Origin of the sequence: Acinetobacter sp. (assembly GCF_045628685.1) — a bacterium.
In the GTDB taxonomy this organism is placed as follows: Bacteria; Pseudomonadota; Gammaproteobacteria; order Pseudomonadales; family Moraxellaceae; genus Acinetobacter.
In genome coordinates, this window is record NZ_JAZQPV010000124.1 from 1 (window position 1) to 44,205 (window position 44,205).

Consider the following 44,205-nt stretch of genomic DNA (forward strand, 5'->3'; position numbering starts at 1 on the left):
GGTAGTCCTCCCATAAATAACCGAAGTTAAAAGTAGAGGTTAAGCAGCCATTAAAGGTGGCTTTCCTTTGTTAGCCTGATGTGGTCTTTCATGATTGTAATGCCACAGCCAACTTGTTGCATAATCTTGTACTTCATCCAAAGTATCAAATAAATGTTTGCTCAGCCAGCTATAACGTACGGTTCTATTATAACGTTCAATATATGCATTCTGCTGTGGCTTACCTGGTTGAATATATTCAATACGTATACTGTGTTCAGTTGCCCAGCGTACAAATTCATGACTGATAAATTCAGGTCCATTGTCACATCGGATCACTAACGGTTTTTCTCGATATTCTAGTAACTGATTGAGGGTTCGAATAACTCGTATTGTAGGTAATGAGAATCCTGCTTCAATCGCTAAACCTTCTCGACGGTAATCATCAATCACATTTAATAATCGGAACTTTCGACCATCGATCAGCTGATCATGCATAAAATCCAGTGACCAGACCTGATTTTCCCGGATCGGTTCTTTCAGAGGTTCTGGTGCATGCCGTTTCAGTCTTCTTCTTGGCTTAATACGCAGGTTTAGCGCTAGTTCACAGTAAATGCGGTAAACACGCTTGTGATGCCAAGCATAATTTTCAACATGACGTAGATAAGAGAAACACAGACCAAAGCCCCAATCTGTATTTTCTTCAGTGAGTTCAATCAACTGTTCTGCAATGAGAGCATTGTCATCACTGAGTTGAGCCTGATAACGGTAGCAGGTTTCACTGATACTAAATGCACGGCAAGCTAGCCGAATGCTAATGGCATGATGGGCAACTGCCTGTTGTGCCATCTTACGTCGGCAAGATGGCTTCACCACTTTTTTGCCATCGCTTCCTGAATGATTTCTGCCTTTAATCGTTCTTCTGCATACATTTTTTTAAGTCTGGTATTTTCTGCTTCCAGCTCTTTCAGCCGTGCCATCAATGATGTATCCATACCACCATATTTGGCACGCCATTTATAAAAGGTCGCATTACTCATGCCGTGTTCACGGCAAAGGGCGGCAACAGGGGTACCAGATTCAGCCTGCTTCAAGATGGACATGATTTGGCTGTCAGTAAATTTAGATGTTTTCATGCAGAATCTCCTGCCTATACTTTAAGAGAAAATTCTACTTTTAGGTCCTATTATTTTTAGGGGGGATTACCTTCCCACTCCAAATTAATTCCCAATTTTATAGAAAAATTTTGATTCATATGTTTGCAATTCTAGCTAATAGAGATTCGAATCTCTATCTTATATTTTTCATATGAGCTATTTCTTATGATTAATATATAAAGTACAGGATGGTGCGGAACATAAAACAAAAATTATAAGTTTTAATCATAAAAAATTAATGCAGGGCAAAGAAATAAAAAATCCCAACAATTATGTTGGGATTTTTTATTAGATATAATTTGTCTTATAAAGATGTAGAAAAAATTAAGAAGTATTAATTCTCCTTTTTTTAGCTTACCGTCCTCATAAATATTGATTTAAAGATTTCTAAAAGCTTCAATTGCGCGAATTCGCGTTTGTTTTAGATCTGCAATGGGGCGGGGATAATTTAAAACTAAATTTAATTTTTTGGCATATGGCTCATGGATGGCTTTGGCATCTAAATGGGCCAGTTCAGGAACCCATTGACGAATATAGTCTCCATGCATATCAAACTTTTGCGACTGGCTGAGGGGATTAAATATCCGAAAATAGGGCACTGAATCCGTGCCGGTAGAGGCACACCACTGCCATCCGCCGTTATTGGCTGCCAAATCTCCATCAATTAAATGTTGCATAAACCATTGCTCCCCCAAGCGCCAGTCAATCAGCAGATTTTTGGTCAGGAACATGGCTGTGATCATGCGTATCCGATTATGCATCCAGCCCGTTGCCAATAATTGGCGCATCCCTGCATCTACAATCGGAATACCGGTTTGCCCTTGCTGCCAGGCAGCCAAGTCTTTCGGAGCATTACGCCATTGGATTTTTTGTGTATCGGCCTTAAATGGCTGGTGTTTAGAAACCTGCGGAAAATCGAAGAGTATATGTTGATAAAACTCACGCCATAACAATTCATCCAGCCAGGTTTGCTGACCTAAATGTTCTATAGAGAACTGTCCATGCTGCCGACGAAATAAAGCCTGAATACATTGACGGATAGAAATTATCCCTAAATTTAAATAGGGGGATAGCTGACTGGTTGAATCTAGCCGAGGAAAGTTTCTCTCTTTCTCATAGTGAATTACTTTATCATGAATGAAATTATCCAATAATGTTAAGGCATATTCTTCGCTGACCGGCCAAAGATTTTGAAGTTCTATCGAAAGATGATCTGAATATAACTCTGTAAAAGTGCAAACAGACTCATCTTCAAGAAAGTCACATTCAAGATCAGGCTGTGCTTCAATTTGGGGATAACACAGCGGTAAGCTCACATTCATTCGTTCATAGCAATTTTTCTTGAATGCGCCGAAAACTTGATAAGGTAGATTGCTCTTGTTACGAATGCTGCCCACAGGAAATAAAGTTCGGTCATGATACAGCTCGAGTGATTTATTATCTTTCTCCAAGAGCTTTTGAAGCTGGGCATCTCGCTTTAATTCATTTACCCCGAGTTCAATATTGGCATGTATACAATTGATATTGAATTGTTGTGTAAGCTGAAAAATGCTTTGAGGAATATCTTTCCAAAAGGGAATATGCCGAATTATTAACGGAATATTCAGGGCTTGTAGTTGAGTTTTAAATACCTGAAGTTGTCTTAAATAAAAATCTATTTTAACAGCGGCATCGTTGTGCAAAGCCCATTGTTCTGGTGAGATGATGATCAATGCAATGCAGGATCCTGCCTGGGTAGCATGCCAAAGAGCAGTGTGATCTTGAATGCGTAAATCCTGTCGAAACCAAATGAGTTGCATGAAGGTTTAATGTCTCGAGAAGATGTTTAATTATTCTATGCAATGTTGAGACATAAACAAAGCATGAACAACAAGTTCATGCTTGAAATGATTCATTATGGAAATTATTTTTGAGTCTGCTTGGTTTTGATCACATCACTTAAATCATATCCAATAGATTCAGCATAATCTAAATATTCCTGCACCACTTCTGGCTGCTGTGAACGTGAAAGGAGCCACATATATTTTTTATCTGGCTCACCGACCAATACCGTTTCATAATTTTCATCAATTTTTAATATCCAATAATCACCACGCCTAACCGGGAGCCAACGAATAATTCTAGGTAAAAAACTTACTTTAAGTTTAGAGTTGGAAGGGACATTTTGTACAAAAGCTTCACCTCCACTCTTCGAGGATATAAGAAGCATAAAAGCTATGGTCGTGGTCGTCCTCAGATTGTGCCACCTAACCATTTAAATCGAGAATTTGTTGTAAACACACCTGATACGTTCCGAAACGATGTTTCTCAGGTAACTGATATGAGAAGCACTGCTTCGCAAGATATCCGCACCTGGCAAGGCTGGTTATATCTGGCTGTGGTTCTCGATTTATATTCAAGGAAAGTCATCGGTTGGTCAATGAAACCTACGCTTGCCAAGGATATCGTTTTAGATGCACTTTTAATGGCAGTATGGCGACGCAGACCCAATGAACTTGTGATCATACACTCCCTTGCGCAGCAGTGCTGCTCAGGCTCACAATACAGCAGCGGAGACTGGCAGAAATTCTGTCAGAAGCATAACTTAGTTCCGAGTATGAGTCGTCGCGGCCTTGCGCAGTATACTGCTCATGGGACAATGCTGTTGCAGAATCCTTTTTTAGCAGCTTGAAGAAGGAAAGAATTAAAAAGGGGATCTATAAAACACGAGAAATGGCCCGTGCGGATGTGTTTGATTATATCGAGATGTTTTACAATAGAATGAGGCGTCATTCGCATCTCGATGGGATGAGTCCAGAAGCCTTTGAGGCAGCTTCAAAATGAGGCTGTCTCATGTCTAGGATACTGGGAGCAGTCCATCCTTCTTAAAATAATGGCCTTTCTATAAAAATTATTTCTTAAAAAAATCATTATTTAATTAAAGCTTTTATCTATGTTTTGATTAAGTAATCAATGTAATTAATATTTTTAAAAAAATTTAAATAATCTTATTATAATGAATTATTTATTCTTATTTAAAAAAATCCAACTTTACAATGACAAGAAATGTCACATGAGTCTAATAGCTTTATCCTAATAGATATGCAAATTTAGGATAGTTACAAACAGTTGTGACTTATTTTAAAACAGGATGGATATAAAAATGACTAACCAATCGCAAAACTCGCAAGATCAACAACGCCAACAGCAGCAGCAAAATGATCAACAGGGCCAACAAAATCAGCAAAACCCGAAAGATCCACAACGCCAACAGCAGCAGCAAAATGATCAACAAAATCAACAAAATCCGAAAGATCCACAACGCCAACAGCAGCAACAGAATGATCAACAAAAGTAAGAGTGATTGATAAAAAAGCGCGGACCTTAAGTCCGCGCTTCATTTTTTCATATGGCAATTCTTGAACCTAGCGACAAGCGGTTGAGAAGATGCGCTTCTCAATTGAAAGTTTCGGAAATTGTGTTCATCGCCATTTAGTATAATTATTCTTATTACAACAACTTCAAAGCTTTTTTCTTTGCATTATTAAAGCACTATCACAACCATCTTTTCAGATCCTGGGTTATTATCAGCGGATGATTGATCTCATCAGTGCTATCGACTTACAAATTCACCTTAGATGAATACCTCTTAAGGCAGCGCAATAAAATAGGAACCTTGGTTCGTTTATGAAAGGGGAAATACAACTTAATAACCATCTCACAATATTTCTGGCTATTTATTGGGGATGGATGCCTTGTTATGTGCCTATCAGTTGTGTCATCTCAATAAGTCGACAATTCAAATGGCTTAATAATAAGGATTTGGCTAAATTCAATGGTGAGGCCAACATAACAAGACCCTCATTAAAAGGCTTTTATATAGATAAAATATATTTATTCCTAATCGCGATGTCTTTTTTTCTTACCACCACCATCTTGCTTGTTGACTGTAGCCCAAGCGATACGTTCTGCATCTTCTTCAGAAACTCCACGCTCTTTTTCACTCTCAAAAATATGTTTTGCTTGGCGCTTTTGCTTATTTGTATAAGCTGATTTAGCATCAGTAGGCATGTCTAATCCTCCTATTAAGGGATATCTTTACCTTCTAGATTAAATATGACTTAATTCACAAGAATAATATGCAAAGATTTTGTAAGATTTAATATAAGACTTGTTAAATTAAAAAAAACATATTTATTTTTATTATATTTCTTTGGAATCAACCAATTATATAAATCAATATTCCTATTGTATAATTTCCATTATGTTTAATTAATAAAATATATTTATATTATCCATAATGAATCACTATAATTCATTATGGATTTGATTTATATTTGATTATGATCTAGCCATTTATAATACTTCCTCCATTGACATGAATGACTTGTCCAGAAATATAACTTGCTTCCTCAGAAGCTAGAAATAAATATGCAGGAGCTACTTCACTCGGCTGGCCCATACGTCCCATTGGCGTATCTTTACCAAAGTCTTTCAATTGTTCTTCATCAAAACTGCTAGGGATCAAGGGTGTCCAAATTGGTCCTGGAGCGACAGCATTTACTCGAATCCCTGTTTTATTTTTTAAGAGATTTGTAGATAGGCTACGTGTGAATGAGGTGATTGCACCTTTGGTACTTGCATAATCTATAAGTAGATCATGTCCATGATAACTGGTGATGCTTGTAGTATTAATAATCGTATCCCCTTGTTTCATATAAGGGACTAACATTTCGCTTAAATAAAAGATAGAAAAAATATTGACTTCAAAAGTTTTAAAAAGCTGTTGTGTATTGATGTCTGTAATGTATTTCTGCGGATATTGAACACCCGCATTATTAACTAAAATATTGATGGCTTTAAATTCTTGAAGAGCCAGTTCTACCATTTTCTTTATTTCATCTTGATGTTGTAAATCACATTTAATGAGTAAACAACGTCGTCCTTCCTTCTCGACCATTTTCTTAGTCTCAAGCGCATCTTTATCTTCTTCTAAATAACAGATGCAAATATCTGCACCTTCTCGGGCAAAAAGTACGGAAATCGATCTACCAATTCCACTATCTCCGCCCGTGATTAACGCGACTTTATCTTTTAATTTATCACTTCCTTGATAATTGGCTTTGATTATTTCAGGTTGGGGATGCATTTTGGATTGAATTCCAGGTTGATGACTTTGTAGTTCTTTAGAAGATGGAGTTTTAGGATATTCATTCATATTCTTTTTCCTTCGCATTTTTAAAAATATTGATTCAATATTATTGGATATTTATATTTTTTTGATTAGAGAGAAACATTAAATAACATAATGTATTAATTCAAATAAGAAATTATTTAACATTTTAAATAGTTATATTAAGAATTAGCCTTCTACCAATTTATCTCTAATAGATTTGGCTTTATTAGGTGCGGGAACAGCAATGCATATTATCAATGAATAAAAATATTGAAAGGTGAAGTAGCTAAAAGCTCGGGACATAGGTTTTACTGTTGAATATCTTTAAAGCAAGATTTTAATCTGAACAAACAAGGAATTAAAAATTAAATTTACTCTAGCATAGTACAAAAAATATGGGCTATAAAAGCCACCTATATTCTATAATTTTTACATTCTATTCCACGTATCTTTTACAGCATGTTTAACTTGATCCCATTTTAAACGAAACTCTGCTTTAAAATTATTACATTTGGTGTGAAGGCTAGATTATAAATACTCAAATCAGCATTTCCCCCCATATTTAGAATGGGACTTTTGGCCGAACTCATAAGCAGAAGATAGGTTCGAATGTCACGCTGTAAATCGGTGTGGTAAGGACGATTAGTATAATTTTCTTGCTATTACTGCCAGATTTGTTATTTGGAATCCTGTTTTGATTTTCTATATCAGCGATCATTTTATAAATGCTAAATTTTTAAGTCCCTAAGAGAAAGTATTGGTTAATACTTTCTCTTGGTGAAAATATGAAATCTAAGTATCTCTACCGTATTTATTGCTGCTGGTTATCTTGTTCATTTTGGTTTTGTCCAAAATTCTGTTGCTGTTCAGCTTGTTGACCTTGGTTGTCATTTTGCTGCTGTTGTTGGCGTTGTGGATCTTTGGGGTTTTGCTGATTTTGTTGGCCCTGTTGATCATTTTGCTGCTGTTGTTGGCGTTGTTGATCTTGCGGGTTTTGTTGATTTTGTTGGTCCTGTTGATCATTTTGCTGCCATCCAGCCTGTTGGCCTTGATTACCATTTTGCTGTTGCTGATCTTGTGGGTTTTGCTGATTTTGTTGACGCTGTTGATCATTTTGTTGCTGTCCAGCTTGTTGACCTTGATTACCACTTTGCTGTTGTGGTTGATTTGGATTAGCCTTAGTTTGATCTTGCTGATTATTTGTAGTCATTTGCGCACCTCATAATATATATTAGCTTAGCGAAATCTTAAAATCTGTTTAAACCAGATATAATTATTATTAGCATGAAATTTTAATTAAAAAACAAAACAGATGTTACATATTATGTAATATTTAATTTATGTTGTCTAAATATTATTTATATAAATAATGTTATCAATCACTCGAGAAAATATGATTAAATAATTAAAATTAATTTTACAAAGTATTAACTATTTTTAATAATTTTAATTAAACTCTTACAAATATAATTAATAAGTTTTTTTAGTTTCTCTTCCTTCTTCCCTTTACAAAAACAACGATAACTATATATTTTGTTTTTATATAAAATGGAATAAAAGAAAGTACCTATGGGCTTTTCCTTGGTTTCTGATCCTCCAGGTTTGAGCAATCCGGTACATCCAACATATATGTCTGATTTAAATATTCTTTTTGATTTTTTAATCAATTCTTCAGTAATTTGAGAAGATTCAGGTGTATATTTATCAATCATTTTTGATGAGATTTTTAAAACTTTTTCCTTAATTTTTAAATCATAGCAAACCAGTCCACCATTTAAAATATCACCAGAAAAAGGGGTGAGAGAAAAGCGGTAAGCCAAGTAACCTGCAGAAGCACTCTCAATAAAAGTAATATTAAGTTTGTATTTGGCCATTAATTCACAGCATTTAGTAATCATATTTATAACTTTATTTAAGCTTGAAAGAAATATTTTAAACAAACATTCAGAGGTTAACAATATGGTTTTTTAAATGTGTTTTTTATCACACTTATTAGTTTTGTGGTTTAGGTGTTTGAATTATATAAATAGATAAAACCAATTAAACACAAAATAAACGAATAATAACAATGAGAATTTTTCACCATGGCATATTGATCAATGAGGTGTATAGCATACTTACCGCGTGGAGAATAAAAATGCCAGTAGCAGTAAAAGAACGATTGCTAGATTTACTTGATAAGAACCATCAAAGTTACTGCGATTTAGTTACTTTTTTTTTAGATTCAGATATTTCTACACCCGATAAGGAACGAAAAGCATCTGCTTTTTTAAAAAAAGAAATTCACACCCTCAATTCAAGTTATTCCGATTTCCCTTCAAATTTGGTTGAAATTCATGAATGGATTGTAAGTAGTAATAAAAATCAATGTCATGAATATCAATTATACAAAGAAAGGAGAAATAGCGGAGCAGAGCGTGAATATTTTAAAAATGTAAGTCAAGCATTTGAATTTTTAATTAAAGTGGCACCAGTAAAGCGGGTAGATGGTTCATGGTTATATAGCATAGTTCATTACTGGAAGGACCCGGTGTTTAGAGATTTAATCCAGATTTATGTTGAAGAACTAGGTGTAGGCTTGGCCAAGGCCAATCATGTAACGGTATATGATGATTTACTGTTCAGCTTAGGCTTAGAACATTTCATATTAGAGCTAGAAGATGAATATTATCATCAACCTGCAATTCAATTAGCACTTGCTTACGCTCCGCCAGAATTCATTCCAGAAATTATTGGTTTTAATTTGGGGTATGAGCAACTTCCATTACATCTTCTGATTACCAATTACGAACTTAAAGAATTAGGAATAAATTCACAATATTTCAATCTGCATATCACCATAGACAATATGGACAATGGTCATGCACATTTGTCTATTAAGGCACTTGAAAAAATTTACTGTAAATTCAAGGATAAAGATGTCTTTATGGACAAAGTAAAGGCAGGTTTTGCTTTAAATAATAAAGGATTATCATCACTACAGATTATTAAAAACCTCAACTTAGAAGCTTTGGTGCTTAAGATTCTTAAACGTAAAGCTTTAGTAGGGAATGTGATTCACAGCGATAAATGCAAATTAAATAATCGATCTATTAATGAATGGCTTTCAGAGCCGAATCTGGTCGAAGAATTTATAGATCTCTTGATTGAGAAGCAATGGATCAAGATGAATAGAGATCCTGAAGAAAGTCGCTTCTGGCATTTAATTAGTCATGAAGAAGGGAAAATGTACGGTGTCTTTAATTCGACAGAAAAGCAGATTATCTATGACTGGATTGCCGGAGAGCATTTTAAACATCTTAATTTAAAACATCAGCAAATCAATTCTGCCCACAAAAATAACAATGATTTTATGTTCAGTTACTTGTCTGATGGAGAACTGGAAGAGATTCAATATCAGATTTCGGAAACGGGCAATCTGGCTATGAAGATGAATAAACTGCTTCCTTATTTGGCACCTCATGCACATCACAGTGAAGTGGGTCTTTGGTGTACCCAATGCTTTGTCGACTTACTCTTTCCGTTTCTGAGCGATAAAAAATCATCCCGCTATTAAATTAATCTCAATCTAATTTTTGAATTGAAACAGTTTTCCACCCACAAAGTCATACTTTAACCCACAAATAATAGGTAGGAATATGGACCCTAAAGCAAAGAAAAGTGAACTCGCAGGCACGGATAGTTTAGATAAACAAAATACCAATGCGAAACTGCAACAGTTAGATGAATTCCGTCGTGATGCGACAGGAGAAGCGCTGACTACTAATCATGGAGTCAAGATTGCTAATAACCAGAATAGTCTAAAGGCGGGAGGCCGTGGCTCAACTTTAATTGAGGACTTTATTTTAAGAGAAAAAATCACTCATTTTGACCACGAACGTATACCCGAGCGCGTTGTGCATGCACGTGGTACTGGTGCACATGGTTATTTTCAGGCATATGAGGGAAATGTAAAATACACTAAAGCGGCTTTTCTAGCCGATCCAAGCGTACAAACGCCTGTTTTTGTACGTTTCTCTACTGTACAGGGGCCACGTGGTTCAGCAGATACAGTGCGTGACATTCGTGGCTTTGCCATTAAGTTTTATACTCAAGAAGGCAACTATGACATGGTGTGTAACAATGCACCGGTTTTCTTTGTGCAAGACGGGATTAAATTTCCAGACTTCGTGCATGCTTTAAAACCAGAACCACATACGGAAATTCCAACAGCGCAATCAGCACATGATACTTTCTGGGATTTTGTTTCACTCGTGCCTGAATCTGCACATGCAGTGATGTGGGCCATGTCAGATCGCGGAATTCCTAGAACATTCCGTACTATGCAAGGTTTTGGGGTACATACTTTCCGGATGATCAATGCTGAAGGTAAAGCAATTTTTGTGAAATTTCACTGGACGCCAAAACAAGGAATGGCTCAGCTCGTTTGGGATGAGGCTCAAAAGATTGCAGGAAAAGATCCAGATTTCCACCGTCGTGATTTGTATGATGCCATTAATACAGGGAATTATCCTGAATGGGAACTCGGGATCCAGATTGTAGAAGAAGAAGATGAAATGAAGTTTGATTTCGATTTACTGGATGCCACAAAAATTATTCCCGAAGAACTGGTGCCTGTAACTCCTATTGGTAAATTAGTCCTCAACCGTAATGTGGATAATTTCTTTGATGAAACAGAACAAATTGCCTTCTGTGCAGGTCATATTGTACCGGGAATCGACTTTACCAATGATCCACTATTACAAACACGCCTATTCTCTTATACCGATACACAGCTCAGTCGTTTAGGTGGACCAAACTTCCATCAATTACCGATTAACCGTGCAGTATGTCCATTCCATAACAATCAGCGTGATGGTATGCATCAAACTTTTGTACATCGTGGAGGAGCATCTTATGAGCCTGATTCAATTGATAATAATTGGCCAGTAGAAACACCTGCTGCCGCGCAAGGGGGGGGGTTCGAAAGCTATCAGGAACGTGTCGATGGCAATAAAATACGAGATCGTAGTGAATCATTTAGTGACCATTTCTCACAGACACGTCTGTATTATCAAAGCTTGGCACCCCACGAGCAGAAACATGTAGTTGATGCCTATACCTTCGAACTAGGTAAAGTACAGCGTTTACATATCCGTGAACGTGAAGTGAAAGAAATCTTAGCCAATGTCGATCTGGATCTTGCGCAACAGGTTGGTAAGAACTTAGGTATTGAAGTACCAGATACGGATAAAACCTTTAGAACTTCTTCAGTAGAAAAATCTGCTAAGTTAAGTTTTGAAGCTTTTATACCTGAAGATATTAAAGGCAGAAAAATTGCTGTATTGGTCCATGACAATGTCAATGAGGCTAATGTCGCGGCAGTTCTTGCTTGGGCACAAGCTGAAAGTGCTGTAGCACATATTCTTACCCCAACACCAGGTCCGGTTTTAAGTAATCAACACTCACCCTTGCCTTCAAATGGTATGCAAAAAGGTGAACCTTCTGTTATGTATGACGCAGTAGTAATTGTCGATGGCGCCAACTACGATGTAGTTAAAATGGATGGGGTAGCGACTCATTATATTTTAGAGGCCTATAAGCACCTGAAACCAATTGTTTTCTTGGGTGACAAGAAAAATCTGATGAATGATTTACAATTGATAGCAGATAAGGGTACGTTGATTTCTGAAAACTTTAACTCAGTCAGTGACCAGTTTAAAGAGTTTATCCGTAATCATCGTATCTGGGCAAGGGAAGCTATTGCAGAAGGAATTCCGGCTTAAAGACTTATAAGCTTATATTTACTCTTGCTCTCTTATATAGGGTGAGATCATTTAATGAGGGGGGAACAACAATGTTTCCCCCCCATTATTTGTAATGCAGTGTTATTTCACCTATTTGAGATGAAAGTTAGCCCTCTAAGTGACAAATATAGTCCAAGACATCATCTGTCATAATTTTGAAATGACTATTTTTGGGAATATAAAATGACTGTCCAGCATAGTAAATCTGACCTTCTAAGTCATTTTCTATTTGAACATGACATTTACCTGAAATAATTTCTATACGTTCTGCTACATGAGTTTCAAAGGTTAAAGGGTGTTCTGTAGGTAAAATGACACCTATTGTTTTTTTTATTCCATTTTTGAATTTGATCGTACGACTAATAGATAAACCATCAAAATAAATATCTGGTTTTTTAACCACCGAAACAAAATCGAATTGAGTTGACATTAAGATGCTCCTGTAAAGGTATTTTTATAATAATTGAGCAATTACAGAATATATAATGGCAATAAAAACATGTACCTAAGATATATATCTTTTTGTTTTGTTGTGTAAATTTTGTACAAATCCTTCTTGCGCAGGAATTGTATTTTTGAAATGTAAGAATACTTAAAAGCTTTAATATTTTTAGAAAATTTAATTATTATTCTTTTTAATTCATTGAAATAATTCAGATATTATTTCAGCATAATCAAATGAATTTTATAGAATTAGAGACTGGAGAGATGTTGGCTTATATGCTCTAATTTATTCAATACTAAGCAGGAGTTGTAATTAATTACCTGAATACTCATGTAGTAGATGCAGGTCAATTTTTTTAATTTTTGACTAAAAACCTTGTAGTTGTCAACTTATCTAATTTTGAATAATGGAAATCTTTCATAAAAGTGAACTTTAATTTAAGCACGCCCATTAAATCATCCATGATTTTAATATCTTATCAAAAGCATCTCATTTGTATGTTTTTCAACCCTGAGGATAGTTACAAAACATTTTTTAAATTTTAAAAAAATGCAATTTTTTTACGTTTATTTTGTGTATAATTTCGCCAAATTTAGCCTCTGTACAGTTGTTGGTTTTCCAATAAGTAAGTCTATAGAGGTTTTTCTATGGAATTATTTTTGGAATGGGATGCCAAAACTTTATTATCGTGGTGGCTCACACATGTTTTTTCCCAAAACCGCACATCTAGATCATGTAACACAACATCATGCACAGCAGCGTTTATCTACACTACTTTGTTTTTTCAGTTTAGGATTGAGTACTGCTGCTTGGGCTCCACTTATTCCTTATGCTCAGCAACGCCTTCATCTTAATCATGCTGACTTTGGTACTTTGTTGCTGAGTATAGGTTTAGGTTCAATGATTGCTATGCCGGCAACCGGACTATTGATTCAAAAAGTAGGCTGTCGTGTCATTATATTGGCCGCAATTTTAATCTTATTACTGGTTTTACCTACCTTTGCATTAAGCAGTAGCATACTACTTATGTCAGTCGCTTTGTTCTTGTTTGGTACTGCTGCCGGCAGCTTAGGGGTGGCTATTAATTTACAAGCAGTGATTGTAGAAAAAAACAGTGCTAAAAGCATGATGTCTCAGTTCCACGGTATGTGCAGCCTAGGTGGATTGGCTGGGGTAATGACTGTAACCGCATTACTTGCGATCGGTATCTCACCACTAATGAGTGCTTTAGCTATTTGCAGTTTATTGGTCATCATCGGTTTAATTGCTGTTCCAAATAGTTTGTCTAAAATTGAAAACGATAAAAAAATCAATCCTGAAGAAATAAAGAGTAAGGGGAGAAAACTACCTAGCCCACTGATTTTATTGATGGGCCTAGTATGTTTTATTGCTTTTCTTTCCGAAGGCTCAGCTATGGATTGGAGTGGTATTTATTTAGTCAGTGAGTATGGTTTAAAGCCAGCATTTGCCGGGCTTGCTTATACATTTTTTGCTATTGCAATGACCATTGGACGTTTTTCTGGTCATTATTTACAAAGAATACTGGGCGAAAAAAATATCATTGTTTATAGTGCAATTTGTGCTTCATTGGGTCTTTTCACTGTAGTTATGGCCCCACATTGGATGCTTGTGTTAGTAGGTTATTCTTTACTGGGTTTGGGTAGCTCTAATATTGTACCCGTTATGTTTTCCCGTGTAGGGCGCCAAAATATTATGCCTAAAGCAGCCGCCTTATCATGTGTGTCGACTATGGCTTATAGTGGATCTTTGTTGGGGCCTGCCTTGGTAGGATTGACCAGTGAAATAATGGGACTAAGCCTTGTGTTTGGAATGATTGCGGCTTTATTAATGCTGATTACCTTTTTAAATCATTTTACCCAAGTTAAAGCTTCTTAATTTAATTCTGATCTTAATTAAGTAAATAAAAGCCGGAATATCTAAAGATATTCCGGCTTTTATTGTTAAAAGAAATAAAATCTTTTAGGAATATAGTTGCTGATGAGTATGGTAATTATAGGATTTTCGCATAGAAGGTTTGAAAATATTGAATAGCTCAACTCGTCTAAGATCCTTTAAAAAAGCATTACGCCAGTCATTAATATCAAAACGTTTTAGGCCCTGCATTAAATGTTTATAACGCTCTATACGTTCTGATCTTGACATGGTTAAAGCTGTTTTTAATCCTTTAATCATATCGCCACAATTTTTGGGATCCACGATAATGGCATCCGACATTTGCTCCGCAGCACCGGTATATTTAGAAAGAATCAGAACACCTGGATTGTTAGGATTTTGTGCAGCAATAAATTCCTTTGCAACCAAATTCATGCCATCACGCAATGAATTGACCCAACAAATATCGGACTGACGATAAATTTTCATCAATGCATCATGCTCTACAGTTTCATGCGTACAGTTAATGGGCTGCCAATTATCCTGTGAAAATTCGTGATTAATTAACTCAACTTTTGCATCTATAAGCTCATATAAATTTTTATAAGCAGGAATTTCCATACGGCATGGACAAGCGATTTGTAAATCAATGATATGTTTATGGTATTCAGGATTTTTTTTCAGAAATTCTTCAAATGCATTAAAACGTTCAATTAAACCTTTGGAATAATCAATACGATCGACGCTAATAATTGTTTTTTGATCTGCTAAATCATCAAATTCAAATACAGGATGTAGATTTTCTAGTTTCTGTTGAGCGATTTTCTGGATAAGTTCGGGATTAATACCAATGGGGTAACATTGAATAGTGATCTGGCGGTGCTTATAGCTTAACACATTGGAATGGACGATCTGAGAAGCCAAGAAATGATGGCATACATCCATACATTTTTTTTGGTCATATTCAGTTTGCAATCCAATCACATCGTAATGGCAAAGATCTTGAATGAGTGTTTGCGCTGTTGGAATTAAATTCCAGATATTTGTACCCGCAAAGGGAATATGTAAAAAAAATCCAATTCTATTTTGCATGCCTAATTCACGACAGTAACGTGCCACACTTAAGAAGTGGTAATCATGAATCCAAATGACATCGTCTGGATGAGCGATTTGAGAAAGCTGCCGGGCAAATAAACGATTGACCTGTTGATAGGTTTTAAATTCTTCTGGCTGATATTCGATTAAGTCTGCACGATCATGCATAGCTGGCCAAAGGGTGCGATTTGCAAAGCCGCAATAATAGCCACTGTATTGTTCTTGAGTGAGAGGGCAGGTAATGTATTCCACGCCTCTATATTTAGTTGAACTAAAGTATGGATCATGGTGATTTTCAATTTTTTCACCATTCCATCCCAGCCATATTCCTCCAATATCAGCTAGTGCATCTTGTAGAGCTACTGCCAAACCGCCTGCAGTGGATTTATCAGGATTAGGTAAACTCACACGATTCGACAATACGATTAATTTAGACATGCTTTTTCTCCTTTTGATACTTGAGACTGTTTGATACTTGAGACTGTCTTGGAAAATGTGTTTTTAAGAATCGTAAAAATAAATCCAGAAAATGAGCGACATCTGCAACATTCTTAAGGCGGTAGCACGCTTGGGTTTCTTCTTCTCCAACTTTTATACTGACGCCGTGATATTTATTTATTATTTTAAAACCGGATTCATCTGTTTGATCATCCCCAATAAAAATGGGGAAAACATTGGGAAAATTATAATGATCTAAAATCTTTTGGATCGCTTGCCCTTTATCAGCTTTTGCAGGTAATAATTCAAATACATATTTGCCATTATTAATTTTAAAATTGGGCTGAGTACGCTGAATATCATGCGCAATTTTTTTTGCGATTTCAGCCAGTTCAGGATATTCGCGATAATGTATAGCGACTGAATAATCTTTATTTTCAACTCGCAGCTGAGGATAGGAAAGACAAGCCTTTTGCACATTGTGCTGAAGCAAAGAAATATCATTTTTATCTATCCAGGCGTTTAATTTTTCTTCCGGATCTATTTGTATTTCTAAACCATGTGTCCCTGCAATAGGTAACTGAAGGGGAGAAAATAGCTGAGATGCTACTTTTACAGAACGTCCAGTTATAGCAATAACAGGAATTTCTAAATCTTTTAGTTGCTGTAATATCTGCAAAGTTGTTTTTGGAATAAAACTCTGTGAAGGATCCGCATTAAACTCGGAAAGTGTCCCATCTATATCGAGAAATAAACAATATTGTTTTTCTTTAGAAAAATATTGAGAAATAATTTGTAATATATTGGAAGAATAAGACTTATTACTTAAAAACGGGTTTATAGCATTACACATATTTGATATCTACTACTTATTCTGATGAATAACTAATAGCATTAAAAATTAAAATATCGACCAAATTTATTATTAATCCTACATAAATTAAATAAAATTTACATATTTTCTCCTTATTTTAACTGTTTTTTATTTTAACGTTTAATTACAAATACTTAATTTAAAAATAAAGATAAATTTAATGTTTTATACTAAAAACTATCTTAATTCACACCATATCAAGCTAACGTCATTTTCAATATTTTTCTTTAATTGAATAAATTTTTTGGTTGGAGCTCATGCATAACTATAAGCCTTTTAAATTTGAATTATTTAACTTAAAGGTAATATTTTCATATAAATATATGAGCCGCATTTAGCCATGACAACCAAATTCAAACTTATAAAAATTTCGAAAAAATGTATTTCGTAAGTGTGGTAAAACCATACTCGATAAATCCAATGTAAGATCTTAGATAAGAGAAATTATGAGTGAATTATAAAAAATAATTAATAAAAGATTTAAGATTTTATTGAAAATATTTAATAAATATATTAGCTGATAGCTAATCAATAAAAGATCAAAAGGTGTAATCAATGATTATGAATAAATTTGCCCACTATAAATGAGGTGGGCTTTTTCATCTAAAATCAACGAGTGTATTTTGCCACCAGTACGGGTACATGACTTGAGGTTAAAATCTCTTGTGCAATACTGCCGAGAAAAGCTTTTTTAAAACCAGTACGCCCATGGGAACCCACGACGATTAAATCAACATTTAATTCATCAGCAAGTTTCGCGATAGCTTCACTTGGGGATTGATCGCTGAGGAGTTTTGTATTGGCTTCAATACCCGCATTAGTGAATTTTAGTCTTAGCTCAGCCAAAATATTTTTAGCATGAGCTTTGGCTTCCATATAATAATCCGTGACTCCAGGTACATTTTTATAAAAACTGACACTGGTTAACGGATCTATTACAACAACGCTGGCGATGGTGACTTTACTGCCTAATGCTTTAGCCAGAATTATGGTCTGATCAGCTGCAGCAATGGAAATAGGGGAATCATCTACAGCCAGCAGGATATGTTGGTAACTCATGATACGTGCCTCTTGTTTCAAGATTCGTTATCTACTCCAAGAGTAACATAGCTAGAGTGCAGTGATAAAAAAGGATAAAAATCTATCTTTTTTCTTTGCTCTTTTATTTTATAAAAGTATTAGTGTATGTTGTTACGCTAGTGTGGTATCACAACTTAGCTGATTGACTATTTATTGGTGCTTATTACAGTTAATAGTTATTTCATTTCAGCAAGGCATCAATAGAATCATCATCTATTATAACTCGTTATTAGCTTTGAGCATAAGCAAATAATCTCGCCATTTAGCTCAACACCTTAGATGCTGATCAATCTGCCCAGATTGACGTAGATAAGAAATATTTCAAGGACTTTTTTAAATCGTCACAATTATCAAAACTATTGGTTACTTCTTTGAAAGCAGTAGTGTATTCACGGTTGTACGGCTTACCTGTCAATGTTTCTCCATGCGTATTTTCATAATCATAAATTGCAGTCCGAAGGTATATTTCTAATATTTTTTTATGTTCAGCAGAAGTACAATTTTTTTGAACTATTTCATCAGTTGACTGGCAATCGAGTTTGACATGGCGATAAAATTCACTTGAATTTTGATAAATGTTATTTAATTCTTCTGATTCACTTGCTGATAAGCATTGGGCCGCATGAGCAAGATTACAAACCAAAGCCATACAAAAAACGAGTAAATTGAATTTCACTTTTTATTCCTTATTATTATTTTTTAATAATCTAACCATACGACTGTAATTTACACAACTACAACATTATGAAATCAGATGAAGTAAAAATTTATTCAACTGAATAGGAATATAAATAATCATAAAGGATGTAAATAACTTCTTAAAAAAAAACAGAACTATTAAAGCAATTCATCGTGATTGACTCGCAGAACAAATTGGCAAAACTTTCAGTTTTCACCACAATATGCACTTACTCGCTCAATGAGTTAGCTTCCAATGAAATTAAAATTTAATAAATTGATCATTTTCAAACCTCTACTTAATTTTGGATCAACTAACCAAATAATAGATATAAAAAGCTTGAATATTATTTCAATTCAGGTATGATTAACCCAACTAGAAAAAAAGTCTTGTTTCGGTAAATCTTCTTTAAGTATCGCAGTTTTAGTCATAATCCTTCGTTTTTTCAGATTTTAAGTTTCATTCTTTATTATTTTCAAAGTTACACTCGGTCAATAAAATGGCTAAAAATTATTAAAAATCAGTAGGATTTATTATGTCAAACTCAAATGTTGTTAAAGGTACTGTAAAGTGGTTCAACGAAACTAAAGGTTTTGGTTTTATTCAACAAGAAAACGGTCCAGATGTTTTTGCTCATTTCAGCGAAATTGCTAGTTCAGGCTTCAAAACCCTAATGGAAGGACAGCAAGTAGAATTCAGCGTTGCACAAGGTCAAAAAGGCCCAAATGCAGTAAATATCGTTGCTATCTAAAAGATATTAAATACAAAAAACTAGATAAATTAAAAGTAATGTAAATTACCCACGATTTTCTTTTTGTATGCTAAAAAAGCCGAGATTCTCGGCTTTTTTTATGTCTAGAGATAAGGTGATTTAATTCATTCGACTAGGCAGTGACAGTTTTAGTGAATAACAACAATATCTGATTGCAAAAAACATCTGCAAATTCTCAATCAAATCAGCCATGATGCTATACGCATGTTATCAAGTTTCTGTACAATATTCATGGAGTTTCCATGGTGAATCCTGATCCGCAACACGACAGACCCCGGCGGGAATCACGCATTTTTTCAAAGAGTTTTGATTATTCCTTAGATTTCAAAAATATTAATTTTAGAAAAAGACCCGAGCTGTATCGGATTGGCCGGGGTGAACAAGGGGTACTTCTGGTAGAACCGTATAAATCAGAAATACTGCCGTATTGGCAATTTGCCGATGAAATTAAAGCGATACAAAGTAGCGAAAAGATCTATGCATTATTTTTAGAATATTTAGAGCAGAATGACTTTATTGGTGCGGATATGGCTAGAAAATTTTTACAAATGGGCTATACCCGAGCAAGTCGCTATGCCAATCATAAATGCGGGAAGAAATATAAAGGCCCAGTTCCCGAAGACAAGAAAGGCTTGAGTGGGGCACATGGCCGTTCAGAGTTAGCACGTAGTTCAAAAGATGCTGTTAAAGCTGCAGCAGCGCAAATTTTTAAGAAAAAATGGGATGATGCCAAGTTAAATCCCAAGTATCTGGAACTAAAAGATGAATTTAATAGGTTTATTCAGAAAAATAGCCAAGTGTAAGCTGTAAGGATGCCTAAGGATTAGATTAATATTAGAAGAATGTATTTACATCATATATATTCTAAAATTTATATGAGATTGAGTAAGTGCTTAAGGTGAGATCAGGGCAATACTTAAAAATAATGATAGATAGAGCGCCAGATTGTCCTTACTTATAATATTTATTCTCGTATTTTGAAATATATGACTTGAGATTGCCCAGATTTTTTTCTAAGTTATTCTTGTGTTAAGGATTTTTTATAAATAATCTGTAAAGACAGAGAAAAGTTATCAATTAAACCAAATCCATCTATAATATTGCCCATTATTGCAAATGTCATCTGTTCAGTGTGCTCACTAAACAGATGACGCTAGTTACTCTCTTTTTTAAGTCAATTTCTTTTCCGTGATTCGGCTTATGTTTCAATATTTAGAATCTTATGGGTCCCTAGTGACACATAAGAATAGTTAGGTGCCAGCAGCATGGAAATCAAGGTTAATTATCTCGACAACCTTCGACAAGAAGCCAAGTTCGATGATTTTACGGTAATTGCCGACCAACCAATTCGTTATAAAGGTGATGGTTCAGCACCCGGACCATTCGATTATTTTCTTGCATCTTCTGCTTTATGTGCCGCCTACTTTGTAAAGGTGTATTGTGCAGCGCGTGATATCCCAACTGATAATATTCGTTTGTCACAAAACAACATTGTAGATCCAGAAAACCGATACAAACAGATTTTTAAAATTCAGGTGGAATTGCCATCTGACATTTCTGACAAAGACCGCCAAGGTATTTTGCGTTCAATCGACCGTTGTACTGTAAAAAAAGTGATCCAAACCGGTCCTGAATTTATCATTGAAGAAGTGGAAAGCATTGATGCCGATGCACAAGCTTTGTTGATGCCAAGTTTAGCATCTGAAAGCAGCACCTTCATTCCCGGTAAAGATCTGCCCCTAGAAGAAACCATTGCCAATATGTCAGGTATTTTGGCTGGTCTTGGCATGAAGATTGAAATTGCATCATGGCGCAATATTGTACCGAATGTGTGGTCTTTACATATCCGTGATGCACAATCGCCAATGTGCTTTACCAATGGTAAGGGTTCAACCAAAGAAAGCGCTTTGGCATCTGCTTTAGGTGAGTTTATTGAACGTCTTAACTGCAACTTTTTCTATAATGATCAGTTTTGGGGTCAAGACATTGCCAATGCTGAATTTGTACATTACCCAGATGAAAAATGGTTCAAGCCAGGCCCAAATGACGAATTACCAAAAGAAATTTTGGATGAATATACTTTAGAGATTTACAACCCAGACGATGAATTACTTGGCTCACATTTGTATGACACCAATTCAGGAAATACTGAACGTGGTATCTGTTCATTGCCATTTATGCGTCATTCTGATGGTGAAGTGGTTTATTTCCCATCGAACCTGATTGAAAACCTGTATCTAAGTAACGGTATGAGTGCCGGTAATACCTTGGCCGAGGCACAAGTACAGTGTTTGTCTGAAATTTTTGAACGTGCGGTGAAACGTGAAATTTTAGAAGGCGAGATTGCGCTTCCTGACGTGCCAGAAGAAGTATTGTCGAAATACCCAGGTATTGTAGCGGGTATTAAAGGTTTGGAAGAACAAGGTTTTCCAGTCTTGGTCAAAGATGCCTCTTTGGGTGGGAAATATCCAGTTATGTGCGTGACTTTAATGAATCCGCGTACGGGTGGGGTGTTTGCTTCTTTTGGTGCACATCCAAAGCTAGAAGTGGCTTTAGAGCGCAGTTTGACTGAGCTATTGCAAGGTCGGAGTTTTGAAGGTCTAAACGATTTACCAAAACCAACCTTTAGTAGCAATGCAGTGACTGAGCCGAATAACTTTGTAGAACATTTTATTGACTCAAGCGGTTTAGTGTCTTGGCGTTTCTTTAGTTCAAAATCTGATTACGAGTTTGTCGAATGGGATTTCACTTCCGAAGGTGAAAATGCCAATGCGGAAGAAGCGACAACCATGTTCGATATTCTTGAAGATATGGGCAAAGAAGTATATACGGCGGTATATGAGCATTTAGGTGCAACCGCTTGCCGTATTTTGGTACCTGGTTATTCTGAAATTTATCTGGTTGAAGATTTAATTTGGGACAATACCAATAAAGCACTTCAGTTCCGTGAAGATATTTTAAATATCCATCGTTTGGAGGATGAGCAGCTCGAAGCCTTGGTTGAGCGTTTGGAAGAGTGTGAGTCTGATGATTACACCGATATCGTAACCTTAATTGGGATTGAGTTTGATGATAATACCGTTTGGGGTCAGCTTACTATTCTGGAGCTTAAGCTCCTAATTTATATTGCTTTACAGCAATTTGAAGAAGCGAAAGATTTAGTTGAACAATTCCTGCAATACAACACTAATACGGTTGAACGTGGTTTATTCTACCAATGCTTAAATGTTGTTCTGGAAGTTGAACTGGACGATGATATGAATTTGGATGATTATGAAACCAATTTTCGCCGTATGTTTGGTGATGAGCGTATGGATGCCGTAATTGGTTCCATGGATGGCAGTATCCGCTTCTATGGTTTAACTGAAACCAGCATGAAGTTGGAAGGCTTAGACCGTCATTTACGTCTGATTGAGAGCTATAAAAAGCTCCATGCAGCACGTTCTAAGTTTGCAGCTTTATCAAAATAGAAATTATGTAGAGTGGGGGCAGTAATCACGGATATGAAGGGTGCTGCTCTTATATGGTTAAGGTGAAGACCTATCAAGAACACGCTGAATGATTTGACGCATTCAGCGTGTTCTTGATCATTAAAAATTAAATTTGTCTTTTACGTCTTCTAAGATCTTTGAAAAAAGAGGGGTTGCTGTATTTTATCTTAACCAATTATTATTAATATAATTATTGATATAGAGCGACTACGCAACAGGGGATAAATTAGCATGGCTTAATAAGCCTAATATTTGATATTTAACTTTTTAAGCTTTGAGATAAAATTTGTTAGATCTTGTGGACTTTCTATCAAAATTATTTTTAGATATCAGACTGTTTTTATAAAATCAAACAGAATAAATAAGTTGATATTTTTTAAGCTTAAGATGAGTTAAATTCATTATTCTGGATTTTAGAGGTATTTTAAATCAACCCCTGTTTTTGCTTAATTTACAGAATAAAAATTTCATAAAGAGAAATTCCAGGTTAAATAACAGAATCCAATTAATGTAATTAAAAAGTTATTTTTCTAAAAGCACTTTATAGATTTATTTCCAATATTTTTATTAGTTATTGTATTTTATATCTTTTGTATAAACCAAAAGGTAAATCTTAGATCCTTGTGCTCAACCATTTTAGATTGGTTTAATTGAATCAACATATCAAAAATTGGATCGCCAATTTTCCTCTTAGATCATTACTTAATAATTATAAAGTCATTAAAGATGAATTTTACTCATTTTGTAATTAGATTAAATCATTTTTATTCATCTTTAGAAGTTGGTATAAATTCCCCCCATACAGAAATTTTGGTTTTATCTAAAAAATTAGGGTAGTGCATCATCATGAGTAAAGATTTTGTATGTTCAATTAAGAGCATTCGTTTCGATGAAAATTATCATCCTGCAAATAACACACGTCTGACCACGAATTTTGCCAATTTGGCGCGCGGTGAGTTTCGTGAAGAAAACTTACGCAAAACTTTAAACATGATGAATAACCGTTTTAATGCTTTGGCGCATTGGGATAACCCGACTGCAGACCGTTATTCAATTGAAGTCGACATCATTTCTTTTGATCTGGATATTGCAGGTGATGATAATACCTTCCCCGTGATTGAAATGTTGAAAAGTACGGTTGTGGATCACAAAAAAAATCAGCGTATTGACGGCATGATCGGCAACAGCTTCTCATCTTATGTGCGTGATTATGACTTTAGCGTGGTACTTCCAGAACATCGTAACAAGAAATTGACAGCAGCGACGCCGGAGAATTTTGGTGATTTGCATGGTAAGTTGTTCCAATATGTCTTGAACACAGAGGGATACACAGCCAACTTTAATAAAGCACCGGTGATTTGCCTGAGTGTTTCAACCACTAAAACCTATTATCGTACTGCCAATGTGCATCCTGTATTGGGCGTTGAGTACAAACAAGATGAATATTCACTCACAGATGAATACTTCCACAAGATGGGCTTACAGGTTCGCTATTTCTTGCCTAAAAATAGTGTTGCACCTTTGGCATTCTACTTTAGCGGAGATTTGACCCGCGATTACACCGATCTTGAATTGATCAGTGCCATCAGCACCATGGAAACCTTCCAAAAGATTTACCGACCTGAAATTTACAATGCCAATGCTGCGGCAGGGCAAGTGTATCAGCCAAGTTTGAACTATCAGGATTATTCACTCACGCTTATTGATTATGACCGAGTAGAGCGTGGCCAGTTGGCCGTGAAACAAGGTAAGTGGACTGAAGAACACTTTATCAAACCCTATCAAGAGATTCTTGAACAATGGGCTGCAAGCTACACAGTTGAAAACCATGCTGCTTTAAAGAAGAACATCGCTGCTTAAAAACAGGCGACCTCATTCAGCGAAATAGATACGTTAAACGAAATATAGAAGACAGTGAACATGAAATTATTATTACCGACCTCAACAGCAGGCAGCTTGCCAAAACCTTCTTGGCTTGCAGAGCCTGAGAAACTTTGGTCACCGTGGAAATTGCAAGGTGAAGAATTATTGGAAGCCAAACAAGATGCCTTACGTTTATCATTGCAGGAACAAGTGCATGCAGGGATTGATATTGTCAGTGATGGCGAACAAACCCGTCAGCATTTTGTGACCACGTTTATTGAACACCTTGATGGTGTTGATTTTGAGAAACGCGAAATAGTTAAAATTCGTGACCGTTATGATGCCAGTGTACCGTCAGTGGTTGGTGCAGTATCTCGCCAAAAACCAGTCTTTGTTGAAGATGCGAAGTTTTTGCGCAGCCAGACCGATCAACCGATTAAATGGGCGCTGCCAGGTCCAATGACCATGATTGATACGCTTTATGATGGACATTATAAAAGTCGTGAAAAACTGGCATGGGAATTTGCCAAAATTCTCAATCAAGAAGCGAGAGAGTTAGAAGCAGCAGGTGTCGATATTATTCAATTTGATGAGCCTGCGTTTAATGTATTCTTTGATGAAGTGAATGACTGGGGTATCGTTACTCTAGAAAGAGCATTAGAAGGGCTTAAATGTGAAACCGCCGTGCACATTTGCTATGGCTACGGCATCAAAGCCAATACAGAATGGAAAAAGACGTTAGGTTCAGAGTGGCGTCAATATGAAGAAGCATTTCCAAAGCTGCAAAAATCAAAGATCGATATTATCTCACTGGAATGTCACAACTCCCATGTTCCGATGGATCTGATTGAACTGATTCGCGGTAAAAAAGTGATGGTAGGTGCCATTGATGTAGCAAGCAATAGTATTGAAACGCCTGAAGAAGTTGCAACTACCTTACGTAAAGCACTTCAGTTTGTTGATGCCGATAAACTTTATCCGTCTACCAACTGTGGTATGGCGCCTTTATCTCGTCAGGTAGCACGTGGCAAGTTGAATGCTTTAAGTGCGGGTGCAGAGATTGTCCGTAAAGAACTTGCTGCCTAATACTTATTGATATCAAGATGTATGAAGGGGTACTTCTGCTGGTTTGATCAGATAAATCTGGTTAAACCCGTAAGTAGCCCTAGCTCCATCTAGAGACTAGCTATGGTCAAATTTAGGATTTAAATGATGATTGAAGCAATTGACTTTAGAAATGCAATGTCTTTGTTAACGACTGCGGTCAATGTCGTCACCACAGAAGGCGCATCCGGTGTTCATGGCTTTACTGCATCTGCGGTATGTAGTGTCACAGATACACCACCGACATTGCTGGTCTGTATGAATCAGGCATCTCGGTCACATGTACATTTTATTGAAAATAGAATTTTAAGTGTAAATGTTTTAGGTGCACAGCATGAACAGATATCCAATGCATTTGCATCCAAATTGAGTTCAGAAGAGCGCTTTAAAAATGGTTCGTGGACAACATTAGAAACCGGTGCACCTGTGTTAGCAGATGCTTTGGTGAGTTTTGATTGTGAGATTGAGCAAATTCAAGAAGTCGGAACGCATACTATTTTTATTTGTCGCACTGTAGCGATTCGACAAAGTTATCCTCAACACAGTCTGGTTTATTTTAATCGCGCATATCATTATGTAGGTGAGGTGGAAATCGCTTAAACCAAATTCTGATCATCGCGCCAGTTTTTATGTGGTCTTTACACAAACGGGTTGTAAACTTAAAGTAATCATGTACAGAGCTTTAGGAACTTTTCAGGTACGATAGTAGGTATACATCACACCCAATATAAAAACAGGTATTTAGCAAAATTTGCCATTGGGTCACTAATACCTAAGGCAGGAAATTTTGCGTATTTTTCACAATTAATTAGACCATCTGTATCTAATGAGAATATTGATCCTGTATGCATTCTTACATTATATTTCTCATTAATTTTCTTGCGATAGGAAGTGTTAAAGAAAATATTGTCTGAAGCGTTCATGAACTTGGTTAGCTTTTCAGATTCAGCAGTATACTTTTCCTTGTAGCAAATATGGCAGTTCAGGATCTCGACAAACATGACCTTTTCCTGATCATAGCTCTGCGCTGAATAAAGCTGAGTATTGAGAGCATAATGATTCATTACAAAAGCTTTTACTGCCGGTTGAAAAAATGTTTGATTGATATAATGTTCTACATCATTCTGAATATTATTGCTATTTTGATCCTCACCCAGATATGAGTCGTTTTGGCCCAAATTATAATGCCCAGGCGATCTGGGAAGGCGATCCTATAACTGTAGTATCCAGCAACCATAGGCAATGTTAAAAATCCTAGGATCATCAAGACCAGTATTAGGAGAATTGTTGCGAACATGATCAAACGTCTTAATGATAGCTTGTAAATACTATACTAATTTTTCTCAGCACAAGAGAAGTATGAAAGTATGCGACTAACTCTTGCGCAGCGGTTGGGAAATATACTTTAAAATACTTGTTAAATTTTTCTTCAAATTTTATCGTTATAAGTATAGCTATTTAACTTATTGAAATTACGTGAGAGGAAAGTAGATATGAACTTATTGTCAGGTATAAATCATTTAACTTATGTTCACCTAAAGTCTAGTTCATAATAAAAAAATAGTTAATGATTAATAAAAACATGTATTTATAAACATTATTTTTATATCTTATTTTTTATGGTTCAGGAACTTGGTGAATTCTAGGTCGTTTTTAGAGTAAAAGATGGAAATTGCTAGACCTCTACCATGTCAACGTAGAGGTCTCAGTAAAAATAAAAATTTATGAAGTAGTTTTATCGTTTTGGCCAGGTAACCGTATCGGCATAATTTTTTAAAACAAATTCACGCGTATCTTCTGCGATAAAGGCCTCTTTAACGAGTTCTACTTCAGGTCTCTGAGCAGCTTTGCTATTGGATACAAGCACACTGTCATATTCCTGGTTATCTTGTTCAAGATAAATTGAATCACGTTTGGGTATCAGGTCAGCGTGAATAGTATATGCGCCTGCCATAATTGCTAAGTCTGAATCATTAAAGCTAACGGGCACTAATGCATGTTCAACTTCTAAGAATCTTAGTTTTTTGGGATTAGCAGTAATATCTTTTAAGCTGGTTTTCGCACCTGTATTAGACTTTAATTCAATCAATTTAGCTCGTGCTAATAAATTTAGTGCACGTCCTCCATTTGATGGATCTGATGGAATTATGACTTTAGCTTTATCTGGTAGCTCATTAATATTTTTATATTTAGGTGAATATGCCCCAAACATCCCATTAAAAGTAGAGGCTATCGCTACTAAATCCCAATTATTTAACTCTTTTGCTGACTGCATATAATACTTATGCTGGAAATAGTTCAAATCAGCCTCATCATCTGCCACTGATTTGTTCGGAATCAGACCATCATTGGCATATTTAATTTTCAATTCAATATTTTGTTCTTTAACTTTATTCTTTACATATTCAGCAACTTGTGGATATGGAGGATTATCTCGTGTAAGTAAAGTAACTACTTTAATTTCACTGTTCGCAGTAGTAGCTGTTTTATCTTGTTTAGCACAGCCTGACAACCCAAAACCAATTGATGCTGCAAGAGCAGCAGTCAATACATTTTTAAATTTCATAGATATTCCATTATATGCGCTGTTTGCGCAGTTGTATTAAATAGCGCCTTAAATTTTTAGGACGCTTAACGTACAGTGCTAGGTTAGAAATAGCCGATATTTGGTACAGTTTTTTTATTGACTAAAATGTCACCTAATACTTTAGCTTTCAGGCTGACTGAGTTATGCGTTGATAGCGTACGAATATTGCGCCAGTGACGATCATTTAATGTATCTCGTCCCATTGCGGAAGCACCGATAACTTCGAACATCAGATTGGCAGCTTTTAGGGCTAGCGGATCAATTGCGACTTTTACTTTTGCTGCATCTGCCGCTGCTAGCTGCAGTACAGAATCATAGCTAGGAAGGTCTAAATGCTGGATCACACGATCTAATGAACGTGCTGCCCGTAAAACGGCATTTTCAACAATAAAAGAAATAGAAGAAATTTCACCCGCTTTTTCCAGAAAAAGCGGTTCATCATGCGCTTGTTCAGCATTGCCATAGCTGAACGTGCGACCACGAGTGGCCAGGAGCACAGCAGTACGATCTTCTACAGCTTTGGTTTGGCCTGCAATAATGGCTTGAATGTACAGCTGTGCAAATGGCTTATTCACTAAACCATTTCGTTTAGGCCAACGGATTTCATCTTCGGAGATGGCAACCCTTTTAAATAACGTAGTACCACTGGCAGTGTTACGCTGGCCGATGCCAATCCAGTCATCAAGAATTTCTACTCCTTCACGATTTGTCGGCACAACTACATGGCATAAAGAATCTAGGTGACTTTGTGCCCATACCAATACGTAGTCAGCATGCAAGGTACCAGTAGTGAAGTATTTTTTTCCGTTTAAAAATAGTTTGTTATTTTCATTTAGGATATGGGTTATCAGCTTGCCGTTGCCAACATTATGTGAAGATGGTTCAGCCAGGGCATTACTAATAATTTTTCCACTAGCAATACGCTCAAACCATTTTTCACGGTATGAAGGATCGGGATGTCTCAACACATCTTCAGTAAACTGAAAATGTGAGTGGAAAATATGTGCTACATCAGAATCTGCGCGTCCTAGCTCTATAATCACAGCAAACAGTTCTTCAATGCTGAGTGCTTGACCACCATATTGTTTCGGCAGACGGAGTGCACCCAATTTTTGTGATTTCAGATATTGAACAATCTGAACTGGTGGCAGTTCACCATTAGCATCACGTACTTCTAAATCAGCTTTAACTGCATCAATCAATGCAAGAAATTCTGGACGCTCGTGGTAGGGAAGTGATGCATTTGAGACCTCCTTAACTTTAATATTCATAAAACTAGACTTCCTATATACTTATTGTTTTTCCCAAGTGACTGTTCCTGAATAGTTTTTCAGTACGTAATCACGAGTATCATCGGCCGTAAATGCATCTTTAATTATTTGCACTTCAGCTTTTTGCTGTGACTTGGAATTCGCTACTAAAACCGCATCGTAATTGTGATTATTTTCTTCCAAATATAGGGCATCTCGCTTTGGCACAAGGTTGGCATGGACTGTATAGGCACCGTCCATAATTGCTAAATCTGAATCTTTGTAACTCACTGGCACTAATGCATGCTCTACTTCAATAATCTGTAATTTTTTTGGATTAGCTGTAATATCTTTAACACTACTTTTTGCACCGGTATTTGGCTTCAGCTCAATTAAATCAACTGAAGCCAAAAGATTTAATGCTCGACCACCATTGGATGGATCTAAAGGAATAACAACTTTAGCTCCCTCCGGCAAATCCTTTAGACTTTTATATATCGGTGAATAAGCGCCAAAAATACTGTTAAATGTGGTACCTATAGCATTTAGATCCCAGTTATTTATTTCTTTTGCAGACTGCATATAAGTTATGTGTTGGAAATAATTTAGATCAGTTTCATTTTCAGATACTGATTTATTAGGAATCAAACCGTCAGTGGCATACTTAATTCTTAATTCAATATTCTGTTTTTTAACTTTATCTCTTACAAATTCAGCAATTTGTGGCAAGGGTGGATTGTCACGTGTGAGTAAAGTTACTACTTTGATAGCGTCAGCATCTGCTTTTGTATCTTCCTGTTTTACACAGCCTGCCAAGCCTAGACCAACAGATGCACTCAACATTGCATTCAATGCATATTTAAATTTCATATATAAATTAATCCCTTAAAAACGTTTATCTAAACGCTTCACAAAATAGTTGCCAGTAAATTGAATGATCTGAACAATAAAAATAATGATAAGCACAGTGAAAATCAGAATATCTGTTTCAAAACGATGGAAACCATATCTAATAGCAAAGTCGCCAATACCACCGCCTCCTACAATTCCAACAATCGTGGAATAGGAAAAATAACTTACTGTCACGATAGTGATTGAGTTAACAATTGCTGCACGTGCTTCTGAAAACAGCACTTTATGTACAATTTGAAATTTAGTTGCGCCCATTGCTTCCGCTGCTTCAATTACCCCACGGTTGACTTCTAGCAAAGCTGCCTCAACAAAACGGGCAAAATATGGAATACAACTAATTGTCATAGGAACAATGGCGGCTGTTGTACCAATTGAAGTTCCCACAATTAAGCGTGTTAAAGGCACAATAGAAATAGCGAGAATTAAGAAAGGGAAAGAACGGATGAAGTTCACCACCGCATTTAAAATCCCATTTACTAAATTATTGCTAGAAATTGAACCCTCACGAGTTAAATACAGCGCAGTGCCGACTATTCCACCAAAAATAATGCCAAGAAAAATCGTCACAGACAGCATATAAAAGGTTTCGCCCAGTGCTGTTTGAATTTCAGGCCAAATACCAATTACTTTTTCGTACATATTAAGAAGCCTCTTTTAAGCTGGTACTGACATCATTGAGCAATAGTTTTGAAATAATAGATTTGACCGGTTGCTGGATTGGCTGATTGAGGTCAAACTCTTCAATTACTTGGCCTTGTTCCATTACCGCAACACGGTTGCAGATTTTGTGTACTAGTTGCATTTCATGAGTCACGATCACTATCGTAATACCAAACTGTTTATTGATCTTTGACAGGTAATGCAGAATCGATTCTTTAGTTTGTGGATCGACAGCAGAAGTTGGCTCATCGCAGAGCAGAATTTTGGGCTGGGTCACAATGGCGCGGGCAATTGCAATACGCTGTTTCTGTCCACCGCTAAGTTGACTTGGATAAGCATCTTTTTTATCTAATAAATCAACAATTTCTAGGCACTCTAAAGCACGTTTATGACGTTCTGCTTTTGGCACACCTGAAAATTCTAACGGCAACTCAATATTTTCTAGAGCAGTGCGGTTGGTCAGCAAGTTAAAATGCTGAAAAATCATACCAATGGATTTACGCTGTTCGAGTAATTGCTTTTTTGATAATCGTAAAAGGGAAATACCTTCTATTTTAATATCACCAGTATTGGGGCGTTCTAGCAGATTAATCATGCGCAATAATGTTGATTTTCCTGCACCACTAAAACCGATAATGCCAAATACATCGCCTTGATGAATATTTAGACTAACATCGGAAACAGCCGTGAATTGACCATCCTTTTGTATAAATGTTTTCTTAAGATCCTGTAGTTGTATCATCATTTATTCTCTATGTTTAGCTCAGCATCACTGATGCAGTAGTCCTATGCAGCTCAACATAAATGAGAATTTAATATGTTTAAAATAAATATTTTTAATAAAATTATATAAAAATAATGAATACTAAATTTAAGATTGATCTATTATCCACCCTTTACAGAAGATTTATATCAATAATTCTAATAAAATTATAATGAAAAATTATGATTTTGTATGAAATTTATCAATTATATCAGTGTGTTAGTAATATTTATTAAAAAAATTTCTGTAATTTATTGATTGAGATAATAACGTTACTTTTATTCTTTTATAAACAAAACATAGCTTATTCTGAATTTTATCTTTTCATATGAATTATATTCACTTCGCTTTAAATTAGAGAGAATCTAGAATCCGCGAAAAATTAATATAGATCAATTTATAGCTAAGAATTTGTTTTTTAATATCTTTTTTTGTAATTTAATCTAAATATTCAAAGTTAATTTATAAGATAGTCACTTGCAACATCTACTTTAGATACTCAATTTAGGTGAATAGGGGTTTTGATTCGTTCTGTTAAAAACTAGAAACCCTTAATTCAGTATTTTTTGTTAGAAAATTTCTTTTGTATGAATGAAGAGAATACTGATCTTCCTAAATAATGCATATTAAATTCACATAGAATAAGCTCCTGAATTTTTAAATAAATTTGATAGCCAGTATGATATGAGCTATTCAAATATCAAATTAGATTTCAAGCAGACAGCTGTGCAGCGCGATTATGCCGAGGTTAAATTTTTAATGAAGATTGAAGACATCCATGCTTTTATTGCTTTTGTTAAATTGCAATCCACGAGTCTTACTGCTCAACAATTAGGTATCACACAACCTGCAGTTACACGTCGTATCCAGAGTCTAGAACAAGCCTGTTCAGTGCAACTTTTTGACCGAAATACTCGCCCTTTAAAGTTAACCGCAAAAGGACGAGAAATATATGAACAGTGCTGTATTATCGAGCAAGAGTTCAATAGATTGAAGCAGATTATTGCTTTGCAAAGTGCAGATTCAACACATCTTAGGATAGGAATTCCAAATAGCCTGTCAGAGTCTGGTATTTTTGGAATGATACAAGACCTCCAAAAAGATTTTCCCTCTGCAAAAATTGAAATTAGTACAGGGTGGGGTAAGGAATTATTATCTAAATTAGCTCACGATGAACTTGATGGCGTGATTTCTACTGCAAAAGAACATAATGCTTTTCCAAAAGATTATTCTCTGAAAATTATGGGTACCTTACATATTAGGCCTGTAGTATCAAAATCTTTAAGCAGATCAGGTGTTTCAACATGGGAAGACTTGCAGGATCTAGGTTGGATTTTAAATAATAAAGGATGTGGATTCAGAGAATTTTTAACTGAACAATTAGAAAAACAGCATAAACAGCTAAATTTAAAAATTGAAGTTACTGGAACTAGAATCCAGTTGGATTTAATACAACAGGGAGTTGGTGCTGGTTTCTTGGCACAGGAATTAATCTTTCAAACTCCTCATTTTCACCAATTATCAATTATAGATACTGAAGAACTAAATCTAGATGTCATTGTTTACAATGCACGTCGAGAAAACTTGAGCCATGCACAAACTGAATTATTTGATGTAATTATGGAACGTTTTAACCAAAAATTGCATTTAGCGTAATCTAAAAACCATTCTTATGCGTGAAATTAATATTAGTTTATGATAAATATTTATTTAACGCATACTAATTTTTAAATTACAGTTGTTTCAAGTTCAAAAAAATATTTTGGAAATTGAAATGACAATTCAAATTTTAGGCATGATTGGCCATCGTCTTGCTTCGGAAACGATCCCAGCAGAAGGCCCAGTATTTAATCCAGATTATGTTGCAAATTTTGCTAAAGCCCATGAGGATGCTGGATTTGATCGGGTATTGATTGGTCAATGGTCAGATCAGCCCGATGGCTTTATTGTAACGGCTCATGCAGGTGCAAATACTTCGAAATTAAAGTTTTTATTAGCACATCGTCCAGGTTTTATAGCGCCAACTTTAGCTGCACGTAAGTATGCAACTCTAGATCATTTACTTAAAGGTCGTTTAGCAATTCATGTTATTACCGGGGGAAGTAATCCAGAACAACAGCGTGATGGTGATTTCTTAACTAAAGCCGAACGATATGCCCGTACAAAAGAATTTTTAGACATCGCTAAGCTTTCCTGGTACAGCGATAACCCCTTCCAGTACAGTGGTAAATACTATCAAGTCAAAGATGGTTTCTCAGAAATCAAACCTTATCAATCTCATTTGCCAGTATATTTCGGAGGTTCTTCTCAAGAAGCATTAAATGTAGCTGCTAAACATGCAGATGTATTTGCACTTTGGGGTGAGCCTTTAGCTGGTGCTGAAGAGCTTATAAAAAATATTCGAGCAAATGAAGTAAATTTTGAGCGTAAAAATCCACTGGATTTTAATATCTCTTTCCGTCCAATTATTGCAGATACCGAAACACAGGCTTGGGAAAAGGCACAGGATATTTACAGTCTGACTCGAGAGCAAATTGAAAACCGCGGTCTGCGCAAAGATAAACAAAGTGCTCAAAGTGTAGGAGCCCAGCGTTTAGTGGAGTTGGCATCACAAGAAGTGCATGACACTAATTTATGGACTGGCATTTCTACCTTAGTACATGGCAACCATAACTCTACAGCTTTAGTAGGTACACCCGAGCAAGTAGCAGAATCTATTGCAGAATATTATAAGCTAGGTATTAACAGCGTATTGATTCGTGGTTTTGACCCATTAAATGATGTCATTGAATACGGCAAAGAACTACTACCGAGCATCCGTTATAAAACAGCCGAACTGGATAAATTAAACAAGATTGCCTAGGCCTTGCTGACAAAATATTAAAAAGTGTGATTGAAATGAAAAAAATATTAGTTGGCATTATTAGTGCTGTTTCAATAAGTTTAGCTGCTTGTAATAAACAGGTTAATCAAGCTGAAAATACAAAAGAAGTGACTAAACTTAAAAATTCAGCACAAATTGAACTCAAAATTGGTGATCAAAAAGGAAATATGCGTGCCCAGCTAGAGGCTTCAAAACTTCTAGATGGTATCGATTATAAAATTTCATGGTATGAATTCCCGGCAGCAGCTCCAGTTGCCGAAGCATTAAACGCTACCGCGATTGATATTGGTTATCTTGGAGATGCACCATTCATCTTTGCAAATGCAAATGGTGGTCATGCACGCGCAATTGCGGTTAACCGATATGATCCCTATGCAGTAGCTTTACTCGTACCTAAAGATAGTCCGATTAAATCCATTCAGGATATCAAAGGAAAAACTATTACAGCGAATAAGGGCTCGATTGGTCAGCTGGTTACATTACGTGCTGTAGAACGTGCTGGCTTGAAAGCTTCTGATGTAAATTTTAAATTTTTGCCACCAGCAGATGGCAAACTTGCTGTTGCAAATGGCAATGTTGATGTATGGGCAGTTTGGGATCCATACACTGCCTATGCTGAAGTCATTGATGGTTTTCGAATCATTGAAAATGGACGTGGATTATATTCAGGTTTTACATTCCTTGCCGGTACAGAGCAAGCTTTAAATGATCAGCAGAAGCGTGCAGCTATTCAGGACTTTATCTACCGGCTTGAAGAATCTCAGGAATGGGTAAATAAAAACTATCAGTCATTTGGTAAAGAACTTGCAAAAATCACCGGAATTCCAGAAGAACCAGCCACATTAGCATTCAAACGAAAAAATGCCACATGGACTAGTATTACTGATGATGTAATTGCCACTTCGCAAGACACAGCAGATTTCTATCATAAACACCAATTATTAAATCAGAAAATTGATGTAAGCGGTCTGTTTGATCGTGAGTTTAATACAAAGCAGGCAGGAAATTAATATGGCTAAATATCTGAATGTTTTAGCACCTGTAATTAATGCTATTGAGCAAGGATTGATAGAACAACTGGATGAGCAAAACTTAATTCAGCGCTTTACACCTGAGTTTAAAAAGCTCCTCCAGGATTCAACCTGGCTTGAACCAGAGTTTAAAAAACCGCATCCAGAATATTATCAACAATATCTATTGTATCTAGATCCTGAAGAGCGTTTTTCCATTGTCAGCTTTGTTTGGGGACCAGGTCAAAAAACACCAATTCATAACCACGAAGTATGGGGTGCAATTGGTGTGCTTGAAGGTGCAGAAGTCTCTACACCTTATACCTGTGATGAGGCAGGTTTACATCCAGTTGCTCAAGGCGATTATCTCGAAGTGGGAGATATCGACTGGTTTACACCAACTACGGGAGATATTCATGCTGTTAACAATGCCTTTGAGGATCAAGTCTCAATCAGTATCCATATTTATGGTGCAAATATAGGCAAAGTTGAGCGTTTTACCTATCAACTAGACGGTACAGCTAAACCATTTATTTCTGGTTATTCAAATTTTTAAAGAGTGATGTTAAAAGAATGAAAACTATCGTTTATCAAGAAATCCGTGAAAAATTACTGGCTGGCGAGGAAGTTGCTATTGTAGATTTAAGGGAAGAGCATATCTTCGCCCAAAATCACCCCTTATTTGCGACAAATATATCTTTATCACGTCTCGAAATTGAAATTTATAACCGTATTCCTCGTCTAAATACACTCACGGTTATTTATGATGATGGTGATGGTCGTATTGAGCGCGCCTATAAAAAACTTAGCGAGTATGGTTATAGTAACATTGCAGTTTTAGAAGGTGGCGTAGAAGCATGGCAACGTGATGGTGGTGAATTATTCATTGATGTTAACTCTGCCAGTAAAGCATTTGGTGAGTTTGTAGAGCATCATAAGGGCACACCATCTCTTAGTGCCGAGGAACTAAAAGCAAAAATTGATGCTCAAGAAAATATCGTCATTTTAGATGCTCGACGTTTTGATGAATATCAGACTATGAGTATCCCAACTGGGATGAGTGTTCCAGGCGCAGAATTGGTTCTGCGTGCACCTTCATTGGTTAAAGATGAAAACACCCAGATTATCGTAAATTGTGCTGGTCGTACTCGCAGTATTATTGGTACTCAATCACTAATTAATGCTAAGTTGCCTCATGAAATTTTTGCATTACGAAATGGAACGATTGGCTGGACACTAGCTGGACAACAACTAGAGCATGGTCAGCAACGTTCATTTGTAGCTCTTGATACCCAGATCGATGCGCAAGCAAAACAAAATGCTGCAGAATTGGCAAAGCAAGCAGGTGTAAAGCAAATCAGTTTAATTGACTTACAGGATCTACAGGCACAGGAAGATAAAACCACTTATATTTTTGATGTACGTACTGAACAGGAATATGCAGCAGGGCATTTACCTGGTAGTCGTTGGGTAGCAGGTGGTCAGTTGGTACAGGAAACTGACCATTATGCTGCAGTGCGTGGTGCTCGTATTGTTTTAGTTGACGATCAACTTATTCGGGCATACATGACCGGTTCTTGGTTAGCACAAATGAACTGGGATGTTTATGTGCTAGAAGATGATTTTACGAAACTTTTGGCTGAAACTGGAGTATGGAAACCTGCTACACCACAGATAGATGTTGACTTATTTATTTCTCCAGAAGAGCTGCAACAACTTTCAGCAACACAAAATATTGCTATTTGGGATTTCACTACTGCAGCCAATTACAAAAAAGGGCATATCCCAAATGCACAATGGGTTTTGAAAGCAGATGTACCTAAACTGATCCAGCAGTCAGAATTTACAAACAAAGATGCCATTGTTGTGACTTGTGGTTCTAGCTTGCTTGCTCAATATGCAGTTCCAGAAATTAAAGCTCAAATCAAATCAACTCAAAAAGTGTATATCTTAAAAGGTGGTAATGCTGCCTGGGGGCAGGCAGGTCTGCCATTATCACAAGAATTAGATTTACTTTCAGAAGAGATTGATCGTTATAAACGACCTTATGAAGGTACCGATAATTCAAGAGAAGCAATGCAAGCTTATCTTGATTGGGAGTTCGGTTTAGTCGATCAGCTTAAGAATGATGGCACACATGGGTTCTTTGTAATATAAGATATTAAGTTTATTCAAAATAATAACCATTCTAGGCCAAGAAATATATTTTCATATTTCTTGGCTTAATTAATATCCGGTTCATGTAATTCATAACTAAATATTAAAAAATTTGACGTTATCACTAGTAATCTTTAATCTATATCAATTATCCGTAAAAGTTAAAAATGAAATTTATAAAAACATAAGTATTTGATTTATAAGATAAGGAAAATCCTCTTAATCAAATTAATTTTGAAATTTATATCGAAATAAAGCTAAAAATGAAATTTCTGCCAGTGGTAGAAAATATATAGAGATTCAAATTAATTTTGAAATTTCTTATGGAGATGAGTTATATCCATAAAGGATTAAACAGCCTTTTCGAGTATCACCTTAATGTTATCAAGCCCAGTCAGTACATCATATTCGTACTTATATGGTCTCCCACTCAATAAAGAATATAAAAAATCTTTCTTTTCTTCTGTATCTAAATCAATAAATTTTTTGAAAGTAGAATCATAGTTTTTAGTTAGAATTACTGATGATGTTTTGAGTAAATTCATAAGTCTGTATAGTGAGTAGATGGATATGTATTGATATGTCCCATTCTCACTCTTTAGTACCCGTACAAAGGAGTTTTCAATTAAAAACTGCAACGTAGATGTATTAGTTTTGGTTATATATTTAAATTGAAATAATGTAACCAAGTCGAAACTTTCTCTCTGAAAATTATCAATATGAAGACGATTATTGTGATAATCATAGTTAGCTTCGATTATTGACTTAATTTTCTGATAATTATTATTTGTAATTTTTGTCTTAAGAAAATAACAGTTTTTAATCGATTTGAGCAACTTATCTCGAATAGGCTTGTTGTTAATGTATTGATCTATATTAGTAAAGCATCCATAGAACATATTTCTATGTTGTATGTCATAGGGTGTGTTTTCGTAGGCTTTAATTAAAAAATCTTCAAAAAGATTAAATTCAAGAAAAAAATTTAAAGCATTATCGTAGCTTTCAAGTATCTTTTCTTGCGAAAATTCATGTGCTCGCGTGAAGCTGCTTTTTTGAAATAATGAGACACCGAGAGTAAGGATTAAAAAGAATGAAATGATTCCTATTAAATCTTCTTTCGAAAAATTTAAATAACTTTTCTTTTGAAGACAATAAGTTAAATATGGAGAACTTTTTAATAAGTTTGGATCGACCTCTGCTGAAGTAATTGGTTGTTTACAAGTACGGCAAATAAAAAACTGTAAAAAATGCCATTCTAAAACTCTGCCACAATTACTACACTTACTTGCTAAAAAAACTAAATGCTTTTCACAAATTAATTGGAGAGGAGACAACCAATCTTTATTAATAAATCCCTCCTTAGCGTAACATTTGCTACAAATTTTTGGAAAATCAGAGCTAGTATTAGTTAACTGATCTGAAACATATAAACCCGCAATAGTTTCTTGATTTTTTTTGATATGAGTTGAGAAGGTATCTAAATCAAAGTTTTTGTCAGCTATATTCCTGAGACTTTTTCTTAATGATTTAGCTTCCGTAAATTGAGAAAGGTAATCGAATGGATCTTTAATATAATTCGATCTAACTAACCTAAATATATACCCTAAAATATACTCGTTCGATCTTGGTACAAGTCTAATTACTAAAATATTCATCAATACTGTTCCAATCAACGCTTTCTTTCACAAGTTTTTCTTGTACCAATCTATAGTCGTGTGTTTGAAAAATATTCAGAAATTCTTCAATATGTTTTAAGTGCCTCATTTCAAACAATGTGACCAAAAAATGTATATCTTCTAGTTTTTTATGTGATTGAAATGCCGCAACACGGCATGCAAATCTAATTATTCTCATCAATAACGCCATGTTATTGTTTGCTAGATAAAATAAAGATATTGCATAAAACTTATCCAATATCATTGTGGAATTTTCAAACTCTATTTCTTCACTTAAATCATTTAGAAACTTGTAATAGGTACTCACACCTTGTGCTGAAGATATTGAAAAAAAAGACAATTTAAACCTTGAGTAAAATCGTCTACTTAGTTGAGTATTTTCAGATAGTATATGTTCAGATTCAGGCATTCCCATTATTAATACTGGGATATTTGTTTGATTTATAAAATATTTTATCCAATTCGCCACATTATCTACCTTAGCGGCAGAAGAGTTATAAGTTAGGTGTTGGAATTCATCAAGAACTAAAAGCTTAGTATGAGTTTTCTTAATAAAATTTATAACTTTTGGACTAAGTTGATTCTTAGTCAACTTAGTATTATCAAAAGGATCAGAGAGTGCTTTAAGTATCACTATACAAAGATCTTTTATATTTGCCTGTGAAGGTATTTCAACATATATGACAGGATGTATATCTACTTCATCCCCATGAATAACAGGGTGGTTGCTAAGAAATTTTTTCATAAAGGAGGTCTTCCCAGAACCGCTATATCCAGTAATCAAAACACATTCAGGTTCAGCAAAAGAACGATCCATAAACAAAATCTCTTTTAGTTTGTTATGGATCGTGATTAAATTTGGATAAGGCACAAAGATACTTTCCATTTTTTCGATCCTGTCCTTTTGTTGTTTATTCATTGCCACCGAACAATCCTCCTTCTGCAACATCTGCATAAATTGATGGTATTGAATTTACAACTAATGGTTTTTTCTTAGGTTTAATTCTTGGGTTTTCATTAGAAATACGCTCTTTGCGCAATACAGTAGTATCATATTTAGATTTTTTATTTAGATTTGCCAATTGTTGATTTACTACAAATGACTTTTGGGCATGAATCTCATTGATTTCACGCTTATTAAGATTCCTGATTTTATTTTTATTTTTTAAGTCTTTGAATGTAAAGTTAGAAGGTATTCCGTCAATATTATTAACCTGAAGGTAACTTTTATCGATTTCATCATAAACATGAATTGATGATATATCATTATGATTTAGTTTAAATTGAACAGATAGAGCAGTGGCTTCTATTTTTTTGTTCTTTAAGTAAAGCTCATTAAGCGCATTAGAATTGTAACGAACATTCGCATAAACTATCCCTTTTCTTGAAAGTCTACGTGTGATTTTTTCTGATAAAATAATATTTAAATCCTCATTACTAAGCTCTGAATCTAAAATTTCTTTTTTCTCATTTGATGCTATCCATAATTTATTTGGTGTACTTTCTGTAGTTGCGTTATATTTATTATGGTAGTCACTAACAACCCATAAATTAAATAAGAAATCGAAATCTTCAAATGATAGGACATCATCTTTGATTTTTTGACCATGAATAGTATCTTTTCTAATTCTAGATGGCAGACGGTTTAATAATGATTTAATATTATTAAAGGCACTCTCTACAGTTGCTTTCAACCAAGGCTCATATTTTGCGGTGTAAGTAAGGTGTACTCCTAGTTGTAAACAAGTTTCTTTAAACCTCTCACTTTTAAATTCAAGACCATTATCAGCAACAATGTTCTTAAACCTTCCATGTTGAATCCATTCTTCATCAATTTTAGGATATTTATGTTTAAGATTTTCTTTTTTCTGCATTGCATGTTTTAAACATTTTAATGCTACTTCTGTATCAGGTGCATTGAAGCTTAGATGATAACCTAGAAAAGATTTGGTGAAGTGGTCTTTTAAGACAGTTAATAACGGTCTTCCATACAGTATTTTTTTATTTTTTTCATCAATAACAAATACTTTTATATCAAGATCAGTGTGGTCAATTTCTACTCTTTCTAAAGGATAAGTTGTTTGAACACCATCAAATACTGGACCATGTCGCTTATGATATTCTTTAGAGCCTAGTCTACTTTTTTCAATTTTATACTCATAAGAATATTTTTCTATATAGTTGCAAATAGTCTGATAGCTTGGGGTCTTTTTTATATCAATTCCAATTATGTCTAAATCAATCTTGATAAGTTCATAGAGAGTTTTTATGTTGATTCTTTTTGGACTAGCATAATCTTTCAGAATTCTTTTTTTTACTATTGCTAAAATAGTATCATCGATACTACTTGAACGAGTTTGTTTCTTAGGATTAAGGCACTGTAAAGTTCTACCACATCGCTCATAATCTTTAATAAGTCGATAAATAGTAGTATTTGAAAAATCAAATTCACCTTTTATACGTTTTTTTATGTATAAAATTTTCTGGTTATAGGTGTATCCATCTGGAATTTCATTATATATTTGTAGAATGGTTTTTTTATCGGAAGTTTTCTTTGAAATATTATTAATATCATGAAGAACCATTAATAGATTAATATTACTTTTTTCAGTGTAATCATCTTCAATGGTTATTACATTTTCTTGAACTAAATTGTAAAACTCCTCCTCTTTAAATTTCTTAGTTCTTGAAATATTCTTGGAATCAACTATTTCAAAATGATTATCAACTCTATAGACATTCCAAGGAGTTTTTTCATAAATAACATTAATCATTTGACCACCCCAAGAATAGTGTCGTGACTTAATAATTGATGGTTTAGATCAACATCAAAAAAATCTGAGTAAATTAATTGATAAATTTCAGTAAGAGGGATTAATTTTGCCAATTGTTTTATTGATACTCGGTTTTGGTATAGTTGATTGATAATTTCAACGGTTTTCTCTGATACGATTTTCTCTGAATAATGTTCTAAAAATTTGATATTTTCTAAAAAATACCCACATCTGATTTCTATATCTGTAATTATCTTGAAGGGAATATTATTTTCACATATCTCCTCCAATATTAATTTCTTATCCTCTTTGAACTTTTTTACAAATTTTTGTGGTTTTACTTCAAGATAGTTATCTTTACCATCCGCATATCGGACATAAAAATCGGGGGTATATGTACGTTCTTTTCCATGATCTATGTATACAAAAGTTCTTGATTGAGTTTCATATGAAATAACAGATGTATCTTTTTCAAGTAGAAAACAAACATCTCGCTCTAGTTGAGACTCCCAAACGACATGCTTCTCATTTTTTTGACTAGCGAAAAATCCAGTTACTCTATGTGGAATATTTCGATTTATTGGTCTAGGAACATAGGAGATTTTCATAAAGTTTATTCCAAAATTGATTTAGGTATATTTTGAAATATTAAACAGAGAAAAGTGTTTGTTTTTTATTTAAAAAATTATAAATATCAATAAATTGGTATAATAACTTTAATTTATTAATAGATAATTTTTTTTCATTTAAAAATCACCAATCATTGATGAAAATACTCAATTTTTTTTTGAATATTTTATTTACGATAAAAAATTCATTTCATTAATTGTTTAGAAAAAATTAAATACTATCAAAATCAATAGTTAATTGGGAAATGATTTTATCAATTGACTTAACCTTGTAATTTTATTAACGTAAATTTACAGTAATTACATTTTTACTATAAAAAAATGAGGATATATGTCTAAAAAAGATTTGTCAGAACGTGAGATCTGTACGCGTTACATTTATCCTGCTCTTACTCAGGCAGGATGGACAGCTCAACAGATCCGAGAAGAAGTGACCTTTACCAAAGGTCAAATCATGGTTCGTGGCAAATTGCACACCCGTGGTGAAACCAAACGTGCAGATTACATCCTTTATTATAAGAAAAACCTACCCCTTGCAGTCATTGAAGCGAAAGACAATAAACATACCCTAGGAGCAGGCATGCAGCAGGCTTTAGGCTATGCAGAATGCCTTCAAACACCTTTTGTTATCTCAACGAATGGTGATGGTTTCTTATTGCATGATCAAACAGGCTTGTTCAATTCAGGGAAAGTTGAAACAGAACTTAGCTTAGCGCAATTTCCTCAGCCTGAAGTGTTATGGAATCTTTATGAAAAGCATCATGGCATTACGACAACTGAAGCCAAATCTATTGTTGAATATCCATACTATGATGATGGTACAGAACGTGCTCCTCGTTACTATCAAACTAATGCTATTAATAAAACCCTAGAAGCGATTGCCCGTGGTCAAAATCGTGTTCTACTTGTCATGGCAACAGGGACAGGGAAAACCTATACAGCATTCCAAATCATTTGGCGACTTTGGAAATCAGGTGCTAAAAAACGAATTCTCTTTCTTGCTGACCGTAACATCTTAGTCGATCAAACGAAAAATAATGACTTCAAGCCTTTTGGCGATAAGATGACGAAGATAACCAATCGCTCAATAGA

General features: G+C 35.1%; 37 protein-coding genes and 2 pseudogenes. 17 read left to right on the plus strand and 22 right to left on the minus strand.

Annotated elements, in window-relative coordinates; all coding sequences use genetic code 11:
* Positions 1–39: 39 nt before the first annotated feature.
* The 3 genes and pseudogenes from ACKI4H_RS15620 to ACKI4H_RS15630 form a co-directional block, all read right to left on the minus strand.
* Positions 40–1,115 (minus strand): IS3 family transposase gene (locus tag ACKI4H_RS15620; protein ID WP_407307343.1). Its coding sequence is split into 2 segments (ribosomal slippage): positions 40–863 and positions 863–1,115, totalling 1,077 coding nucleotides; the frame shifts between segments, so codons are not numbered across the junction.
* 398 nt (positions 1,116–1,513) lie between these two features.
* Positions 1,514–2,935 (minus strand): cryptochrome/photolyase family protein, encoded by a 1,422-nt coding sequence (locus ACKI4H_RS15625; protein ID WP_407307345.1) that lies wholly within the window; start codon positions 2,933–2,935, stop codon positions 1,514–1,516.
* A gap of 104 nt (positions 2,936–3,039) precedes the next feature.
* Positions 3,040–3,330: pseudogene (locus tag ACKI4H_RS15630) on the minus strand (lipocalin family protein); the annotation flags it as partial.
* On the opposite strand from ACKI4H_RS15630, the pseudogene ACKI4H_RS15635 reads away from it, so the two are divergent.
* A pseudogene (locus tag ACKI4H_RS15635) lies at positions 3,283–3,959 on the plus strand (IS3 family transposase); the annotation flags it as partial. The pseudogenes ACKI4H_RS15630 and ACKI4H_RS15635 sit on opposite strands and share 48 nt — an antisense overlap.
* A gap of 319 nt (positions 3,960–4,278) precedes the next feature.
* Complete coding sequence (locus ACKI4H_RS15640; protein WP_407307347.1) at positions 4,279–4,473, plus strand: hypothetical protein; 195 nt, start codon at positions 4,279–4,281, stop codon at positions 4,471–4,473.
* Between the two features lie 542 nt (positions 4,474–5,015).
* Here the strand turns inward: ACKI4H_RS15640 and ACKI4H_RS15645 are convergent.
* From ACKI4H_RS15645 to ACKI4H_RS15660, 4 genes are all read right to left on the minus strand, one after another.
* A complete protein-coding gene (locus ACKI4H_RS15645) occupies positions 5,016–5,186 on the minus strand; it encodes a hypothetical protein (RefSeq protein WP_407307349.1) in 171 nt (56 codons plus the stop codon).
* A 277-nt stretch (positions 5,187–5,463) separates the two neighbouring features.
* A complete protein-coding gene (locus ACKI4H_RS15650; protein WP_407307351.1) occupies positions 5,464–6,333 on the minus strand; it encodes an SDR family oxidoreductase in 870 nt (289 codons plus the stop codon).
* Between the two features lie 769 nt (positions 6,334–7,102).
* The gene (locus tag ACKI4H_RS15655) at positions 7,103–7,501 is read right to left on the minus strand and encodes a hypothetical protein (protein ID WP_407307353.1); all 399 of its coding nucleotides are present in this window, start codon (positions 7,499–7,501) and stop codon (positions 7,103–7,105) included.
* A 217-nt stretch (positions 7,502–7,718) separates the two neighbouring features.
* Positions 7,719–8,189, minus strand: a complete 471-nt coding sequence (locus ACKI4H_RS15660) for a CinA family protein (protein WP_407307355.1) — start codon at positions 8,187–8,189, stop codon at positions 7,719–7,721.
* A 239-nt stretch (positions 8,190–8,428) separates the two neighbouring features.
* On the opposite strand from ACKI4H_RS15660, the gene ACKI4H_RS15665 reads away from it, so the two are divergent.
* Positions 8,429–9,847: an iron-containing redox enzyme family protein gene (locus ACKI4H_RS15665; RefSeq protein ID WP_407307357.1), complete on the plus strand. Its 1,419-nt coding sequence runs from the start codon at positions 8,429–8,431 to the stop codon at positions 9,845–9,847.
* Between the two features lie 82 nt (positions 9,848–9,929).
* Positions 9,930–12,056: a catalase HPII gene (gene katE, locus ACKI4H_RS15670; protein WP_407307359.1), complete on the plus strand. Its 2,127-nt coding sequence runs from the start codon at positions 9,930–9,932 to the stop codon at positions 12,054–12,056.
* A 127-nt stretch (positions 12,057–12,183) separates the two neighbouring features.
* On the opposite strand, the gene ACKI4H_RS15675 is transcribed toward katE, so the two are convergent.
* Positions 12,184–12,507 (minus strand): pyrimidine/purine nucleoside phosphorylase, encoded by a 324-nt coding sequence (locus tag ACKI4H_RS15675; RefSeq protein ID WP_407307361.1) that lies wholly within the window; start codon positions 12,505–12,507, stop codon positions 12,184–12,186.
* Between the two features lie 717 nt (positions 12,508–13,224).
* Between ACKI4H_RS15675 and ACKI4H_RS15680 the strand changes: the two genes are divergently transcribed.
* Positions 13,225–14,418: an MFS transporter gene (locus ACKI4H_RS15680; RefSeq protein WP_407307363.1), complete on the plus strand. Its 1,194-nt coding sequence runs from the start codon at positions 13,225–13,227 to the stop codon at positions 14,416–14,418.
* An 84-nt stretch (positions 14,419–14,502) separates the two neighbouring features.
* Here the strand turns inward: ACKI4H_RS15680 and ACKI4H_RS15685 are convergent, their stop codons facing one another.
* The 4 genes from ACKI4H_RS15685 to ACKI4H_RS15700 all read right to left on the minus strand — a co-directional run bounded on the left by ACKI4H_RS15685 (position 14,503) and on the right by ACKI4H_RS15700 (position 18,578).
* Entirely contained in the window at positions 14,503–15,948 is a 1,446-nt protein-coding gene (locus ACKI4H_RS15685) for a trehalose-6-phosphate synthase (protein ID WP_407307365.1), read from the minus strand.
* Positions 15,941–16,801 (minus strand): trehalose-phosphatase, encoded by an 861-nt coding sequence (gene otsB / locus ACKI4H_RS15690; protein ID WP_407307367.1) that lies wholly within the window; start codon positions 16,799–16,801, stop codon positions 15,941–15,943. The genes ACKI4H_RS15685 and otsB overlap by 8 nt, the downstream gene beginning before the upstream one ends.
* Before the next feature lie 630 nt (positions 16,802–17,431).
* Positions 17,432–17,881 (minus strand): universal stress protein, encoded by a 450-nt coding sequence (locus ACKI4H_RS15695; protein ID WP_407307369.1) that lies wholly within the window; start codon positions 17,879–17,881, stop codon positions 17,432–17,434.
* A gap of 307 nt (positions 17,882–18,188) precedes the next feature.
* Positions 18,189–18,578, minus strand: coding sequence for a hypothetical protein (locus ACKI4H_RS15700; RefSeq protein ID WP_407307371.1), 390 nt, complete (start codon positions 18,576–18,578; stop codon positions 18,189–18,191).
* A gap of 538 nt (positions 18,579–19,116) precedes the next feature.
* Between ACKI4H_RS15700 and ACKI4H_RS15705 the strand changes: the two genes are divergently transcribed.
* The 6 genes from ACKI4H_RS15705 to ACKI4H_RS15730 all read left to right on the plus strand — a co-directional run bounded on the left by ACKI4H_RS15705 (position 19,117) and on the right by ACKI4H_RS15730 (position 26,411).
* Positions 19,117–19,332: a cold-shock protein gene (locus ACKI4H_RS15705; RefSeq protein ID WP_067723482.1), complete on the plus strand. Its 216-nt coding sequence runs from the start codon at positions 19,117–19,119 to the stop codon at positions 19,330–19,332.
* 263 nt (positions 19,333–19,595) lie between these two features.
* The gene (locus ACKI4H_RS15710) at positions 19,596–20,156 is read left to right on the plus strand and encodes a DUF4385 domain-containing protein (protein WP_407307373.1); all 561 of its coding nucleotides are present in this window, start codon (positions 19,596–19,598) and stop codon (positions 20,154–20,156) included.
* A 462-nt stretch (positions 20,157–20,618) separates the two neighbouring features.
* The gene (locus ACKI4H_RS15715) at positions 20,619–22,823 is read left to right on the plus strand and encodes an OsmC domain/YcaO domain-containing protein (protein ID WP_407307375.1); all 2,205 of its coding nucleotides are present in this window, start codon (positions 20,619–20,621) and stop codon (positions 22,821–22,823) included.
* Between the two features lie 867 nt (positions 22,824–23,690).
* Positions 23,691–24,704, plus strand: a complete 1,014-nt coding sequence (locus ACKI4H_RS15720; protein WP_407307377.1) for a DUF1852 domain-containing protein — start codon at positions 23,691–23,693, stop codon at positions 24,702–24,704.
* A 60-nt stretch (positions 24,705–24,764) separates the two neighbouring features.
* On the plus strand, positions 24,765–25,793 hold the full coding sequence (locus ACKI4H_RS15725) for a methionine synthase (protein ID WP_407307379.1): 1,029 nt from the start codon (positions 24,765–24,767) through the stop codon (positions 25,791–25,793).
* A 126-nt stretch (positions 25,794–25,919) separates the two neighbouring features.
* Entirely contained in the window at positions 25,920–26,411 is a 492-nt protein-coding gene (locus ACKI4H_RS15730; RefSeq protein ID WP_407307396.1) for a flavin reductase, read from the plus strand.
* A 116-nt stretch (positions 26,412–26,527) separates the two neighbouring features.
* On the opposite strand, the gene ACKI4H_RS15735 is transcribed toward ACKI4H_RS15730, so the two are convergent.
* The 6 genes from ACKI4H_RS15735 to ACKI4H_RS15760 form a co-directional block, all read right to left on the minus strand.
* Positions 26,528–26,989 carry a hypothetical protein gene (locus ACKI4H_RS15735; protein ID WP_407307381.1) on the minus strand — a complete coding sequence of 154 codons (462 nt, stop codon included), beginning with the start codon at positions 26,987–26,989 and terminating at the stop codon, positions 26,528–26,530.
* 557 nt (positions 26,990–27,546) lie between these two features.
* On the minus strand, positions 27,547–28,377 hold the full coding sequence (locus ACKI4H_RS15740; RefSeq protein WP_064096827.1) for a MetQ/NlpA family ABC transporter substrate-binding protein: 831 nt from the start codon (positions 28,375–28,377) through the stop codon (positions 27,547–27,549).
* Between the two features lie 83 nt (positions 28,378–28,460).
* Positions 28,461–29,669, minus strand: coding sequence for an acyl-CoA dehydrogenase family protein (locus ACKI4H_RS15745; RefSeq protein WP_081406377.1), 1,209 nt, complete (start codon positions 29,667–29,669; stop codon positions 28,461–28,463).
* A 21-nt stretch (positions 29,670–29,690) separates the two neighbouring features.
* A complete protein-coding gene (locus ACKI4H_RS15750; RefSeq protein WP_064096828.1) occupies positions 29,691–30,518 on the minus strand; it encodes a MetQ/NlpA family ABC transporter substrate-binding protein in 828 nt (275 codons plus the stop codon).
* Between the two features lie 15 nt (positions 30,519–30,533).
* Entirely contained in the window at positions 30,534–31,199 is a 666-nt protein-coding gene (locus ACKI4H_RS15755; RefSeq protein ID WP_064096829.1) for a methionine ABC transporter permease, read from the minus strand.
* A gap of 1 nt (position 31,200) precedes the next feature.
* Positions 31,201–31,965: a methionine ABC transporter ATP-binding protein gene (locus ACKI4H_RS15760; RefSeq protein WP_228206957.1), complete on the minus strand. Its 765-nt coding sequence runs from the start codon at positions 31,963–31,965 to the stop codon at positions 31,201–31,203.
* A 702-nt stretch (positions 31,966–32,667) separates the two neighbouring features.
* On the opposite strand from ACKI4H_RS15760, the gene ACKI4H_RS15765 reads away from it, so the two are divergent.
* The 5 genes from ACKI4H_RS15765 (at position 32,668) to ACKI4H_RS15785 (ending at position 38,034) form a co-directional block, all read left to right on the plus strand.
* Positions 32,668–33,639 carry a LysR family transcriptional regulator gene (locus ACKI4H_RS15765; protein ID WP_081406378.1) on the plus strand — a complete coding sequence of 324 codons (972 nt, stop codon included), beginning with the start codon at positions 32,668–32,670 and terminating at the stop codon, positions 33,637–33,639.
* A gap of 118 nt (positions 33,640–33,757) precedes the next feature.
* Positions 33,758–34,846, plus strand: coding sequence for an LLM class flavin-dependent oxidoreductase (locus ACKI4H_RS15770; RefSeq protein ID WP_407307386.1), 1,089 nt, complete (start codon positions 33,758–33,760; stop codon positions 34,844–34,846).
* 35 nt (positions 34,847–34,881) lie between these two features.
* Positions 34,882–35,877, plus strand: a complete 996-nt coding sequence (locus tag ACKI4H_RS15775) for an ABC transporter substrate-binding protein (protein ID WP_064096847.1) — start codon at positions 34,882–34,884, stop codon at positions 35,875–35,877.
* Between the two features lies 1 nt (position 35,878).
* Positions 35,879–36,433, plus strand: coding sequence for a cysteine dioxygenase (locus ACKI4H_RS15780; protein ID WP_064096832.1), 555 nt, complete (start codon positions 35,879–35,881; stop codon positions 36,431–36,433).
* Positions 36,434–36,450: 17 nt separating this feature from the next.
* On the plus strand, positions 36,451–38,034 hold the full coding sequence (locus ACKI4H_RS15785; RefSeq protein WP_099339700.1) for a rhodanese-like domain-containing protein: 1,584 nt from the start codon (positions 36,451–36,453) through the stop codon (positions 38,032–38,034).
* 350 nt (positions 38,035–38,384) lie between these two features.
* On the opposite strand, the gene ACKI4H_RS15790 is transcribed toward ACKI4H_RS15785, so the two are convergent.
* From ACKI4H_RS15790 to ACKI4H_RS15805, 4 genes are read right to left on the minus strand one after another with little or no spacing between them, the layout of a single operon-like run.
* On the minus strand, positions 38,385–39,689 hold the full coding sequence (locus ACKI4H_RS15790) for a hypothetical protein (protein WP_407307388.1): 1,305 nt from the start codon (positions 39,687–39,689) through the stop codon (positions 38,385–38,387).
* A complete protein-coding gene (locus tag ACKI4H_RS15795) occupies positions 39,670–40,629 on the minus strand; it encodes a TniB family NTP-binding protein (RefSeq protein WP_407307399.1) in 960 nt (319 codons plus the stop codon). The genes ACKI4H_RS15790 and ACKI4H_RS15795 overlap by 20 nt, the downstream gene beginning before the upstream one ends.
* On the minus strand, positions 40,622–42,484 hold the full coding sequence (locus tag ACKI4H_RS15800; RefSeq protein WP_407307390.1) for a Mu transposase C-terminal domain-containing protein: 1,863 nt from the start codon (positions 42,482–42,484) through the stop codon (positions 40,622–40,624). The genes ACKI4H_RS15795 and ACKI4H_RS15800 overlap by 8 nt, the downstream gene beginning before the upstream one ends.
* Positions 42,481–43,092, minus strand: coding sequence for a TnsA endonuclease N-terminal domain-containing protein (locus ACKI4H_RS15805; protein ID WP_407307392.1), 612 nt, complete (start codon positions 43,090–43,092; stop codon positions 42,481–42,483). Before ACKI4H_RS15805 ends, ACKI4H_RS15800 begins: the two co-directional genes overlap by 4 nt.
* A gap of 352 nt (positions 43,093–43,444) precedes the next feature.
* Between ACKI4H_RS15805 and ACKI4H_RS15810 the strand changes: the two genes are divergently transcribed.
* A partial coding sequence (locus ACKI4H_RS15810) for a DEAD/DEAH box helicase family protein (RefSeq protein WP_407307394.1) occupies positions 43,445–44,205 on the plus strand: 761 nt, incomplete at its 3' end.

Coding starts and splice junctions, on each gene's coding strand:
- ACKI4H_RS15765 (WP_081406378.1), top strand. CDS start 32,668: ATGAGCTATTCAAATATCAAATTAGATTTCAAGCAGACAGCTGTGCAG.
- ACKI4H_RS15805 (WP_407307392.1), bottom strand. CDS start 43,092: ATGAAAATCTCCTATGTTCCTAGACCAATAAATCGAAATATTCCACAT.
- ACKI4H_RS15625 (WP_407307345.1), bottom strand. CDS start 2,935: ATGCAACTCATTTGGTTTCGACAGGATTTACGCATTCAAGATCACACT.
- ACKI4H_RS15770 (WP_407307386.1), top strand. CDS start 33,758: ATGACAATTCAAATTTTAGGCATGATTGGCCATCGTCTTGCTTCGGAA.
- ACKI4H_RS15710 (WP_407307373.1), top strand. CDS start 19,596: ATGGTGAATCCTGATCCGCAACACGACAGACCCCGGCGGGAATCACGC.
- ACKI4H_RS15645 (WP_407307349.1), bottom strand. CDS start 5,186: ATGCCTACTGATGCTAAATCAGCTTATACAAATAAGCAAAAGCGCCAA.
- ACKI4H_RS15745 (WP_081406377.1), bottom strand. CDS start 29,669: ATGAATATTAAAGTTAAGGAGGTCTCAAATGCATCACTTCCCTACCAC.
- ACKI4H_RS15720 (WP_407307377.1), top strand. CDS start 23,691: ATGAGTAAAGATTTTGTATGTTCAATTAAGAGCATTCGTTTCGATGAA.
- ACKI4H_RS15695 (WP_407307369.1), bottom strand. CDS start 17,881: ATGAGTTACCAACATATCCTGCTGGCTGTAGATGATTCCCCTATTTCC.
- ACKI4H_RS15785 (WP_099339700.1), top strand. CDS start 36,451: ATGAAAACTATCGTTTATCAAGAAATCCGTGAAAAATTACTGGCTGGC.
- ACKI4H_RS15715 (WP_407307375.1), top strand. CDS start 20,619: ATGGAAATCAAGGTTAATTATCTCGACAACCTTCGACAAGAAGCCAAG.
- ACKI4H_RS15680 (WP_407307363.1), top strand. CDS start 13,225: ATGTTTTTTCCCAAAACCGCACATCTAGATCATGTAACACAACATCAT.
- ACKI4H_RS15740 (WP_064096827.1), bottom strand. CDS start 28,377: ATGAAATTTAAAAATGTATTGACTGCTGCTCTTGCAGCATCAATTGGT.
- ACKI4H_RS15675 (WP_407307361.1), bottom strand. CDS start 12,507: ATGTCAACTCAATTCGATTTTGTTTCGGTGGTTAAAAAACCAGATATT.
- ACKI4H_RS15660 (WP_407307355.1), bottom strand. CDS start 8,189: ATGATTACTAAATGCTGTGAATTAATGGCCAAATACAAACTTAATATT.
- ACKI4H_RS15705 (WP_067723482.1), top strand. CDS start 19,117: ATGTCAAACTCAAATGTTGTTAAAGGTACTGTAAAGTGGTTCAACGAA.
- ACKI4H_RS15760 (WP_228206957.1), bottom strand. CDS start 31,965: ATGATGATACAACTACAGGATCTTAAGAAAACATTTATACAAAAGGAT.
- ACKI4H_RS15795 (WP_407307399.1), bottom strand. CDS start 40,629: ATGAATAAACAACAAAAGGACAGGATCGAAAAAATGGAAAGTATCTTT.
- ACKI4H_RS15640 (WP_407307347.1), top strand. CDS start 4,279: ATGACTAACCAATCGCAAAACTCGCAAGATCAACAACGCCAACAGCAG.
- ACKI4H_RS15780 (WP_064096832.1), top strand. CDS start 35,879: ATGGCTAAATATCTGAATGTTTTAGCACCTGTAATTAATGCTATTGAG.
- ACKI4H_RS15790 (WP_407307388.1), bottom strand. CDS start 39,689: ATGAATATTTTAGTAATTAGACTTGTACCAAGATCGAACGAGTATATT.
- otsB (WP_407307367.1), bottom strand. CDS start 16,801: ATGTGTAATGCTATAAACCCGTTTTTAAGTAATAAGTCTTATTCTTCC.
- ACKI4H_RS15665 (WP_407307357.1), top strand. CDS start 8,429: ATGCCAGTAGCAGTAAAAGAACGATTGCTAGATTTACTTGATAAGAAC.
- ACKI4H_RS15685 (WP_407307365.1), bottom strand. CDS start 15,948: ATGTCTAAATTAATCGTATTGTCGAATCGTGTGAGTTTACCTAATCCT.
- ACKI4H_RS15775 (WP_064096847.1), top strand. CDS start 34,882: ATGAAAAAAATATTAGTTGGCATTATTAGTGCTGTTTCAATAAGTTTA.
- ACKI4H_RS15650 (WP_407307351.1), bottom strand. CDS start 6,333: ATGAATGAATATCCTAAAACTCCATCTTCTAAAGAACTACAAAGTCAT.
- ACKI4H_RS15725 (WP_407307379.1), top strand. CDS start 24,765: ATGAAATTATTATTACCGACCTCAACAGCAGGCAGCTTGCCAAAACCT.
- ACKI4H_RS15755 (WP_064096829.1), bottom strand. CDS start 31,199: ATGTACGAAAAAGTAATTGGTATTTGGCCTGAAATTCAAACAGCACTG.
- ACKI4H_RS15655 (WP_407307353.1), bottom strand. CDS start 7,501: ATGACTACAAATAATCAGCAAGATCAAACTAAGGCTAATCCAAATCAA.
- ACKI4H_RS15730 (WP_407307396.1), top strand. CDS start 25,920: ATGATTGAAGCAATTGACTTTAGAAATGCAATGTCTTTGTTAACGACT.
- katE (WP_407307359.1), top strand. CDS start 9,930: ATGGACCCTAAAGCAAAGAAAAGTGAACTCGCAGGCACGGATAGTTTA.
- ACKI4H_RS15750 (WP_064096828.1), bottom strand. CDS start 30,518: ATGAAATTTAAATATGCATTGAATGCAATGTTGAGTGCATCTGTTGGT.
- ACKI4H_RS15800 (WP_407307390.1), bottom strand. CDS start 42,484: ATGATTAATGTTATTTATGAAAAAACTCCTTGGAATGTCTATAGAGTT.